Source organism: Pleomorphomonas sp. PLEO (assembly GCF_041320595.1).
Taxonomy (GTDB): Bacteria; Pseudomonadota; Alphaproteobacteria; order Rhizobiales; family Pleomorphomonadaceae; genus Pleomorphomonas.
The window spans coordinates 4996432-5054102 of sequence record NZ_CP166625.1 but is presented as its reverse complement, the minus strand read 5'-3'; the positions used below and the strand labels follow the sequence as shown (position 1 = coordinate 5054102).

Genomic DNA, 57671 nt, shown 5'->3' with positions numbered 1-57671 from the left:
CACGGTGGCTATCAGGGCCTCAGGAAAGCCTTGACCATGTCGGCCGAGGAAATCTGCAAGGAAATGCTGGCCTCTGGCCTGCGCGGTCGTGGCGGTGCCGGTTATCCGACTGGTCTAAAATGGGATTTCGCGCGCCGTGTGGAATCCGACGTCAAATACGTCATCTGCAACGGTGACGAGGGCGACCCAGGCGCCTTCATGGATCGCTCGGTGCTTGAGGGCGACCCGCACGCGGTGATCGAGGGCATGATGATCGCCGCGCGCGCCATGAACGCCACCAACGGCGTGTTCTACATTCGCGCCGAATATCCACTGGCCGTCGACCGTATCGAGAAGGCCATTCGCCAGGCCCGTCAGGCTGGCCTCGTTGGCCGCAACATCCTGAATTCCGGCTGGAGCTTCGATTTCGACGTCCGCCTGGGCGCCGGCGCCTTCGTCTGCGGCGAGGAGACCGCCCTGATCGCCTCGGTCGAGGGAAAGCGCGGCACGCCGCGCCCGCGCCCGCCGTTCCCCTCGGTCAAGGGGCTCTGGGACAAGCCGAGCTGCGTCAACAACGTCGAAACGCTTGCCAACGTGCCGCGCATCCTGCTCAAGGGCGCCGATTGGTTCGCTGCCAAGGGGACGGAAAAGTCGAAGGGCACCAAGGTGTTCGCACTGACCGGCAAGATCGCTCACAACGGCCTCGTCGAGGTTCCCATGGGCATCACCATCCGCGAGATCGTCGAAACGATCGGCGGCGGCACAGGTACCGATCGCAAGGTGAAGGGCGTGCAGACCGGCGGCCCGTCGGGCGGCATGATCCCGGAAAGCCAATTCGACACGCCGATTTCCTATGAGCATCTCCAGCAGCTCGGCTCGATGATGGGGTCTGGCGGTCTCATCGTTATCGACGACCAGGACAGCGTTGTCGAACTCGCTCGCTTTTATCTCGACTTCTGCGTCGATGAGTCCTGCGGCAAGTGCGCGCCCTGCCGTATCGGCGGAACGCAGATGCTGCATCTTCTCGACAAGATCGTTGCCGGAGACGGCACTGAGGAGGACATCGTAAACATCAGGATGATCGCTCAAGCCATGCAGAGGGGCTCGCTTTGCGCGCTCGGACAGACAGCGCCCAATCCGGTGCTGTCGGCGCTCAAGCACTTCACATCGGAGTTCACCGAACGCCTCAAGAAGCCCGTGGCTGCCGAAGCCTGATTTTCCGAGATCGAGAAGTGGTCGAAATGACAAACATGATCAACGCAACGATTAACGGCGTGCCTGTGGAGGTTGCCCCGGGAACCACCATCCTGGATGCGGCACGCCAGGTTCACGTGAAGATTCCGACGCTTTGCAAGCATCCGGATCTCGAGGCGACCGGGGCCTGCGGCATCTGCATCGTCAAGGTGAAGAACACCGGCAGGATGCTGCGCTCGTGCTGCACGCCCCTCGACGAGGGAATGGATATCCTGACGGAGACGCCGGAGATCGTCCAGGTCCGACGCGGTATCCTGGAACTGACGCTGTCACGTCACCCGAACGAGTGCCTGACCTGCCTCCGTAATCAGAACTGCGAGTTGCAAGCGCTGGCTGCCGACTTCGGCATGAACGCCTCCGATCTGCCGAACATAGTGCCCGACCTGCCGCTGGACACCTCCACCAAGAGCATCGTGCTGGATCCACGCAAATGCGTGTTGTGCGGTCGCTGCATCACGGTCTGCCAGCAGCACCAGAACGTCTGGGCGTTGAGCTTCCTCAATCGCGGGTTCAAGACGCGCATCGCGGCGGCTGGCGACATTCCATTGGCCGACTCGCCCTGCGTGCGGTGCGGCCAGTGCTCGGCCCATTGTCCGACCGGCGCCATCGTCGAATATGATGAGACGGTTGCCGTCTGGGACAAGCTGCAGGATCCGGATGTCTATTGTGTCGTGCAGATCGCGCCCGCCGTTCGCGTCGCGGTTGGCGAGGCTTTTGGCTTCCCAATCGGCGCCAACCTGACCGGCAAGATCTACGCCTCGCTGCGCCGGATGGGCTTCAAGGCGGTGTTCGACACCAACTTCGGTGCCGACCTGACGATTATCGAGGAGGCCTCCGAGTTCAAGAGCCGGCTGCTCGAAGGAACGGGCGCGCTGCCTTTGATCACCAGCTGCTGTCCGGGCTGGGTCGACTTCATGGAGAAGTTCCATGGCGACATGATCGATCATTTCTCAAGCTGCAAGTCGCCGCATGAGATGGTCGGAGCTCTGTCCAAGACCTATTACGCGCACAAAATGGGGATCGACCCCGCCAAGGTCTTCGTCGTGTCGGTCATGCCCTGCACGGCCAAGAAGTCCGAGATCATCCGCTCCAAGGAGATGAGCTCATCGGGCTATCAGGACGTGGACATATCGCTGACCACGCGTGAGTTCGCGCGCATGATCAAGCAGTCGGGCATTGATTTCGTCGCCATCCCCGAAGAGCAGCCGGACCATATGCTCGGCGCCTATACCGGCGCCGGCACCATCTTCGGCGCCACTGGCGGTGTCATGGAGGCCGCCCTTCGCACGGCGCATTACTATGTCACTGGCCATGATGCACCGCGCGTCGACTTCGAGATGACCCGTGGCCTCAAGGGCGTCAAGGAAGGCAAGATCAACGTCGCCGGCAAGGAGATCCGTGTCGCTGTCGCTCACGGCCTCGCCAATGTCGAACAGGTGATCGAAAAGGTGAGGGCCGCCCGTGAGGCGGGCGAAGAGCCGCCCTATCACTTCATAGAGGTGATGGCTTGCGCCGGTGGTTGTGTCGGCGGTGGCGGGCAGCCTTATGGCGCCACCAACGAACTCCGAAGCAAGCGGGCCGCCGGGCTTTACCAGGAAGACCAAGCCGGTCTCTGGCGCTGTTCGCACCACAATCCCCACATCAAGGAACTCTACGCCAACTTCCTCGGTGAGATCGGTGGCCACGAGGCGCACGAACTCCTGCACACCAGTTATCAGGTGCTGCCGGAGTACAAGCGCTGAAAATATCGCGCTTCGCAGTGGGCCGCCGCGTCAGACGATGCCTGACGCGGCGGCCCTTGTTATTGCTGCCAAGGCCGCGAAGGTGCGCCTATCTCTCGATGCCGGAAAAAATCACTGCGATCTGCTTGCCAGCCTCGGGCTTGGCGATCACGCCGGCAAGGCCCGCGGTTCCGGTCGCCGACGCGACGATATCGGTATGCAGGCGCCCGGCCTTATGGGCCGCCGAGACTTGGGTCTCGTCGACGACGACGGTCGAGCCCCCGCTTGCGCGCATACCCTCGGCAATGGACCACCAGTCATAGGTTTCGTCGTCGAGAATGCCATGCGCGAGGCTGACCGGCGTCGTTTCCCAGGGCCACATGAACTGTGATCGCGTTCTCACCGCTGTTGGGAGGTCTACCCCGCTGAGGCGCTCCCAGGCGCGGGCCAACGGCGCGCAGCCGGCCGTCTGGACGGCGAACAGCTTGGGAAGCGACGATAGCAGCCCGTTCGCGTGCGCCAGTGCCAGACCCTGCGCCAGTGCGCTAGCCAACGCTCCGCCGCCGACTTGAACGAATAGCGCATCAGGCACCGTGCCGACCCGGCTGAACTCTTCCGCCATCTCGAAGGCAAGCGTGCGACCGCCCTCGATCGCCAACCCGTTGTCGGTGCCTTGTACACCAAAGGGAATGGCGCCGGAGGCGACGGCCTCGCGGAAGCGCAGGTAGCAGGGATCGCCAGCCTCACCTGAGCGTCGATCGCAGATGGTGATCTGGGCACCGAGCTCCTTCAGCCGTGCCTTTACCGACATGTCGGCGTCGGGCGGGATGAACACATCCAGCGGCCACTCCGCTGCCCGCGCCACGACAGCGGCGGCAAGGGCCGCGTTGCCACAAGACGCGATTGCCAGCCGCCGCGCCCGAAGGTTTTCGCCGGCCGGCAATCGGGCTGCCTCCAGGATGCGCAGGTAGAGCATCACACCCATCAGATGACGCGCCTTGTGGGAGCCCGACACGTTGTGGGTTTCGTCCTTGACCCACAGCGCTCCTGGCAGACCAATAGCTTCTGCGAGCGGACGCTGGTCAGCCATCGGCGTAACCCGGAAGCCGCGCCCGTCAATGGCCGTCAGGGCCTGGTCGAGCTGGCCGACAAGATCTCCCCAGGCGGAGTCGGCAAGCCCTGATGACCGCGCCAACCGGTAGGGAGAAAGCCAGGCTCGGTAGCGCAGGAAAGGGTCGGTTTCGTTGCCGATTGACGGCGACGGCGCTTCGCTCTTGACCGCGAGCACATGGTCGACGTCATCGCCGCCCAAGCTGGAATTCGGACAGCGGAACGCCAACCGAACGCCGGCATCGACCTCGGCACCGCAGCCGTGGCAACGAAACATCACCATGGCCCTAGAGACCCAGCTTCTTGGCGGCGCCGCTCTTGGCGTTGACGTCGGCAATCATTTCGTCCCAGGCGGGCACGAGATCGAGCAGACCATCCCAGTAGGATTGCTTGGCGCGGGCCTTGAAGTCGTCGATGTCGACGCCCTGCTGCTCCACCCAGGTGAAGTAGCCGAGGTTGAACACGCGCTTGCGGTCGATATGGGTCATTTCGAGCAGGTCGCTGGTCGATGCCGCTGCCAGCGAGCGGCCCCAGGTCTCGCCCGCTGCCACCGTGTCGAACCTATTGCCGAAATCGCGCTTGATCACCTTGTCGATCTCGCTGCCGTACATGGCGGCGCCATCGGTTGCCAGCGAGACGATGACGTCATCCGGGCCCATGTCGTAGTATTTGGCCGTCTTGATAGCCGCCAGCATGTTGCAGATCGACGACAAGCCGAGATTGGAGAGCTCCGCCACCAGCTTCGGATCGATGCCACGCCGCTCCACGAGGTAGTTGCGGCCAACTTCGGTGTTGAACAGAACGATCAAGCGATCGGTGTCGGTGTCGCTGACGCCGGCCACCATGTCGGTGTTCATGACGTTGTGGATGTAGGGCACGTGCTTGTCGCCGATGCCCTGAATGTTGTGCTCGCCGAAGCCGTTTTCCAACAGCGTCGGGCACTCGGTCGCCTCGACGACGACGATCTTCGTGCCATGGCGTTCCTTGAGGTGGTCGCCGGCCGCCAGCGTGCCGCTCGATCCGGAGGCCGAAACGAAGGCAGCAAGTTTCGAGCCCGGACGGTCCTTGGTGATCGCCTTGAACAGCGTCTCCAGCGCCGCGCCGGTGCAGGTGCGGTGGACGAGATAGTTTCCGAACTCGCAGAACTGGTTGAAGATAATGTTGTCGGCATCGCTGTCGAGCCGGGCGCATTCGTCATAGATTTCCTTGACGTTGCTTTCTGAGCCCGGCGTCTTGATGACGTCGGAGCTATCCACCACCCACTTGTCGAGCCAGTCGAAGCGCTCGCGGCTCATGTTCTCCGGCAGCACGGCGACGCCATGGCAGCCGAGAATGCGCGAGATGGCGACGCCGCCGCGGCAGTAGTTGCCGGTGGACGGCCAAATCGCCTTGTGATGGCTGGGATCGAACTGGCCGGTGACGAGGCGCGGCACGAGGCAGCCGTAGGCCGCCAGCACCTTGTGGGCGCGGATCATCGGGAAGCGGTTGCCGAGCGCGAGAACGATGCGGGCCTTGACGCCGGTGAGTTCGCTTGGAACCTCGACGTAGACAGGCGTGTCGGTCAGACCGCTGCGGGCCGTGTCGTTGAACCAATGCACGCGAAACAGGTTGAGCGGGTTTGCGACGTCGGGATCGACGTTGGCGAGGCGCTGGCGCACGCCGTCGGGAATGGTCGTCGGGTTCGCCAGCTGCCCGAGAGTGGGCAGCAGCACGCCCTCTTGTCCTAGGCGAGCGACGGTTCGGTCTAGCACCTGTGTGTCGACGACGTTACGTTCCAAACCGAGCCGCGCCATATTCCGTATCCCCTTGCTAGCCAATTCTCTGATACGCGCCGACCTGCTTTCGCGTCTGCGCGATTTATTGTTCCGCCTGTGTGATGATCGATCACAGGCAACGCGTTTGTCGCTCAAGACCATCTGCGTCGACCGACGTCAACACGGACGATAGTGCGGTCGAGCGACCATGATCGGGACAAGTTACGCCCTTCAAGGTCGAAGAATATCCAGTTTTGAGCGTTGCGACTTGATATGCCGCAAGCCGCCGCTGTGCCGTGCTTTGGGGCGAGAGCAACTGCCAAGCTGCGGGAGCTCGTAACGCAGACCGGCATGGCACCTGCGTGGAACAGGATGGAGCCATTGCTCAGGCAACGGAATACGATGTGTTCCGTATGGGCTCGATCAGTGATGCGCGTCGCGGCGACCGAGCCGCTATTGCTCGTTTCGGCCGGGACAAGCAGTTGCCGGCTTCCTGTCTTAGTGGTAATTGCCAGTAAAGCATCAAGAGTCGGGAGACGCCCGACACCAACCTGCTCCCGAGCAAGGTGGTGCCCTTCGCGAGAGGGGGATGTGGCCGACCGGCAACCAACGGGATTACAGCCACGTGCGTCGCTCCGCTTTCTGAGAAAGAGAGGAAGTTCACGTGGCCAATTCCGCCCAGCAGTTCGCAAGCGACAATTACGCCGGCATATGTCCAGAGGCTTGGGCCGAGATGGAACGGGCCAACGGCGGATCGGCTATAGCCTACGGCGAAGATCACTGGACCCAGCGCGCAGCCGACGCTTTTCGACATCTTTTTGAAAAGGACTGCGAGGTCTTTTTCGTGTTCAACGGCACCGCTGCCAATTCGCTGGCCTTGGCGTCTCTTTGCCAGTCGTTCCATAGCGTCATCTGCGCCTCGTCGGCGCATGTGGAGACTGACGAGTGTGGCGCGCCTGAGTTCTTTTCCAACGGATCGAAGCTGCTCGTTGCTCCCCAGACATCGCTCAAGCTGACGCCGGCGATTATCAGGGAATTGGCCACCAGCCGATCCGACATCCACTTCCCCAAGCCCCGGGTGGTAACCATCACCCAGCCGACCGAAACCGGCCTCGTCTATAGCCTTGATGAGGTGCGAGCCATCGCTGCGGTCTGTCGGGAGTTGGGGCTCAAGTTGCACATGGACGGTGCCCGCTTCGCCCATGCCTGCGCGGCGCTTGGCTGTTCGCCCGCCGAGTTGTCCTGGCAGGCCGGAGTCGACGTGCTTTGTTTCGGCGGGACCAAGAACGGCATGGCCGTTGGTGAGGCCGTCATCTTCTTCGACAAGGCTTTGGCTGAGGATTTCGACTATCGGTGCAAGCAGGCCGGGCAGCTTGCCTCGAAAATGCGGTTCCTGTCGGCGCCATGGATCGGCATGCTGGAAAGTGGCGCCTGGCTCCGCAATGCTCGTCACGGCAATGCCTGCGCGGCGCGATTGGCGGCGGCGATTGCCGGTGAGGCCGGCATCGAATTCCTCTTCCCGGTAGAGGCGAACTCAGTGTTTCTGAGCGCTCCGGAGCCGGTGCTGGACGAACTGCGCCGTCGAGGCTGGCGCTTCTATACCTTCATCGGTGGCGGCGCCCGGTTCATGTTCGCCTGGGACGCCGATCCGGCGCGCGTCGACGAGCTCGCAGCTGACATTCGATCGGCGGCGGTATCAAGGCGCAAGGAAGACCGAGCCGAGCAAGCCCCGCGGCTCGAGCTGGCGGAGGGTACCGAGGCGCTCTGAGAGTCTGCTCAGCCGCTCGGTTGTCCCTCCGGCCTTTCGATTTTTCACCGTCTCAGGCGTCGAGAGCGGCCCTGAGATCGTCGATCAGGTCGTTACCATCCTCGATGCCGGCTGACAGACGGACGAGACCGTCGGAAATGCCGAGCGCGGCCCGCTGCTCGGCCGGGATGGAAGCGTGCGTCATGATGGCCGGATGCTCGATCAGGCTCTCCACACCGCCGAGGCTTTCGGCCAGCGTGAACAGCTTGGTGTTTTCAAGGAAACGCTTGGTGCCCTGAAGGTCGCGGTCGAGTTCGACACTGATGATGCCACCAAAGGCTGACATCTGCGTTTTCGCCAGAGCATGCTGCGGGTGGCTCTCGAGGCCGGGATAGATCACCCGCCGGATGTCCTTGCGGCCTTCGAGAAAGCGGGCGATTGCCAGTCCGTTGGACGAATGCCGCTCGATGCGCAGCGCAAGCGTCTTGAGGCCGCGTAGGGCCAGGAAGCTGTCGAACGGGCCGGACACCGCGCCGACGGCGTTCTGCAGAAAGGTCAGGCGCTCCCTCAGTTCGGCATTGTCGCCGACCACCACGGCGCCGCCGATCATGTCGGAATGGCCATTGAGATATTTGGTCGTCGAATGGACGACGAGGTCAATGCCATGTTCGAGCGGCCGCTGGATGGCGGGGCTGGCGAAGGTGTTGTCGGCGACGGTGACGATGCCGTGCTTGCGGCCGATGGCAGCTATCGTCTGCAGATCGACGATCTTCAGCATCGGGTTGGTGGGCGTTTCCACCCAGATCAGCTTCGTCTCTGGCCGGATCGCCGCCTCGATGGCCTGGGGATCGCGGAAGTCGGCGAACGAGACATCGAGGCCGGCCGAGCGCCGCCGCACCTTGTCGATCAGGCGGAAAGTGCCGCCGTAAAGGTCGTCAGAGGCGACGATGTGGGCGCCGTGGTCCAGCGTTTCCAGGATATTGGCGATGGCGGCAAGGCCCGAGGCAAAGGCGAAGCCGGCGGTGCCGCTCTCGAGATCGGCTATGGCCCGCTCGAAGGCCTGCCGGGTCGGGTTGTGGGTGCGGCCGTATTCCCAGCCCTTGTGCACGCCGGGGCTCGTCTGGGCGAAGGTGGACGTGGCGTAGATCGGTACCATGACCGCGCCAGTGGTGGGGTCGTGGCTCTGGCCGCCGTGGATGGTGCGGGTCGAGAAGGCGAGCCGGTGATTGATGCGCGGGGGCTGGTAGGTCACGAATGAAGCCTCAGGTGATTGATGAGATCGACGCGTGTGACCACGCCGAGGAAGTCGCTGCCGTCGAGCACCAGTGCGACTTCGCCGCGCTCGAACAGGGGGAGGGCGGCGCTGACGGGGTCGACGGACTGCAGCGTGTGCAAGTCGGTGATCATGTGGTCGCCCACTGCCTCGCCGAAGCGGGCGTGGCCGGCAGCGGCCCCTCGCCCCAGTGCCACGTAGAGATCGCCTTCATCAAGGATGCCGACGAGGCGGCCGCCAGCGACGACGGGAAGCTGCGAAACGTCGGCCTGCCGCATCCGCTTGTAGGCGGTGGCGAGCGTATCGTCGGGAGCGACGGTGACCGTTGAGCCATCCTGCTGGCGGCGGATGACAAGATCGGACAGGTTGCCATGGACCGGGCGATCGGCAAGGCCTTGTTCGGCCAGCCAGCCATCATCGTAAACCTTGGACAGGTATTTGGCGCCGGTGTCGCAGACGAGGGTCACCACGCGCTTGGGTACCGTCTGCGCGCGGCAGTATTTGAGCGCGGCGGCGAGCAGGGTGCCTGACGACGAGCCGGCGAGAATGCCTTCCTTGGACAACAGTTCGCGCGCGGCGGCGAAGCTCTCGGCGTCGGTAACGGTGTAGGCGGCCGACACCAGAGACAAGTCGCAATTGGGCGGCACGAAATCTTCGCCGATACCCTCGACGGCCCAGGAGCCTGCCTCGATCAGCTCGCCGGTATTGACGAGTGGTGCCAGTACCGAGCCGGTGGGATCGGCCAGCACCATCTCGGTCTTTGGCGATACCCGCTTGAAGTAGCGGCCAATGCCGGAGAGCGTGCCGCCCGAACCGACCCCGACCACGATGGCATCGACATCGCCGTCGAGTTGCTCGAAGATCTCCGGCGCCGTGGTCGTCTCGTGGGCGGCGGGATTGGCCGGGTTGGCGAACTGGTTGACGTAAAAAGCGCCGAGCTCGCTCGCGAGCCGTTCGGCCATGTCTTGATAGTAGGCGGGATGCCCTTTACCGACATCCGAGCGGGTGATCCGGACATCGGTGCCGAGCGCGCGCAAGTGGGCAATCTTCTCGCGTGACATCTTGTCGGGCACAACGAGAATAACCTTGTAGCCCTTGGGCAGGCCCACCTGGGCGAGGCCGAGGCCGGTGTTGCCGGCGGTCGCTTCGATGATCGTGCCACCGGGCTTTAACCGGCCGTCGGCCTCGGCGGCCGAAATCATCGAAAGGGCGACGCGGTCCTTGATGGAACCGCCGGGGTTGGCGCTTTCGAGCTTCACGAACAGGCGGCAAAGGCCGGTGTCGAAGCGCGTGAGTTCGACAACCGGCGTAGCGCCAATCAGGTCGAGCGCCGAGCGGGCGGGTTTCCTGAGAACGGGCATGGTTTTTCTCCTGGGAGAGTGGCCGCCGGTTCAAGCCGCCTTGGCGAACCGGCGTGGATGGAGGGGGCCGCGCTCGCTGCCGAGAGTCGGCAGGAGGTTGGCTATGTCGGAGAGGTCACGCACGGAAAGGTCGATCTCCGCCGCGCGAGCGATGGCGGTGAGCTGTTCGGGACATCGAGCGCCGATGGCGACGCCGGCCACCCCCGGCCAGGTGAGACTCCAGGCGGCGGCAACCGCCGACGGTGCCGCGTGCCGACGGCTTGCTATCGTTCGGAGGAGCTGCCGGAGCGGTTCGAGAGGCAATTCGTTTGACGCGCTTCCTAGATTGTCCGGTGACACCAGCTCGCCGCCGCCGAGTGCCCGATAGGCGATGACGGTCGGTGTTGGTGTTCGCCGCCATAAAAGCTCGCTTTCGCCGATACGGCGATCGATCAACGACAGTTCAACATAGACTGCGTCACAGGTTCCGATGCGTTCGGCGCGCTCGAGGCGGGCGCTATCGGGAGCGATCAGGCCGACTGCCCGGACAAGGCCGCTCTGCTTGAGGTCGAGCATGGCTGACCAAGCATCCTCGAACAGGGCGTCGGAGCCAGCGGAAAGGTTGAGCTTGACGAGATCCACCGTCTCGATGCCGAGACGGGCGAGTGACCGTTCGAGCTGCTGGCGGAGGCGGCGCGGCTCCATCGCCGGTTGTGGCGTCGCTCGGCGAGAGCGACCGTCCCAATCGAAACCGACCGCTGTGGCAATGAACGGGCGATCGCCGACCGGCACGTCTGCCATGGCGCGACCAACAAGCCGTTCCGCGGTGCCAAAACCGAATATGGCGTCAGTGTCGATCCAGTTGATGCCGAGGTCGATGGCGCGCCGAAGCGTGGCGTCCACGACATCGGCGCTGCTGTCTGTCCCGAAAGCCGCCGTACCGAGCCCAATCCGCGTCAGCGGTGTGCCGCTGGCGGTGGTAAGAGAAGTACTCGGCATTCGGCCCTCTGGCATTTTCCTCGCTCCGGATGGATGTTCGCGCCGGCCTTCGATGGAGTTCCTCAAAAGGCTAGCCAATATTCCGCTGAACCATCAGGGCTGCGTTTTCCTTTTGCTGGTGGATGCCGGAACGATATGCCGCGATAAGGCGGTTTTGCCGCAAGCTATTGCCCCGACGCCTTATGGTGTCCTGAGATACCACTGCAGCCAGTAGCTTTAGTGATGGCAAGGCTGAAGGCGAATTGGGCGCCGCTGCGCCCCCCCACAGGCCTCGGCGGAGAAGCCACCACACATCGAGGCGAAGCGCTTAACTGCGCTCGGTTCGCCTGAATCCAATTCTGGTTCGCTTAGCTCCAAGCCAATAGGGTTTGGCCAAAATAATATGAGGAAAATACTCAATTTTAATCCCGTCTTTTTGCCGGGTGGCGCGGCATAGAGAGGTTCAGGAAATAATGGGTTCATCGAAAGTGACGACGCATGAGATACCCGGAGCCGGTACAGCGTCGCTGAGAAACAGGATTTATGCCGTTCTGGCGGGCCTTTATCTGGCGCAGGGCATCCCGACCTATCTGCTCTTGGTCGCCCTGCCACCCATGATGCGCGAAGGCGGCGCGTCGCGAACCTCGATCGGCCTGTTTTCGCTTCTGATGCTGCCGCTGGTCTTGAAGTTTGCGGTCGCGCCATTCGTTGATCGCTTTGCGCTTGTGCCGTTTCTTGGTCATCGGCGGGGCTGGATCATTCCTACGCAGTTGATGGTCAGTGCCGGGATCGCGGCCATGGCTTTCGTCGAGCCGCATCAGACCGGGACGCTTTTCGCGGTCGCATTCTTTATTACGCTCCTCTCGTCAGTTCAGGACATCGCGACCGATGGATATGCAGTGCGTCGCCTGACGGTGGAGACGCGGCCATTGGGAAACGCGGTTCAGGCTGGCGCGGTCGCGCTCGGTGTGATTATCGGGGGAACCTCCGCACTCGTGCTCTATGGCAAGATCGGTTGGACTTCGACCATCCTTGTGATCGCCACCCTGTCGCTGCTCCCCCTTGTTGCAGCCTTCTGGATGGAAGATGCGCCGCCGGCCATGCGGCAGGCAGGCCAGTCAAAGCAACGAATCGGACTGCTGGAATTCTTTCGTCGGCCGAACGCCTGGATGATCCTTGCCTTTGCCTTGAGCTATCGCGCGAGCGAAGGTCTGGTGCGCGGCATGGAAGGCACGTATCTTGTCGACATCAAGGTGCCGACCGAGTGGATCGGCTACATGACGGGCGCGGCGGCGGCCACGGCGGGCTTGCTGGGGGCTGCCATCGCCGCCCTGATCATCCGCAAGGCGGGGCTTTCGGCGACGCTTATTCTGCTCGGCGGCCTGCGCAGCCTGTGCTTTCTGGCATTTGCGCTCAACGCCTTCGGCGTCTGGCCGGGGATTGCCGTGGCGCTTTCGGCGTCGGCTTTCCAGACTTTCATCCGCTACATGGAGCTTGTCGCGATCTACTCCTTCTTCATGGCGTCGTCCTCCGACAGCCAGCCAGGCACGGACTTTACGCTGCTCAGTTGCGCTGAACTGGTCATCTACCTCATCGGTGCGTCGGCCGCCGGCTTCGTGGCCGACAGACTGGGCTTCGAAGCCCTGTTCACGATCTCCACGTTCATCTCAATCCTCGGCATCGGGATCTCGGTCTGGATTCTCGGGAAGATAAAATCCGACACGGCGACTGCAACAGGCGTGGCGCCAGCTGTGCCATGTGCCCCTGTGCGGCGTTGAAGTAAGGGACGAAATCATTCTCCCCGACAAAACCGGCATGGCCATGCCGGTGACGATGAGCGTCTGGCTCCCAATTATCAGGGCAGGGTCGACATTCTTCTTGTCGCCCTCTGGCGGCAGAGCAAGGCTACTCGCTCGGCTTGCAGAGCAAAGGCGAACGGATTGCGTATCCGTTCGCCGCAAGGGGCGTGGAAATACTCAGCCATACTGACCGCCGCCGGCCTCGTCATCTCGTCCTGCCGCAAGCTTGCGCCATTCGGATGGCTTTAGACCATACCGGCTGCGGAAGGTTCGATTGAAGTAGGACAGGTCGTTGAAGCCGACGAGATAGGCGACCTGGCTGATCGGTCGGGCCGCACCGTCCGCAATCATCATCGCCTTGGCGATTGCAAGGCGTCGTTCGAGAACGTAACGCGAGAACGTCGTTGCTTCGCGGCTGAAGAATTTCTGTACGGCGCGCGGCGTGATGCCTTCGGCCTCGGCGACATCGCTGACTGAATAGCTGCCGTTGGCCATGCTTTCCTCGATCCTTGCCTTGATGGAGTCCAGGCGTGTCTGGCGGGCTATCGGCCGCGGCGCGTCGCCGAGATGCTGGGCCAGAACTGGCAGGAGATCGTGGAAATGCTGGACCATCATGTCAGCATCCTCTCGGCTCTGAGCGGTCTGGCGCAGCATATAGCCGGCATAATTGGTCAGGAGCTGCAAGGGCAGGCAATCAGCCTTGATGGGTTTCAGCATCAGAGCCTGCAGGATATGGCCCTTGGATGCCACCGAATAGGCGGGCAGATGCGCAAGGTCCAGCCGTCCGCCCTCGGGAAGTTCAAGATCCATCGCGTCGTCAGCCGGCGTGAAGATGACGTCATTTTGCCTGACGCATATCTTGCGTTTCCGGTACTTGATTTCCAGCGGTCCCCCCATGGCGCGCAGGATGACGACGCTCTGATCCATTGCGCCCCTAGCCTGGACGGTCAACTGCGCCTTTGGCAAAAAGATCGTCGCCAGAGAGAGCGAAACATAGCGCCAGTAGAGGCCGGTGAGACCCGAAAGGTCGCCGCCTTCCACACAGATTGTCGCCTCTCCCAGCATGTCGAGCAGAATGTTGCGACACATGATCCGGCTGTCGCTGTCCGGCAGCGATTGAGCGCCCAGTTTCAGGGGGCGGATTGTTTCCATCAAGGCTCAGGCTTTCCCTTCAAAGTTCGCGTCAGTCCAAATGAGGTTCGTCGTGATCCAAGCAGGCCGATCCTTTACCTCATAAAACATGAGTTAAATATTCTTGTATTTGAAATTCTGGAGGCTTGATCCGCCTCCAGGTTCTTTTCCGCATTTGGAGGCGTAAATGATCGAGGGGCGTGGGGTTCGCGTGTTGCTTTGGACGTCGGTCGGGTTGGCCGCGTTGTCATCGGGGGCCGGTGCACAGGACAATCAGACGGAGCAAGGGGCGCAATCTTCCGCCACGAACCTTGAGGCCATCGTTGTGACCGGTTCACGCGCGCCGCAGCAGATCTCGGATACGGCCAAGACAATCTATGTTGTTGATTCCAAGAAGATCGAGTTCGAAGCCAGATCCGGCAAGAGCCTGCAGCAGATCCTTGCCGACACGGTCCCAAGCTTCGACCCGGCCAGCGCGGGAGCGAGAACGTCCTACGGTCAAAACCTGCGCGGCCGCACCGCGCTGATCCTGATCGACGGCGTTTCGATGAATTCCGCCCGTTCGCTCAGCCGTCAATTCGATTCGATCGATCCGTTCAACATCGAACGCGTCGAGGTCCTGTCCGGGGCGACTTCGATCTATGGCGGCAACGCCACGGGCGGCATCATCAACGTCATCACCAAGAAGGGCAAGGATGCCGAACCGGGTTTCCATGTCGTGGCGACGGGCGGCATGGGCTCCGGCTTTGGCGGCGGCAAAGACCTCGATCGAAATGTCGGAGCGGCCGTCACCTACAACGGAGAAGCATGGGACGCCCGTTTCTCGGTCTCAGGCAACAAGACCGGCGCTTTCTACGGCGGCGGCGGAACGCTTCTGATTCCGGACATCACGCAGACATCGACCGCCTTCAATCAGAGCCTGGACCTGATGGGGTCGCTGGGCTTCCAGATTGACGACAACAGACGCCTGGAGCTTTCGGGCCAGTATTTCGACAGTAAGCAGGAGTCTGAATACGGCCTCTATTACGGTCAGTTCTTCGCCGCGCTCGCGAACCCATCTCTTTTCGAGACGCGGTCGGGCTACAAGTCTGACTTCAACCCCGAGACGAAACGTTCGATGTTCAACGGCACCTACACGGATGACGACTTTCTGGGGCAGCAGCTTCTTTTGCAGGGCGCTTTTCGCAATGAACGGCTGAAATTCAACCCGTTCCCCTCTTCCAGTTCCTTCACGGGATCTTATTTCGCCGGCAGTTCGCAGGATACTGATTATTATAGCGTCAAGGCGGCACTGGTCGCCGAGCCCATGGACAGCCTGAAGATCACCTATGGCATCGATGCGGACCGGGATTCCTTCACATCGCGCCAGAACGTCTTCGACCTGCTGACGGCGGCGCAGACCGGCGGCATGGATTTCCGCACGATCGGTGTGACGGGGCTTTACCCGGCGATCGACGTATCCACGGTCGCAGGCTTCGCGGAAGCCTCCTACGAGGCAACGGACCGGCTGACGCTCAGCGGGGGCCTGCGTTATCAGTTTGTCAACACCGAGGTTTCTGATTTCGTCGGCGCAGCGCAGCAGGTGGCAATCCTGCAGGGCCGCGCGAGCAGCGCGGCAGCGATTCCCGGCGGTGAGGTGAATTACGACGCAATGCTGGTCAATGCCGGTGCGACATATGAACTCGGACCCGATCAGCAAGTCTACGGCAATTTCAGCCAGGGCTTCGAGCTGCCCGATCCTGCGAAATATTACGGCGTCGGTTCCTATGTGCTTTCCGGCGGCGGTTTCAACCTCGTCGACAGCGTGAATGTCGGCTCGTCTGCTCTACAGGCGATCAAGACCAATTCCATGGAGGTTGGCTATCGTTTCGATGACAGCAAGTACAACCTCCAAGCGGCAGCCTTCTATTCCTTCTCCGACAAGTCGATCCAGCTGGACAGGTCGACGCTGGCCGTCGATGTCGTCAACCGCGAGAGGCGGGTCTACGGGATTGAGGGCAGTGCCGGGAGGAAGTTCGACAACGGCTTCAACGCCGGGGTTTTGGGCCAGTGGGTTCAGACCGAGGTCGAGGGCATCAACGGCTGGGAGAACGATACGATCGGAACGGCTAGCGTTTCGAAGCTCGGCGGTTATGTCGGCTGGAGCAATGACGCGCTGACCTTGCGCTTTTCGGGGCAGCATGTCTTCAGCCTGACCGACGCCGACAATTTCAATATCGACGGTTACACGCTGTTCGACCTTCTGGGGAGCTATACGTTCGAAAACACCAAGACGACGCTCAATTTCGGCGTTCAGAACGTATTTGATACCCAATATACGACGGTCTGGGGGTCTCGCGCGAAGGCGCTTTATGGGGCGCTCGCCGACGAGTCGGTCTTCGATTACAAGGGCCGCGGCCGCACCTTCGCCATTTCGTTGACCAAGACCTTCTGATCGGAGACGAAACGGCCTTGCACGTCGCGCCCATCAAGCACGCCGTTCACGACGGGTCTGTCACGCATCGCTGCTTCACCGCCGATCAGGCGGAAGGACCCAGCCTGAGCCCGAACGGCGCGGTCCTGACGGAGTGCGATTCCAGGGGCAATCGGCTCGAAGCCATCCCGGAGAGCCGAAAGCTACCCGGGCTGGTTACCAATGACGGATTTGCGGCTTGCGGGTACTGGCGTTTCCTCTCGGCTCTGACTGGTTTTGTCTTTTCGGCGGGCGTGCAGACCGAGAGGCTTGATCCTGCCTGCAATGGCTGGCAGCCGGCCGCCATCGTCGAGAACTCATGTTGCAAGTTCTTCAGCGACCGCCGCCGGCATCCTTTGGGCGATGATCTGAAAGCATTGTGATGACATCGGACTTTCCCGTTGCCTTCCGTCTCAAGGCTCGAGCGAAACTGCCTGGGCCCGAACAGTGTCTGTTCCATCTCGCGGAACATCTGAGAGAGCATGACGGCGAGCTTCAGGAGCAGGCCACTGCCTTTCTTGTGTCGTTCCCGGATGTTCGTGGGCGGATGTGGTGCGAGGATGGTCTGCTTCATGTGGATGCCGATTCCGCCGACGCGGAGACGGCGTATTTTGTCAGGAGCTGGCTCGATGGCGTCTTTCGGCATCTGGCAGGCACTCGATCGGTCGAGATTGACTGGGAGGAAAACTGGAGCGCCGGCCGGCTGCCTCCAAGCTTCTCGATCCTGAAGGCCGAGGCGCTGAATATGCTGACACCGCAGATGATGCGCATCACGCTGAAGTGTCCCGACGCCGCGCGCTTTGATCGCGTAGACGCCTTGCACGTTCAGGTCCTTGTCAACTTCACAGATGTGGCAGCCGCAACGGGCGAAGAGCGGCCATCGCCAATATGGCGTCGTTATACTGTTCGCGCAGTAAATCTCACCAGACATACGATCGATATCGACGTCTTCCTGCATGGCGAACGCGGGCCGGGCGCAAGATGGATTCGCCATCTTCGTGTCGGCGACCTCGTGGGTGTCGCTGGGCCCAGCGGCGGAAGTATCGGCTCGGCCGACCACTTCCTGATTGCCGGCGACGAGACTGCGCTTCCTGCGATCGCCCGGATCATGGGCATGCTGCCGCGACATTGCCGTGGCGACGTATTGATCGAAATTGAGGACGGTGCAGAGAGGATTCCGCTCGAGATGCCCGGCGGGTTCCGCCTGATATGGCTGGCTCGACGCGGACACGCTGCCTCGGTACTGGAAGGTGCTGTCATGAGCGCTATTGCCGGCAAGCCGTCGGAAAAGACATTCGTTTGGGTAGCCTGCGAGGCGAGCGTCGCTTCGCGCATCAGAAAATATGTCAGGGCGGCTGCGTCGCGCAACAACCTCGATCACCTGATCGCTGGCTATTGGAAGGCGTGATACCAGAGATCGATGGATAGGATGCATGTAAGGGCTTGGAAACGGAGATTCGGGCAGGCGTGGAGCTCGGGGACCACACTGTTAGATTGCCGGCGGGAGACGGCGTTCCGCTAGTCTTTCGCCCCTACGGTGAGATTATCAGCCGCTCTGAAGATCAAGCTGGCCGGAGCGGATCAGCGCCACATTGCCCCGTTTCTGTTTCTGTGGTCACGCGCGCCGCATTGGTCGCTTCAAGCGCTTCCCATATGCTTGATACGAAGATTCTACAGAAATCAATTCGCGTAATAAGGTATTGAAAAGATTGGCGCACCCGACGCGATTCGAACGCGTGACCTCTGCCTTCGGAGGGCAGCACTCTATCCAGCTGAGCTACGGGTGCGTAGCCGTTCGCAGACACGCGAAGCACGGTTCGTATAACCGACTTCGCAAGCAAGGCAAAGCAAAAAACAGTGCCTGCCGCATAGAGAGTGGGGGTGTGTGAAAAACGCGATCGAGTGCAACTTGCTTGGACGACGGACCGCGGTTCTTTCCCGTCGCACCGTTGCTTTATCCACGCTCTGCGCTTTGGCCAGAGAGTTGTCGGCCACTCACGCAAAAACGGCGCCGAAAGAATCGACGCCGTTTTCTAAATCAGTTCGTGCGCGGCGATATCAGTTGCCGACGGGCACTTCCACAAAGGCGCTGTCGGCCGGCTCCCACATGCGCACGGTCGTGCGGCTGGTCTTCACCGCGTCATGGGTACCAACGACCGGCGTAGCGCCGACCTTGGTCGTCACGAAGGCGCTGTCGGCCGGATCCCAGGAGGTGACGGTCTCGGTGTAGCGCGCCGTATCATTATTGGCGGTCGCCGGAGCCTTCATCGAACCGACGGCAAAGGCGCTGTCGGCCGGATCCCAATAGGTCTGCTCGGCGGCGGAAGCCAGGCTCGGGATGGCAATGGCAGTTACAGCAACGACGGCAAGAGCGAAGGTCTTCATTTTCATACTCCACGTAGTTCGATAGCGTCGTCAGGCCGTTGGAAGTTCATATCCAGCCCCGGACATTCGTCTCGCTTCGATGGGTACGATGTAGACCGAAGTTATTCACGAAAAAAGGGGGCTCCGGGTCAATATGACAGGACGGATTTCGTGAAGTGTTTTCACAAAGCCGTGTGAATTTCGCGATGATTGGAACAAATTCTCGCGATCGGTTCCACACAACCTCGTGATAAGGGCGCTGAACGAAAGCGATTCTGCTCCCCTATAGGTCCGATCAGGGTGTTCGTTGGCTCCGCCTCCAATCCCAGATTCTTGCCTCTGCCATAGTTTGATACACTTTTCCGGCAAATTGGCTGGTGGAGGGCAGCCATTCCAGCGCCGTCGCTGGGTGACGGCCTGCGCAACGCTCTCGATATCTTGGATATGCCGGCGGTAGTGGCCGATGTCCGCAAGGTCGAGGCCAATATGCGGCCAGCGCCAGCCTACTCCGATCGGCATGGCCTGAAGCTCGGCCTCGACGTTTATGGTGATCTATCCGCCTATCCCGCCGCCCGGACATAGGCGAGCATATCCACGTTATTCAGAACCACGGTTGCCCTGTGGCCGACCTTTTCGACAGGAGGCACTTCGTTAAGGCCACCGGTCGATCAAGGAGGCTTGAGCGGCTGCGCGCTGCTGTGTTGGCTGACGCGTTCTCGGCGGTCATAAAACAGGCTCGCCGAGCCGGCATGAACAACTGAAATTTGGTAGAGAATGGTACAGCTGGCTGGGCTTGAACCAGCGACCTTCGGAGCCACAATCCGACGCTCTAGCCAACTGAGCTACAGCTGCACATGACGGCGCGGAACCTAGTTGGATCGCCCCGCCAATGCAAGCCCCCACCAGCCACTTTTTTGCGGTTGATCGCCGCCAAGTGGGGAAGTCCTGCTGCCTGGCTTTTAGGCGGCGATCACCGCGCCGAGGAAGGCGTCGATGGTCGAGCGAAGCTGCCTTGCCTCTTCGGCGACGTCGCGTGAATCCTGATCAAGCCTTTGGGCCGCCGTCTCGGTTTCGCGAGCCGTCTCAAGCACGGCGTTGACATTGGTTGCCACCTGCTGCGAGCCGGTCGCGGCCGCGTTGATAGAACGGCTGATGTTGCCTGTGGCCGTGCCTTGCTCCTCGACGGCTATGGATATGGCCCCGGTATAGCGATCGACCTCCTGCATGGTGGTGCTGATGGTTTGGATCGCCTCCACGGCGTCGGCCGTCGCATTCTGAATGTTATCGACCTGGGCAGCGATTTCTTCGGTTGCCTTGGCGGTCTGGCCGGCTAGATTCTTCACCTCGGCGGCGACGACGGCAAATCCCTTGCCCGCTTCGCCGGCCCGTGCCGCTTCGATGGTCGCATTGAGCGCCAAGAGGTTGGTTTGCTCGGCTATCGCACGGATCAAGGTGACGACCTCGCCGATCTTGGTCGCGCCGGTGGCGAGGCGGTTGATCTTGGTATCGGCATCGCGCGTGCCGCGCGCCGCGTCGGCCACGACGGTGCCGGTTCGCTGTATTTGGGCCGATATCTCGCCGATCGACGTGGCGAGTTCTTCGGTCGCCGAAGCGACGGTCTGCACGTTGCCGGTCGCGTCATGCGAAGCGCTCGAGGCGGCTCCCGCGTCTTGAACCGTGCGCAAGGCGCCGGCCCCCAGAGTGTCGGCGGTGGTCAGCAGGTCCTCGACCGTCTTGTTCACCGCTCCGAGCGCGGTACGAGTGGTCGTCCTGAAATTGTCGATCAGCACTTCGACGCGCTTTTGCCGCGACGCGCGTTCGGCGGTTTCGACGCCCTTGTCTCGCTCGAGCACAATGCGGGTTACGGCGCTGTCCTTGAGAATGACGACGGCGCGAGCAATGCTGCCAACCTCGTTGCCATAGGTGGCGTAGGGAACATCCTGGGCAAGATCGTCACGCGAGATGCGTTCCATCAGCGCCGAGAGTTGCGTCACGGGCCGGATGAGGCGTGCCACCAGCCAAGATGCACCGGCGCATATGCCGGCGGCCAACAATAGACCGAGCAGTGAGATCTTCAGGACCAGGCCGTTCTTGGTGGTCGCGACGGTAGCCTCGGGAATACCAGCGAACAGAATGCCGATGACCTGACCGGCGGAATTTTTGATTGGCGTATAGACGGTGAGATACGGCGCGCCGAGGATAGCGGCCTTGCCGGTGAAACTATGCCCCTCCTTGATCGCCGCGTAGGCGGGCGATGACTTGCCAAGGTCGGTCCCAACGGCGCGGCTGCCATCCGCCTTCTTGATCGATGTCGTCACGCGCGTGAAGTCGTCCTTCGTGGCATCATAGGCAAAGATCGTCGCGGCGGCGCCCGCCGTGCGGGTAAGGTTGTCGATAAGTTCATGGGTTGGAAAGGGCGGAAGGATCGGTACTTCGATGTGGTCGACAGCATCCCCAGACCATGCGACCGTCGCACCGGCGATATCCTTCGTCATCAAAAGGGCGCCTGTCCGAATTGCGATCATCTGCCTTTCCAGCGACTGACGCGCGGCGTCCGCCGATAGCGTGGTGTAGACAATGGACAACAACAGACACACGGTCAGTGCGATAAATATCGCCACGGCTGCGCCGATGACCTTCCACAACTTGAATCTATTGAGTACCATTTTCTGCTTTTTCTTGTAGTTAAAACTGCCTATTCCCAGAATAGCGCCGAGAATAGTGAACCAAGACTTAAGGCCATGGCCTTCCGCGATACTCCGTATAAATGCCACGCAATTATCAGGCCTGGCCGTCAAGACATTAAGGCCATTTTTTCTAGGGCCACGGGGCGTGCCGTCGGAAACAGCCAGCGGATTCAGAAAGTGCCTAGGGCCCCGTTAAGCATTCATTCAGTATCCCCCCTTTTTCTTGTCCGAAAATTTGCCCCGCAAGGGAAAGAAAAGCTTTCTGCGCATATTTAATGGAAAGCCACGGAGAGCGGCTGGTTGGACCGGCTCTGAATGCCCTGTGTTCTGACGGCAGGGGTGGTTTGACATTTGGAGGAAGAGCGCGTCGAGGGAGTGGGTCATGCAGTCACGAGTAGTCGCCTCGCAACACACTTCGATCGGCACTCCCACCAAGAAAAAGGGCGGGAAGCCCCCTGTCGCGTCCGCCCGGCGCCGTAAAGGCAGCGGTCATCAAGATGTACGCTCCATCGTCATCGCCGGCTTCGTTGCGCTGGTGCTCGCATCGATCGTCGCCGCCATCTGGTTCAACGTGAAGCCGTTTCCGGCTGCTTCTTCCGAGTCCGTGCCCCGTCCGCCGCCGAGCGTCGCCGACCTCGAGGCCAAGAAGACCCATTCCTACTGGAAAGTCGGCAACAGCACCTATCGACACTACATTACCGACACGGGTACTGGCGAGATCGTCGACGCCGGCACCGTGACAGTTAAGGAGATGCTCGAACAGGGCATTGAGGTGCCTGGCTATTCACTGCCGAACAAGGCCGGTGGCGCTTCGAGCAACACCGATGAATTGGCCATTCGCTTCCAGGCGATTCAGGATCACCTCAAATAGCGACCGTTCCTGCGCGCCGCAGCATTCCGTAGAGATCACGCGGCTCGTCCGGATCGGCGAGCAGATCGAGTTCTTGGTAGAAGGATGTGCCGGCGAGCTTGTCGCGCACGTAGCGCAGTGCCGAGAAGTCTTCGATGGCGAAACCGACGGAATCGAACAGTGTCACCTCACTGGCGGATGTGCGTCCCGGCACGACGCCGTTGAGAACTTCCCAAAACTCGGTGACGGGATGATCGGCCGGCATCTGCTGGATCTCGCCTTCGATGCGTGTCTGCGGTGCATATTCCACGAAGATCGATGAGCGCTCCAGGATGGCGCGGTGAAGCTCTGTCTTGCCCGGGCAATCGCCGCCAACCGCGTTGATGTGCACACCGGCGCCGACCATGTTGTCGGTGAGGATGGTGGCATACTGCTTGTCGGCAGTGACGGTGGTGATGATGTCGGCGCCCTCGACGGCTTCCTGGCCGGAGCGGCAGACGGCAATCGAGAAGCCGAGAGAAGTAAGGTTGCGTCGGCACTTTTCCGTCGCGGTGGGGTCTATGTCGTAAAGACGCAGGTTTGCGATGCCCAGGATGGCCCGGAAGGCCAACGCCTGGAACTCCGATTGGGCGCCATTGCCGATGATCGCCATGGTTGCCGCGCCTTTCGGCGCAAGGCGTCTGGCTGCCATCGCCGAGGTGGCTCCAGTCCTCAGCGCCGTCAGCAGCGTCATCTCGGTGAGAAGCATGGGATAGCCCGAACCGACATCGGCCAGGACGCCGAAGGCGGTCACCGTCTGCTTGCCTTCGCGCATGTTCTTGGGGTGACCATTGACATACTTGAAGCCGTAGAGCGCTCCATCGGAGGTCGGCATCAGTTCGATGACACCATCGGCCGAATGGGAAGCAACGCGCGGCGTTTTGTCGAAGGTCGGCCAGCGGCAGAAATCTTCCTCGATGTAGTTCGCGAGCTCGACGAGGAAGCGCTCGACGCCGATGCTGAGCACCAACCGCATCATGTTGTCGACCGAGACGAACGGTACGATGGCGAGCGGGGAAATGGCGTTCATGCTGCAAAGCTCCGGGTCGGGCGGTCCATGACAGTGCGGCCCATCAGGCTGGCGAGAAGGTCGACCATCAGAGTGGCGGTGCGGCCTCGTTCATCGAGGAACGGATTGAGTTCGACGAGGTCGATCGAGGAGACGAGACCACTGTCGTGCAGCATCTCCATGATGAGATGCGCTTCACGGAAGGTGGCCCCGCCCGGCGCGGTGGTGCCGACACCTGGGGCAATCGATGGGTCCAGGAAGTCGACGTCGAGGCTGACGTGCAGGCGGCCATTCGCCGCCGCGACGCGCTCAAGGAAACGCCAGACCAAGGCGCCGACGCCGTGTTCGTCAAGGGCGCGCATATCGTGGACGGTAACCCCGGAACCGGCGATTGCCCGGCGTTCGGCGGGGTCGACCGAACGGATGCCGACCATGGTGACGTTGCCGGGCGGCACCACGTGGGAAAGAGATGGGTAGCAGCCGTGAAAGCCGTTCATTCCCGTGAAATAAGCGACCGGCGTGCCATGAAGATTGCCGCTCTGCGTGGTCTCGAGCGTATGGAAATCGGTGTGCGCGTCGAGCCATAGCACAAACAGGGGGCGCCCCTCCTCAGCCGCGCGTCGGGCGATGCCGGGCACCGTGCCGGCCGCGAGCGCGTGGTCGCCGCCGAGGAATACCGGGAAGGCACCGTCAGCGGCATGGTGGGCGGCTTCAGTCACCGTATCGATCCAGGCGGCGATCTCGGGCAGGCGTCGAAGATGCGGAAAGGGAGGCGTGACGGTGGGCAGCGGGCCACGCTTGACGTTACCGAGATCCTCGACCTCGTGGCCGAGTTCGGTGATCGCTTCGACGATGCCGGCGGTGCGATAGGCGCTCGGCCCCATCTCGCAGCCCATGCGGCCCGCACCGTCCTCGATCGGAATACCCAGAAGCCGCACCTTCATGCACGTTTTCCCTCGCTGTTCGTTCGCTGGCATCAGGCCATTATCGACCGGCAAAGTGAACAGGGGGGATTGGCAATTTATAAGGATTAGCTTATCAAAATGGCAGTTCCATTGTCCAAAACGGCGATTTCATGGATCAGCTCGATCAGCAATTGGTGACGCTCCTGCGTCACGACGGCCGCCGGTCGGTGTCCGATCTCGCCCTTGAACTTGGCGTCTCTCGCGCCACGGTCCGTGCCCGCATGGAGCGGCTCGAGCGCAACGGCGACATCCTCGGTTTCACGGTGATCCTGCGCAACGACGCCATCGAGATTCCAGTCCGGGCGGTGATGATGATCGAAATCGAGGGACACGTCCTCGACAAGGTGATCCGCCAACTCGAGGGGTTTCCGGAAGTGGCGGCGATCCACACCACCAATGGCCGCTGGGATCTCGTTGTCGAGCTGGGAGCTGCCACCCTCACCGATTTTGACACCGTGCTGCGCCGAATCCGCCTGCTGCCGGGCATCACCGGGTCCGACACCAGTTTGCTCCTGACGACGCCGCGCACAACGCGCGCCCGCCTGAGCCGGGGCTGACGCTACGGCTGCGAAGGTGGGCGGTTGGCATCAAGCCAGGCGGTCACCGTCGTCACTCCTTACGACGGTGGTGTTTGCCGAAAACGAGGCCGGTTTCGAGCGCCTGTTTGCCGAACTTCTGTCGTACCTCATCCATCGCTCGCTCGGCGGCTGCCTTGCGTGTCGCCTGCTGGTCGACGAGGTCGACTGGGTCGGCGAAGCGACTTTCGCAGAGATCGGCAACCGAGACGCCGAGCAGGCGATATTTCTGGCCGTGTGCCTCCTCGGCAAGCAGCGCGTCGGCGGTGGCGAAGATGCGGTCGGCGAGTTGGGTCGGGTCATTGAGGCGCCGCGCCCGTGTTCTCAGCTTGAAGTCGGCGGTCTTCAGCTTCAAGGTCACTGTCGAGCCGGCGATATCCTCGTGTTTGAGTCCGAAGGAGACGCGTTCCGCCTGTTCGCGCAGGATCGGCCTGAGATCGCCGAGATCGGCAATATCCTCGAAGAAGGTTACCTCCGAGCCAACGCTCTTGCGCTTGGAGTTGGGGACGACCTGCCGGCTGTCCTCGCCGTGCGAGAGCTTGGTAATCCTGAGGCCGAGCGCTCCATAGCGAGCAGCGAGCTGGGCCGGATCGGCTGCCTGCAGGTCGCCCACCGTCCGGTAGCCATCGGCGGCGAGGCGCTCGGAGAAGGCACGACCGACCCCCCAGATCGTTGTGACCGGCCGCGGAGCCAGGAAGGCGGCGGCTTCCGACTGTCCGATTACCGAAAAGCCTTTGGGCTTGTCGAGGTCGGAAGCGATCTTGGCGAGAAACTTGTTGGCGGCCAGCCCCACCGAGACGGTGATGCCGACATCGCGTTCCACCTCTTTTGCGAAGCGGGCGAGCACCCGCGCCGGGCTGGCACGGTGCAGCTTTTCGGTGCCGGACAGGTCGAGGAAGGCCTCGTCGATGGAGAGCGGCTCGACGAGCGGCGTCAACTCCAGCATCCGCCGCCGGATCTCCCGGCCGACGCGCGCATACTTTTCCATGTTGGGCCGGATCACCACCGCGTCGGGGCAGAGTTGCAGCGCCTTGAACATCGGCATGGCCGAGCGCACGCCGCTGATTCTGGCGATGTAGCACGCCGTCGATACGACGCCGCGCTTGCCGCCGCCGATGATCACCGGCTTGGTGGCGAGCGAAGGATCGTCGCGCTTTTCCACCGAAGCATAGAAGGCATCGCAGTCGACGTGAGCGATGACAAGACGTTCAAGATCGGGATGGCGGAGAAGGCGCGGTCCACCACAGGCCGGGCAACGGCGCCCCTCTGCCGGAACCGGCGAAAGGCAATCCCTGCAGAAACCACATGCCGCTTCGGGCATCCCCGCCTCCCGCCGGCCACCTAGAAAACCCTCGCCGCCAGACGACTATAGCTCACTTTCACCGGCCAAAGCATGATGCGCCGCGGCTATCATGGTCGGCCTCACCCGCGCGTCTTCAACGAAGGACAGAAGCAGCGATTCGTCGGCAAGAAAAAATTCCAGCACGCCGGCGAGAAAGCCGGACTCGCGGGCCGCCGCCCTAAGATCGGCCGGTCCGATACCGGAAAGTGACAGGAAGCGTCCAAGCGCATCCGGGTTTCCAGCGAGATAGGCGAGGGCGGATATGGCCAGCTCCTCCGCCGCTTCGACGCTAAGCCTTTTACCAATTGGCATGTTCGGACCATCGTTTGGGATTGCTAAAGGAATCCGTACTATATTTGTTATACTGGAATCAGTGCGGCAACCTATCCCTACCGGAAGGCGTTCCTACGTACGAGCCGTGTGCGCTGGAATGGAAACCCGCCGAGCACCTGCACTACCAGCGCGCGAGGCGGAAAGAGAGTCGAATGGCCAAGACAGTTCTCATCGTCGAGGACAATGAGCTCAACATGAAGCTCTTCCATGATCTCCTGGAAGCGCATGGTTATCGCACGATTCAAACACGTAATGGCATTGAAGCCTTGGACTTGGTGCGTACCCACCGGCCGGATCTCATTTTGATGGATATCCAGTTGCCGGAAGTGTCTGGGCTCGAGGTCACCAAATGGCTCAAGGAAGATGACGAGCTGCGTTCCATCCCAGTGGTCGCGGTCACCGCATTTGCCATGAAGGGTGATGAGGAGCGTATCCGTCAGGGCGGCTGCGAGGCCTACATTTCCAAGCCGATTTCAGTTTCCAAATTCATCGAGACGGTGCGGACTTATATCGGCGACCAGTAAGAGTCGTCCGGAACGGAAGAGTGTGATGACAGCGCGTATTCTTGTTGTCGACGACATCCTGGTCAACGTGCGCCTCATGGAGGCTCGCCTCACCGCCGAATACTTCGATGTCCACACCGCCACCTCCGGCGCCGAGGCGCTGGCTATGCTCGACAACGCCACCTACGACATCGTTCTCCTGGATGTCATGATGCCAGGCATGGACGGTTTTGAGGTCTGTCGCCGTATTCGAGCCAATCCAAAAACCATACAGCTGCCGGTGATCATGGTCACGGCCCTTGACCAGCCTGCCGACCGTGTCCACGGGCTGGAAGCAGGAGCCGATGACTTCCTGACCAAGCCGGTGTCCGATACCCAGCTGATCACCCGAGTTAAAAGCCTCGTTCGCCTGAAGCAGCTCACCGACGAACTCGACCTCCGCGCCAACCAGGGCTCGGTTGCCTTCGATCGGGCGATGACCTACGCCGATCTCACAGCCCGTGCTCCTGGGCGCGTGTTGCTGGTCGAGGATCGCCGTTCGGCCTATGTGCGCGTCGCCCAAGCACTTGCCGGCGAAATGACAGTGGAGATCGAGACCAATCCCCAGGAGGCCTTGTTCCGCGCCGCCGAGGGCGATTACGATTTGGCGCTGATCTCAATGAGTCTCGATGATTATGATGCGTTGCGCCTTTGCTCACAGCTGCGATCGCTCGATCGGACTCGCCTGTTGCCCATTCTGCTGATTGCCGATCCAGAGGAGGGCGGCCGTTTGGCGCGCGGTCTGGAGCTCGGCATCAACGACTACCTTATCCGTCCTGTCGATACGCATGAGCTCATCGCTCGCTGTCGAACCCAGATCCGGCGCAAGCGCTATACCGACCGGCTGCGGGCCAGTGTGCTGCAGACGATGGAGCTTGCCATCACCGATGCGCTGACCGGCCTCTACAATCGCCGGTACCTCGATTCGCATCTCGCCGCGCTCGTTGAGCGGGCAAATGAGAAAAAGGGCGACTTGTCGCTGCTGATCGTCGATATCGACTATTTCAAGCGGGTCAATGACACGCACGGCCATGATGCCGGCGACGAGATCCTTCGCGAGTTCTCGACCCGTATCCGACGCAATCTGCGTGCTCTCGATCTGCCCTGCCGCTTCGGCGGCGAGGAGTTCGTGATCGTGATGCCGGAAACGGATTACGGGATTGCCTCCATCGTCGCCGAACGGTTGCGCACCAAGATCGCGCGCGATCCCTTCGCCATTCATGGGGGGGCGGAGTTCGTCGATGTGACGATTTCCGTCGGAGCCGCTTATATCCTGCACGATGGCGATACGCCGGAGACGCTCCTGAAGCGTGCCGATAACGCCCTCTATCGTGCCAAGGCGGAAGGTCGCAACCGCGTCGTTCTCGCCGCCGCCTGACGAGACGACAAGTCCGTCGCGGACCTTGAAGAGATCCACACACCGCCGCGCCTGCCCGGGAATCCGACGATCCTCTGGGCTGTTGAGTGCGAGAAAACAAAAGGATGCAGCGGTGCTGGATCCCCAATGTGGCCCTTTGTCTGCCAGATGCGGTCATCCATCAAACGCGGAAATTAAGGTTACTTGTTTATGATTAACTCACCGAAATCATGGGGTGAGTAAGGATGTTGTTGTAAACAACTCGTTAAAAAGCTAAAACAACAATGTTGATACTATATGAGATTTTGGAAAGAGATACAGTTGCTTTCCAAACTACAACCCGGTGAAGCCAGGTCCGCCGCATCTCCTGGTCTTGTCGGGTCGGTCGATCGATGCCGGCGAGAGTGGCCTCCTCGTTGACCCGGCATCGATCGACCACTCTTGCTTTTCGCCGATGCTGACGATCAAACGCCCTGTTTTGAGGAGCTCCCCCGTGTTGGCGGTGTAGGGCTCCATCCCGAGCGCCTTCGTCCCCAATTTCGAGGTTTTTCCCCTACCGGGACGGCAATCGCGTGCTTCGGCGTCGCCGGTTGGTCGCGCTATCCATTGGGTCAGCCGAAAACCAAAACCAAGCCTTTGCGGCTATCCACAGCCACCTGCCCACCTTGTTGGCAGATATGTGCGAATAAATGTTCAAAAAATGAACATGATGCATATTGCTTAGACATTGGGCAATTTGACTTGCAATTCCAGCGACTTCCCCGGCAAAATGGCCTTATTCCAAGCCAACAAGGGGAACGTCATGCTGAAATCCGCCCGCCGCCTTGCCGCGAGGGCCGCTTTCGTCGGTCTTGCGGGGATCGCCTCGCTTACTGCCGGCGTAGCGGCCGCATCGGCCGATACGCCCGTCAAGTTCACGCTTGACTGGAAGTTCGAGGGGCCGGCCGCCGGCTTCCTGCTGGCGCTCGACAAGGGGTACTTCAAGGCCGAGGGGCTGGATGTCACCATCGATAGCGGCAACGGTTCGGTTGAAGCTATTTCCCGCGTCGCCAACGGCACCTACGACATGGGCTTCGGCGACATCAACTCGCTGATCAAGTTGCTTGACGAGGACCCCTCGCAGAAGATTAAGGGCGTCTACATGGTCTACGACCGCCCGACGTTTGCCGTGGTTGGGCGCAAGTCGCTTGGCATTACCAGCGATCCCAAGTCGCTTGAAGGCAAGAAGCTCGGCGCGCCGCCGCCGGATGGCGCCTTTGCCCAGTGGAAGGCTTTCAAGGCCGTCGCCGGGATCGACGATAGCAAGATCACGCTCGAGTCGGTTGGCTTCCCGGTCCGTGAGCCGATGTTGGCCAAGGGCGACGTCGACGCGGTGTTTGGTTTCTCGTTCTCTGTGATCCTGAACCTCAAGGCGCAGGGCGTACCGGCCGACGACATCGTTCCTATCCTGATGGCCGAACACGGCCTCAACCTTTATGGCAACACCGTCACCGTCAACACCGACTTTGCCGCGAAGAACCCCGATGCGGTGAAGGGGGTGCTGAAGGCGCTCGCCAAGGGGTTTGCCGACGCCGTCGCCCATCCGCAGGAGGGTGTCGACGCTGTGCTGAAGCGCAACGAGACACTGAACCCGGATATTGAACTCGAACGCCTCACCATGGCCAACAGCCAGAACATCAAGACGCCCTATGTCGCCGAGCACGGCATGGGCGGCATCGATCCGGCGCGGCTCGCCGCTTCCATTGAGACGCTGAAAACCTCGATCGGCCTCAAGGGCACGGTGACCGCCGATAAGGTGTTCGACGCAAGCTTCTTGCCACCGGAGGCCGAGCGCAAGCTGCCCTGACCCAAATTTTGGACCGGTCGACTCTCTCGGCCGGTCCTATCTTCTTGGAAACGCGAGACACATGACCCACCTCGTCTCCATCGAAAACGTCGACATGCGCTATGGCGGGGCGAGCGGCACGCTGGCAGTCGCCGATCTTACCTTCAAAGTCGATAAGGGCGAGTTTGCCGCCGTGGTCGGTCCGTCCGGTTGCGGCAAATCGACCCTGATGCGTCTGGTCACCGGGCTGCATATTCCGCAAGCTGGCAACGTTATCGTCGCCGGTCAGCACGTCACCGAGCCGGTCAGCATCGTCGGCATGGCGTTCCAGAATCCCAGCATGTTGCCTTGGCGTACAACGCTCGAAAACATTCTGCTGCCGCTCGAAATCGTCGAAAAGCATCGCAAGCGCCTGCGTGCCCACAAGGCGGAATACGTCGAGAAGGCCGAGCATCTGCTCGAGGTGGTCGGCCTCAAGGGATTCGGGTCGAAATATCCCTGGCAGCTCTCCGGCGGCATGCAGCAGCGCGCCAACCTTTGCCGGGCGCTGATCCACGAGCCGCAGCTTCTGATGCTGGACGAGCCCTTCGGTGCCCTCGACGCTTTCACGCGCGAGGAACTGTGGTGCGTCATCCGCGACCTGCACGCCGCGCAGGATGTCACCATTGTTCTGGTCACCCACGATCTGCGCGAGGCGGTGTTCCTGGCCGACAAGATCCTGGTGATGACCGCGCGGCCTGGCCGCGTGCTGCGCGAGCACCATGTGCCCTTCGCTCGGCCGCGCGATCTCGAGATTACCTACGACAAGGCCTTCAACGACGTGGTCCATGAACTGCACGGCGAGATCGCCAGCGCGAGGAGAACGGCATGAGCGCGATCGTCGAGGACATCCAGAAGCCCGAGCCGGCAAAGCCTCTGATCGCCCGCATCGATTGGGTTAAGGCCTCTCCCTGGCTTTACACCATTGCACTGTTCGCGATCTGGGAAGCGGCGGTACGTGTGTTCGACCTGCCCTATACCGTCCTTCCAGCGCCCTCGCGCATTTTCGCGGCCCTCTATCAGTACTGGTCGCCGATCTGGAAGAACTCGCTTCAGACACTTTACACGACGACGCTCGGCTTCCTGATGGCGGTGGTCGGCGGTCTTGCCCTGGGGCTGTTCATCGGCTGGTCGAAGATGATCTATGCCGGCCTCTATCCGCTGATGATCGGTTTCAATGCCGTGCCCAAGGTGGCGGTCGTCCCTATCTTGGTCATCTGGTTTGGCATCGGCGCGGTGCCGGCCATGCTGACGGCCTTCCTGATTTCCTTCTTTCCGATCGTCGTCAATGTCGCCACTGGCCTTGCCACAATCGAGCCGGAAACCGAGGATGTGCTCCGGGCGCTTGGGGCCAAGAAGCTCGACATCATGCTGAAGGTCGGCATTCCCCGCTCGATGCCCTATTTCTTCGGCTCATTGAAAGTGGCGATTACGCTCGCCTTCGTCGGTTCTGTGGTATCGGAGACCGTCGCCTCCAACTACGGCCTCGGCAACCTGATGAGTTCGGCCCAGAGCCAGTTCAACGTGCCCTTGGTGTTTGCCGGCCTGTTGGCGCTCGCCGTCGAGGGCATCGTCATGTACTCGATCATGGCCTGGGTGGAGAAGCGCATGACCGGTTGGGCGCATCGGTCCACCATGTCTCATTGAGGGAACGCTTCTCGGTAGGATAAGCCTTGCGCGACCGGAGGTCACAGCTTTAGCTGCGCAGGGTTTATCCGAAGGAAGAGTGAAACATGTCATCGATCGATCGAGCCGCCCTCGCCGCTGCCGTGGCCTCGTTGCCGGAGCGTTTCAAGGGACCGGGTGGCGTGGTTGGCGTGATGAAGGACGGCGAAGTGGTCCTCCGCGAGGCTTGGGGCTATGCCGATCCCGATGCCGGCTTGCCGATGACTGCGTCCCGTCTGATGCCGATCTGTTCGATCACCAAGCAGATGACCTGCGGCGTGCTGCTTGACCTCGTCGGCGCCCCATCGGCGCTTGACGACAGGCTGGCCGATTTCCTGCCGAATCTTGAGGGGCGGCGGCCGACGGTCCGTGAACTTTGCGACAATCGCTCGGGTCTGCGCGATTATTGGGCCCTCACCGCGTTGCACGGCGCTCATCATGAAGGCGTCTTCCGCCGGGAGGACGCGCGGCCGCTGTTTGCCCGCATGAAGACCACGCATTTCGAGCCGGGCAGCCAGTACTCCTATTCCAACGGCAATTTCCGCATCCTGTCCGATCTTCTCGAAGAGCGGTCCGGTCGTTCGCTGGCCGAACTCTACGCCCACCATATCTTTGGTCCGGCCGGCATGCGGGACGCTCGCCTCGCGGCTGACACGGCAGCTCCTCTCAATGGCGTTGTCGGTCATGAGGGCAATTCCGCTGTTGGCTGGTTCCCGGCGACGAATCGCATTCTCTGGACGGGCGACGCCGGCGTCGCCGCGACCCTCGACGACATGCTTGCCTGGGAAGGCTTTATCGATCGCGCCCGCGACGATGCGGATGGGCTGTATACGCGGTTGTCAACCCAGCCCACCTTCTCCGATGGTCGTTTGGCGCGCTACGGTATGGGCCTTGCACACGATCGAATCGACGATGTTGCGATCACCGGCCACGGTGGCGCGTTGCGTGGTTTCCGCATCCGTCGATTGCACACGGCATCCGAGCGGCTTTCGGTGGTGGTGATGTTCAACCACGAGGCCGATGCGCATGCCGCGGCCCTTTTCCTGATGCGCGCCGCTCTCGGCCGCCCCTCGGTGCCTCAGGCAGGCGATACGCCCGCCGACCGGGCGTGGGCCGGAGCATATGTCGAGCCGTCGTCCGGCCTTTTGCTCGACATTACCGCCCACGGCAATGCCATCCTCGCCCGCTTCGCCGGTGGCGCCGAGGTGCTGTCCTATGGTCCGGACGGCATCGCTCGGTCCAATGGCATGACGCTATCCAGGGAGAATGAGGGACTTGGGCTCGATCGCCCCGGCGACAACCTCCGCGGTGTCGCGGTGCGTCTTGTCGGAGAAGCGGCACCGGATATCGCCGGCCGCTACTGGTCGCCGGAAACCGAGTCCGCGCTGGAAATCGAGGCGATTGGTTCCACCTTCGCTGCTCGCTTTGACGGCTTCCTTGGTCGCGGTCCGATGCACGCCATGAGCCACGTCGCCGCCGACGTCTGGAAGCTTTCGACCCCGCGCGGCATGGATGCGCCCGCTCCCGGTGATTGGACCGTCCGCGTTCACCGCGCCGCCGGTGGCACCGTCGAGGGGCTTGCCATCGGCTGTTGGCTTGCCCGAAACGTGCCGTTTTCGCGGATTGCCTGACCGCTTACGCTCAACCCAGGCTGCCGGCGCGATCCAGGATCATGGCGGCAGCGCCACAAGCGACGGCATCGGTTGCCACGACCTCGGGCAGCAGGATCGCCGGTTGCACGACGCGCGCGTTGTCGAACGGATTCGACCGCGCGAAGTCGAGCCAGTCCGCCAATCGCGCTCGCACGATCTGAGGTAACGTCCCTCCGACATAGATAGCCGATGGCGCGAGTACGGCGGCGACGGTAAACGCCAGTCGGGCAAGTTCGGGACCGGCCCGTTGAAGCCAAGCTTCCAACTGGTCGGGATAGTCGGCCAGATAGGACGCCCACTTATCGGCATCGCGGCCCGGGGGCACATCCCCACCTCGCGCCGCGCACCAGGCTGCGAGGTCCTCGAATGATGGGCGACTCAACGTTCGCCCTCGCAGCGCGCCAATTTCTCCGGCATTCCCAAGATTGCCGCGATAGAGCGTCCGATTGATGATGATGCCGCCACCGATACCTTCCGAAAGATAGAGATAGGCGAAATTCGCGTGGCCCGCCGAATTGCCGAGGGTTAGTTCCCCTATAGCGGCGGCATTGGCATCGTTCTCGATCAGAACAGGGCAGCCCAGTACTTGGCTCAGTTGGATCGACAGGTTGTCGCTGGCCCAGGACTTTACCTCGTCAGCCAGATCGAGCGGCATCGTCTCCTGGCGGAAACGCGTCGGCATCGCGATACCCGCACCGAGCAGGGTGTCCCTCCCCAGTCCATACGCCGCCATAAGCGCCTGCGTCCCGCTGTCGATCGCCGACAGCACATCGGCAAAGGCGTCGAAAGGTCCTAGCAGGAGCCGGTCTCCGAGCGCATTGCCGCCAAAGTCCAGAAGGGTGAGTAGGACGGAATAGCGAGTGGCGTTGATGCCGAGAGCGTAGCCGGCGGACTTTTGCAGTTCTAGGTCGATCTGAGGAGCTCCACGCCCGCCCTTGCGACGAAGGCCCTCGATGACGAGGCCACGCGTCAGCAGGTCGCGCGTCAGCAAGCTGACCGCCGCTGGTGTCACGCCGCAGGCTTCGGCGATTTCCACCCGGGACGCCGAGCCTCTCTGCCGCAGGTAGCGCAGCAAGGCCGTTTGAGTTCCGCCGATGCCGTGTGGTCGAGACATGTCCTTCGTCGTCACCGTTCGCTCCCAATCCAAGACAATGTCATACAAATGTTATTTAAGTAATCTACTTAATTAAATAGCCGAAACGCGGATGTACACACCAATGACCAGACCTATTGCTCTCCTCGCCACCGTTGCGATTTCCGTTCTCTCCCTCAGCCCAGCACTGGCTGAGACCATCACCATCACGCTGTCGACGCTCGCCGAGCGGAGCGCGCCGGCCCGCATCACCAATATCCAGGCCGCCGCCGAAATCATCAACCAGCAGTTCAAAGCCGCCGGCGTCGATAAGCAGATCGTCATAGACGCCAGGAGCAGCGCCGCCAAGGGCTGGGACGATCTGGCCCTCGAACAGCTCAAGGCCTTTGCCGTTGGCCAGGGGCCGGACATTTCCGTGCTGCCGCACGAGTGGGTCGGCCAGTTCGCTCAGGACGGCTATGCCATGGCCATGGACGACAGGATTGCCGCCACACCTTGGGTCTATGGCGATATCTTGCCCGTCCTCTGGAGTGCCGCCAAGGCAACCGACGGCAAGATCTATGGCATCCCGCAGGACGCCGAGGTCCGCATGTTCTTTTACAACAAGGACATGCTGCGCAAGATCGGCAAGGATGAAGCTTTCATCGACGGCCTGCCGGAAAAGGTCGAGCGCGGCGAATTCACCCTCGACGACCTCACCGCCTTGTCGAAGGAAGTCGTCGACAAGGGAGCCGCGCAATACGGCATGCTGCACCGTCCGAACGTCGGCATCGACTACCTGATGGTATTCCAGTCCTTTGGTGTCAAGTTCACCGACGAACAGACCGGCAAGCTCATCTTCCCGAAAGCCGAGATGACCAAGGCGCTTGCCTGGTACGGCCGCAACGCCAAGGAAGGCGTCACGCCCGTCGACAACACGGCGATGAGCTGGGAAGCCATCCAAAGCGCCTTCAAGCAGGAAAAGGCTTTCATCTTCCATCAGGGCGTCTGGGCGCTTGCCTGGCAGGTCGGAACGTCGATGGGCGCCACTTGGCCGAGCGACGGCGAGGGTTATTTTAAGAAGATCGGCTGGATCCCGGCTCCCGCTGCCGAAAAGGGTGGCCAGCCCGTCAACCTGTCACATCCGCTGCTCTACATGGTCAACCCGAAGGGCCAGCACGCCGATCTCGCCGCCGACCTGGTTGCGCTCGCCACGCTGCCCTACTTCAACAACCAGCATGCCGTGAGCTCCTATCACACGGCGATCAGCAACGCACAGATGGCGATGCCGATCTACAAGGAGAACTGGGCCCTCTCCGCTGCCTCGCCGATGATGGCGCACGCGCGGTTCGTCCCGAACAACAATAAGTTCAGCAGCTACAACAAGGTGCTGTTCAGCGGTCTTCAGGCTGTCGAAACGGGCAAGATGACACCCGAGCAGGCGGTGGACTTCATCGCCGACGAACTGCAGCTCCAGTTCGGTGCGGATATCGACATCCGCGACGCCGTCGCCAAGTGACCTTGGCCCATCCCGCCGCCCGGTTCCAACCGGGCGGCTTTCCCTCGGACCGACTATTTCCATGATTCCGACAGTCCAGTTGCGCTCGCATCGGCCGGCTCGGCCGATGTTTTATCTGGCCCCAGCCCTCATCCTCCTGATGGTGTTCTTCATCGCGCCGATCTTGGTCAATACCGTGATCGCTTTCACCGACATGGGGCCAAACCTGCGCGTCGGCGCCCTCACGGTCGAGAACTTCCTACGCATCGTCCAGCGCGACGCGCGATTGCCGCTGGTGTTGATGACGACATTGATCTACGTCGCGGCCACGCTTTTTCTATTCAACGTCGGGCTTGGCGCTCTGTTGGCGATCGCCTCGACGGCAATCCCGGACCGGCTCGGCAACCTCTTCCGCGGTCTCTGGCTGCTGCCGCGCATGAGCCCGGCCGTTCTTTATGGCATTCTGTGGATCTGGATCGCCGATCCGTCGCCTTCCGGCCTTTTGACCATGGTGACGACGCCGCTCGGTTTGCCATCCGTCAATCTGCGCAACGATTTCCCGCTGCTGCTGATCGTGTTCGCCAACGGTGTCGTCGGCGCCTCCTTCGCCATGGTCATCCTTACCGCTTCGATCCGCGCCATTCCGCGGCATCTTTCTCATGCGGCGCGCGCCGATGGCGCCAGCGAGTGGGGCGTACTGCGCCATGTGATCGCCCCCGCTCTGTCGGCGCCGATCCGCGTCGTCACGCTCTATCAGGCGCTGTCGCTGTTGACGACCTACGAGTACATCCTGCTGATCACCGGCGGCGGTCCGGTCTACGACTCGACTCCCTATGCGCTCTACATCTATCGGCGCGCCTTCGAAAGTGGCGCTTATGGCTACGGCGCCGCGCTCGCGCTTGGCCTGATGGCCATCGGAGTCGCGCTGACCCTGCTGCAATGGCGCGTCAGCCGCATGCACACCACCTTTGCCGCTCCCAAGATCGAGGTTCTGTGATGGCGAACGACTCTCTCGCTGCCGCGCCGCCAATGGATTGGGTTCGCCTGGAACGTCGCGGCCTTGCCAATCGTATCGGCCTTCTCACAGTGGTGATCGTATTCCTCACCATCGTGTCCGTGCCCCTGCTGCTCCCCTATCTGTGGCTGGCGGTGAAGTCGTTCACCACCTCGGACGACAGGATCGGCCATCTTGTTCTGTGGCGCGTTGGCCTGATCGCCACGCTGGCTTACGCTGGAGCGCTGATCCTCGCGTTGTTGACCGAGCGTTTGCCTCGTCCGGCGCTTTTATGGTGCGCCCTCGCGGCCGTCGTGGTCCTGCTGATGGCAGTGTTCGTGTTGCCCCATCTGACGCTGGCCAATTACCGCTTTCTCTGGCAGCGGGACATAGCCGAGACCGGCACGTCACGTCAGGATCTCATGCCGTCGGTCTGGGCAGCGCTGACCAGTTCCCTGCTGTTGGCCGTCGCGCAAACCATTCTCGTCATGCTTACCGCCACCCCCGCCGCTTACGCCTTGTCGCGCTTCGCTTTCGCCGGGCGCGAGAACCTTTTGCGCGGGCTGCTATTGCTGCACGCTTTTCCGGCCTTGGCGCTCACCGTCGCCATCTTCGTACAGCTGCACTACATGGGCCTGCTCAATGCCTTACCCGGCGTTGTGCTGGTCATGAGCGCCCTCGAACTGCCGTTTGCGATCTTCATTCTCAAGGGCTTCTTCGACACCGTACCCTGGGACATCGAGATGAGCGCCCTGACCGACGGTGCCACCCGTGCCCAAGCGTTCCGCCTGATCGTTCTGCCGCAAGTCCGCGTTGGCCTGATCGCCGTCGCCACCTTCACCTTTTTGCGCGGTTGGGAGGAATACGTCTTCGTTCAGACGCTACTCATCGACAAGAGCCAAATGACGATGAGCCTCTACCTCTTCTATGTCGCCCAGGACAGCATGGGCGCCGACTATGGCATGGTCGCCGCCGTCGGCATGGTCTACCTCCTGCCTGTCCTGATCCTCTACGTCTTCACGCAGAAATATATCACGCAGATGAACTTCGGCGGGATCAAAGGATAACGATCATGGCCAGGATCACGCTCGAAAACGTCACCAAGAGCTGGGGCGAGACACAAGTGCTCCAGCCTATGAATCTGGAGATAGCCGAAGGTGAGTTCGTAGCCCTTCTCGGTCCGTCCGGCTGCGGCAAGTCGACGACGCTGTTTCTGCTGGCAGGGCTCTACGCACCGACTGGCGGCACGATCGCCTTCGATGGCTATAGCGTTAATCGCATCGACACGCGTGATCGCAATGTCGGCATCGTCTTCCAATCTTATGCGCTTTATCCCAACCTGACGGTTCGCCAGAACATCGCCTTTCCTCTGCGCTTCAAGTCGATGCCCCGTGATGAGGCGGCTCGGCGCGTGATCGAGGCGGCCAATCTGGTACAGATCGGCGCACTTCTCGATCGCCGCCCGGCACAGCTCTCCGGCGGTCAACAACAGCGCGTTGCATTGGCGCGAGCGCTGGTCAAGGAACCGAATATCCTGTTGCTCGATGAGCCGCTGTCCAACCTCGACGCCACGCTGCGAACCGCCATGCGCGCCGAGTTGAAGAGCCTCCAGAAGCGCCTTGGCATCACCACTCTGATCGTCACGCACGACCAGATCGAAGCGACCACCATGGCCGATCGCATCATCTGCATGAACGCCGGCGCCATTGCCCAGATCGGCACACCCGCCGATCTTTATCGCCGCCCGAACGACCTCTTCGTCGCTGGGTTCATCGGCTCGCCACCGATGAACCGTCTCGCCGCCACCGCTCGCGATCGCAGGGCGCGGGTTGGGACCACGACGCTGGCGCTGAGCGCCGCGCATGAAGGCGACATCACGCTTGGCATTCGTCCGGAGGATGTCGCGCTGGTCGCGCTCGAGGCGGCACATCTCGTCGGTGAGATCACCATAGTCGAGCCGATGGGGCGCGAAGTCTTCTACACGTTGTCGACGCCCGCTGGCGTCCTCAACGTGCTCGAACATGGCGAGATTGCCCGTCATGTGCTCGGCGACCGCGTCGGTCTCACTTGCAAGCGCGACCTGCCGCTCGTCTTTGACGCGCAGGGCCGGCGCATCGCCGACCTAAGCGTCGATCTCTCGCCGTTCGCGCCCGTGAGCGCCGGCCAACTGGAACTTCAGGCATAACGGATCCTCAATGACCAACATTGTTTCGCATCGTGGAGCCAACCGCTTCGCGCCGGAGAATACCTTTGCGGCGGCCGACCTGGCTCTAGAACAGGGCGCCGACTATATCGAGCTGGACGTGCGCGAGAGCGCCGACGGCGTGCTCTACGTCCTCCATGACGAGGGGCTGGAGCGTACCACCAATGGCAGCGGGCCACTCGGTCACGCCCTGTCGAACGAGATCGATGCCCTCGACGCCGGCGCCTGGTATGGTGCTGCCTTCAAGGGCGCCGTGGTCCCCCGTCTCGACGCCTATCTCGAGCATTTGCGCGGTCGATGCGGCGTCTATCTCGAGCTGAAATATTGCGATCCGGCTAAGGTTGCGACACTCGTTCGCCGTCTCGGCATGACACGGGAAACCTTCTACTTCTCCTTTTCCGAGGAGATGCGCTGTGGCCTGCAGGCAGTGGCGCCGGAATTTCGCAAGATGATGACGCTGGACATCGGAAAGTCGCCGTCATTGGTCGCGGCGCTACATCACGCGTCGATCATCGAAGTTTCGGTGGAGCAGATGCGCCGTCCGGGCCTGCTTGCTGCCTGCCGCGCGGCTGGGTTGGAGGTGATGGCGTTCTATCCCGGCGACGATATGGCAATCCACCGCGAGATCGTCACTGCCGGTGTCGACTATATCAATCTCGACCGCCCTGACCTCTTCGCCGCCGCGCGGGGGGAAACGGCGCTCGCCATGTGTTGACGCTCGCACGAAAAGCCTTTTGCCGCGAACTTGTGCAACCGAAGCGAGAGCGATTTGCTCCCCTCGCTTCGGTTGATTCATTCAACGACCTTTTATTCATTCTTTTGGCTGAATTGACCGTCCGGCTCATCGGACCTAAGTTCTTCATCGTGAATTAATTAATCGAGGGAAGCACGGGAGAGCTTGCCTCGGCTGGGCGGCGACGGTTGGGAGACTGTCGTCGCCACCTTCAACAGCCGACAAGTTGGTTGCTTCGATTTGCTCCGGGGGGAGTGGGAATGTCGGCTCGCAAGACGCGAACCGGGCAGGGTTCAAACTCTGCTCAGGTTCGTCTCTATAATGAGCGGATCGTGCTTCAGGCGCTGCGCCGTTTCGGCGAGGCGTCGAAAGCCGACCTCGCTCGAGCGGCCGGTCTCACCAACAATGCCATTGGCACCATTACGGCCTATCTCGCCGCCGCTGGTCTCGTAATCGAACTCGGCAAGAAGCGTGAGGGGCAGCGCGGCCAGCCAGCCATGATGCTGGCCTTGGCCCCGGAGGGTGCCTATTCCATCGGTGTCCGCATTGACCGCGTCGGATGGGAGACGGTGTGTGTCGATTTTGGTGGCCACATCCTCGCCAGTCGATCGCACGACTCCCTGCTGCCGCCGCCACAGGACATGTTGGCCGCCGTCGCCGACGATATCAGATCGATCGAACATGAGATTGGGCCGGATCGCTGGGAGAGGCTTGCTGGTATCGGTCTAGCGCAGCCCTATCATCTCGGCAGCTGGCTGAGAGAGCTTGAGTTGCCTGCCCAATCCTTCCGTTTGTGGGACGACTTCGATTTCGGTACCGCCCTTGAAGCGGAAACCGGCATTCCGGTGTTCGTTGAGAACGACGGCAACGCGGCCGCTATCGCCGAACTGTTCTACGGCCACGGCCGCGTGTTGTCGGACTTCATCTATCTCTTCATCGGTGGCGCCGTCGGCGGTGGTATTGTGCTGGATGGCGACTGCCTGCGTGGCAGTCGGGGTAACGCTGGCGATTTTGCCATGATGCCGGTACCTGCCTCGATGCTGCCCTCAGTTCCCCGGCCGGAGCGCGCCTTCGATGTATTGCTCACCCGCACGTCGCTGGCGGGTCTCCGGCGGCATCTGCGCTGGCATGGACATGCCGTCGAAACGCTGGCCGAAATCGGGGACCTTTTCCGCCGCGAACCCCGCCCGGTCGCTTTCGCCGAATGGATCGATGACGCGGTCGCCGCCTTCGTGCCGGCCGTCCTTGCCACGACGGCAACCCTTGATGTCGCCCACGTCGTTCTCGAGGGCGACCTCGACTGCGGCCTCATAGAGACCATCGTCGAGCGCCTCGCCGCCGCGCTTGTAACCGCTACACCCGAAAGCGTCCCTGTCCCAAAGGTGCTCGACGGCTCTTTTCGCGCTCGAGCGGGTGCGCTTGGCGCTGCCACGCTGCCGCTCTTCTTCAACTTCTCGCCACGCTCGTCGATCCTGACCGGCACGGCGCCCATGTTCAGGGAGTTCAGAGATCATGCCGTCCGCGCCTGAGACGACGCCTATCCTCGAGATGCGCGGCATCTCCAAAACCTTTCCCGGCGTGAAGGCGCTCGCCAACGTCGAGCTCACCGTCTATCCCGGCGAAGTGCACGCCCTGATGGGCGAAAACGGCGCCGGCAAATCGACGCTGATGAAGATCCTGTCGGGTGCCTACAAGGCGGACGTCGGCGGCGAACTTCGCATCAATGGCGATGTGATCCACATCGATGGCCCGCTCAGTGCCAAGACGAAGGGCATCGCCGTCATCTATCAGGAGCTCAGCCTGTCGCCCAACCTGACGGTGGCCGAGAACATCTATCTCGGCCGTGAACTATCCTCCGGCGGTCAGGTCGACCGGACGCGCATGCGTGCCGAATGCCAAGGCGTGCTCGATCGGCTCGGCGCCACCTTCGGCGCGGCGACCGTGGTTTCGACGCTGTCGATCGCCGAACGGCAAATGGTAGAAATCGCCCGCGCCATCCATGCCAATGCTCGCATCCTGGTCATGGACGAGCCGACCACCGCACTGTCGTCGCGCGAGACCGACAAGCTGTTTACCCTGATCCGGACGCTGCGCGCCGACGGCCTTGCCATCATCTACATTTCGCACCGCATGGCCGAGGTCTATGAGTTGGCCGACCGTTGCTCGGTGCTCCGAGACGGCAGCTATGTCGGTACGCTGATGCGTGACGAACTGTCGGCCGAAAAGCTGGTCAAGATGATGGTCGGGCGCGACCTCTCCAAGTTCTACAAGAAGGATCACGACGCACAGGGCAGTCGGGGTGAGGTGATCCTCTCCGTTCGCGACATGAGCGACGGACACCGCGTCCGCGGCTGCTCGCTCGATCTTCACCGCGGCGAAGTGCTTTGTCTGGCTGGTCTTGTCGGTTCGGGGCGCACCGAGCTTGCCCGCCTTATTTATGGTGCCGACAGCCGCAAGAGCGGCACGGTGGCGCTTGACGGCCAGCCGCTCGACATCAACAGGCCGATCCAGGCGGTGGATGCCGGCATCGTCTATCTCACCGAGGACCGCAAGGGGCAGGGCCTCTTCCTCGATATGACGGTGCAGGAGAACATAAACCTTCAGGTGATCGGCCGCGATGCCGGCAAGGGCGGCCTGCTCGACCTTAATAAGGCAAGGACGCGCGCCGTCGATGCCATCAAGGCGCTGTCTATCCGCGTCACCGGACCGGCCATCGACGTGGGGTCGCTGTCGGGCGGCAACCAGCAAAAGGTACTGCTGTCGCGCCTGCTGGAGACGCGGCCACGCGTGTTGATCCTCGACGAGCCGACGCGCGGTGTCGACATCGGCGCCAAGTCCGAAATCTACCGCATCATCGACGATCTGGTGAAGGCCGGCGTCGGCGTGCTCGTCATCTCCTCGGAGATGCCGGAAGTGGTCGGCATCGCCGATCGCGTGCTGGTGATGCGGGAAGGCCATATCGTTGGCGAGGTCGGCAGCACCACCGGAGTCGCCATCACTCAGGAAAACATCATTGCCCTGGCCGCGGGTCTCGCTCATCCGAGCGCGCCGGCTGCCTGAAGCCATAAAAGATACAAGCAAGGGAACCGCTATGTCCCAGGAAACGTCTTCGGCCGCTGAGCTCAGCCAGGAAAAGGCCGCCGCCAATCGTCAGGTCCTTATCCAGCAGATCATTCGCACCGTCGGCATGCTGCCGATCCTGATCCTGCTCGGCATCGGCTTTCAGCTGATGTCCGGCCGCTTCTTCTCACCGCAGAACCTCTCCATCGTCACCCAACAGGCGTCGATCAACACGGTGCTTGCTTGTGGCATGACGGCGGTGATCCTCACCGGCGGCATTGACCTCTCCGTCGGCTCCATTCTCGCCGCCTCGGCCATGGTAGCGGTGATCGGCTCGTTGATTCCCGACATGGGCTTGATCGGCATTCCGCTGGCACTGTTCGCTGGCCTGGTGTTTGGCCTGATCAACGGTTCGCTGGTCGCCTTCATCGGTTTGCCGCCATTCATCTCGACGCTTGGCTCGCTGACCGCCGTGCGCGGTGTCGCCCGCCTGTTCGGCGCCGACACCACCGTGTTCAACTCCCACATGCCCTTCGCGTTCATTGGCAATGGCTATTTCTTCGGTATCCCCTGGTTGGTGATCATCGCCTTCCTGTCGGTGATCGTCACCTGGGTCATCCTGCGACGCACCGTCCTTGGCGTGCACATTTACGCGACCGGCGGTAACGAGAGCGCGGCTCGCCTCTCCGGTATCAAGGTCTGGGCGGTGTTCCTGTTCGTCTACGGCTTCTCGGGGCTGATGGCCGGCCTTGGCGGCGTGATGAGCGCGGCGCGCCTGTTCGCGGCCAATGGCACTCAGCTCGGCCAGTCCTACGAGCTCGACGCCATCGCCGCCGTCATTCTGGGTGGCACCTCGTTCACCGGTGGCGTCGGCTCCATCTGGGGCACGCTGATCGGCGCGCTGATCATCGCCGTACTGTCCAACGGGCTGGTGCTCGTCGGTGTCAGCGACATCTGGCAGTACATCATCAAGGGCCTTGTCATCATCATCGCCGTGGCGCTCGACCGCGTCCGTTCGCAGGGCGGTGCCCGGACCTAAGCATCTGTCCGAAAAGTTGGAGACTTTTCGGACAAAGCGGATGCGTCAAAGAACTGGAGCAAAAGATTTTTGCTCCACGCAAAGAATTCGGCGGCGGGCTCTCCCCGCCTCCGCATCTGGGGTGGCGTATCGGCCGGTCGGATCGGCACTACGATACCTCTGCAATCCACCGGCAGGACCGCGTTACGGCCGGCCGGACATAGCGGGCGCGTCGGGCGGGAGGAGATCCGCCAGGCCCAGCCGGCATCCCAAGGAGGAGTAAAATTATGAAGTCTCGCAGCATTCTGCTCGCCGCCGCCGCCGCCGTCGCCCTCACCGGCGCCGCCGGGGCCAAGGACCTCAACAAGATCGGTATCTCTCTCGGCTCGATGGGTAATCCGTTCTTCGTGGCCCTTGCCACCGGCGCGACGAACAAGGCCAAGGAAGTCAATCCCAACGTCGAAGTCACCGCCCTCGGCTACGACTACGACATGAACAAGCAGTTCACCCAGATCGACAACTTTATCGCCGCCGGTGTCGACCTGATCCTCTTGAACCCGGCCGACCCGAAGGCCGTGGCCCCTGCCATCGCCCGCGCCCAGGCTGCCGGCATTCCGGTCGTGGCCGTCGACACCGCCGCTGAGGGCGCCGACGCCACCGTCACCACCGACAACGTTCAGGCTGGCGAGATCGCTTGCCAGTACATCGTCGACAAGCTCGGCGGCAAGGGCGACGTCGTCATCGTCAACGGCCCGCAGGTGTCGTCGGTTATCGACCGCGTCGTCGGCTGCAAGAAGGTGTTCGGCGCCAATTCCGGCATCAAGGTGCTGTCCGACGACCAGGACGCCAAGGGCTCGCGCGACGGCGGTCTGAACGTCATGCAGTCGATGCTGACCCGCTTCGAGAAGATCGACGCCGTGTTCGCCATCAACGACCCGACGGGTATCGGCGCCAGCCTCGCCTCCAAGCAGGCCAATCGCACGAGCCTGTTCATCACCGCCGTTGACGGCGCGCCGGACATTGAAGCCGAACTCAAGGACACGTCGTCGCTCGTCTTGGCCTCGTCGAGCCAGGACCCCTATGCCATGGCTCAGCTTGCCACGCAGATCGGTATCGACCTGCTCAACGGCAAGAAGCCCGCGCAGCAGGTGACGCTGATGCCCTCCAAGCTCGTGACGCGTGACAACATCGCCGACTACAAGGGCTGGACGGCGACGCGCTGAGTCGCGTCCCATTTACTTGGGTCTAGAATGCATCCCCGGGAAGCGCCGCTTCCCGGGGATGTGCTTTTCGGGCGAATGTCCTTTGGCTGCCAGCAGGGTGAGCAGGGACTGCACGCTTTTTGATGTTGCAATCCCAACATTAATGTTGTTGCATCTCCAAACATCGCCAAGTACGGATATGGCCCAGCATGCTCTATGACGACGCCTTTCTCGCCCGCCTCGAAGGTGGTCTGCGTTCCGCGCTACCGACCTGGAATATCGACGAAACGGCGAATTTGTCGCTGCTGACCATCTCGGAAAATGCGACCTTTCTGGTGGATGACACAAAGGGCGGTCGCCGGCTCATTCTGCGCGTCCACCGTCCGGCCTACCACAGCGACGATGAGATATCTTCCGAGCTGGAATGGATCGAGGCCCTGCGGGGGGCTGGTGTCATCGCCACGCCGGCTCCGATTCATGCCTGCGATGGCAAGCTGCTCGCCACGTTTTCCGATGGTGAAACCCGCCGCAACGCCGTGGCCTTCGAGTTCATGACCGGCCGGGCGCCCGACGAAGCCGGCGATCTCACTCGCTGGTACGGCCATCTCGGCGAGATTTCAGCCCGGCTTCATGCGCATAGTCGCGCTTGGTCGCCGCCCAAGGGCTTTTCTCGCAAGACTTGGACATTCGATACCATTATCGGGCCGAATGCCTATTGGGGCGACTGGCGCGAGGCGCTCGGTCTCGATGCCGCGGGGCAGGCTGTGCTTGAGAAGGTGGCGGCGCGGCTTCATCGCGAGACGACAACCTTCGGCGCGGCATCCGACCGCTTTGGCCTGATCCACGCCGACATGCGGGCCGCCAACCTGCTGGTCGACGGTGATCGGCTCGGCGTCATCGATTTCGACGACTGCGGCTTCTCCTGGTTTGCCTATGACTTCGCCGCCTCGATTTCCTTCATGGAGACCGAGCCCTTCATTCCAGATCTGATGGCCGCTTGGCTCGACGGCTATGCCCGCGTTGCTCCGCTCGACCCGGAGCAGGCGGCGGCATTGCCCATGCTGGTGATGTTGAGGCGGATGCAACTCACCGCCTGGATCGCCTCGCACGCTGAAACACCAACCGCGCAGTCGATGGGGCCGGCCTATACCGCTGGAACCGTCGATCTCGCTGAACGCTATCTTGCCGCCGATTTCCTGAAGGGTGTCGCATGAGCCCGACCAAGCAGATCCTCGCCCTTAATCGCTTCGAGGCATCGGATGGCGCTGCGCTATCCCCCGAACTGGCGGTGCGCGTTGCCAAACGGCAGGCCACCTTCGGCGCCTCATCGGTTCTCTTCTACAAGGAGCCGATCGAGATGGTGCGGGCAGAGGGCGTCTTCATGTATGACGCTCACGGCAGGCGCTATCTCGACGTCTACAACAATGTGCCGTCGATCGGTCATGCGCACCCGGCCGTTGCCGAGGCGGTTGCCAAACAGATCGCCGTTCTCAACATCCACACTCGCTATCTGACCAAGCCAGTCGAGGTCTATGCCGAGAAGCTGCTGTCGAAGTTCCCGGCGCCGCTTTCCAACCTCACCATGACCTGCACCGGCTCGGAGAGTAACGACCTCGCCATGCGCATCGCCGAAGCGGCGACCGGTAAGCGCGGCTTCGTCGTCACCCGCACCGCCTATCACGGCAATACCCATCACGTGACGGCCATTTCGCCGTCATCGATGAAGTCGAAACCGGTGCCCGATTTCGTGCGCGTCATCCCCGAGCCAGATCCGGCGCTGGCGCCCGATGGCGATGTCGCCGCCTTTTTCGCGGCCAACCTTCAGGCGGCCATCGACGATCTCGAGCAAAAGGGCATCGGCTTCGCCGCCATGATCGTCGATACCATCTTCTCCTCAGACGGCATCTTCGCCGACCCGCCGGGTTTCCTTAAGCCGGCGGTCGAGGTGGCGCATAAGGCGGGAGGCCTGTTCATCGCCGACGAAGTGCAGCCAGGCTTTGGCCGCACAGGCGGCGGGCTATGGGGCTTCTCGCGGCATGGCATCGTTCCCGACATCGTCACCATGGGTAAGCCGATGGGCAATGGCTTCCCGATGGCCGGTGTCGTCACCCGACCCGAACTGCTGACGCAGTTCTGTGAGGAAACGGGCTATTTCAACACCTTTGGCGGTAACCCGGTGGCGGCTGCCGCCGGCGGGGCCGTGCTTGACGTCATCGAGCGGGAAGGGCTGATCGACAACGCCCGTGACGTCGGCGCCTATTTCAAGTCCGGCCTTGTCTCGGTGATGGGGAATCGTCGCGACATCGGCGCGGTACGCGGCGCCGGCCTGTTCATCGGCCTCGACTTCGTTGACGCAGACGGGCGGCCCGATCAGGGCCTTGCCACCTTCGTCATCAACGCCATGAAGGAACATGGGATCCTGATTGGCGCCGCCGGTCTCTGGGGCAGTACGCTGAAGATCCGGCCGCCACTCTGCTTCTCGAAGGAGAATGCCGATTTCTTCCTCGATACGCTGAAGACGATTTTGGCGGCGCGGTGACAGCCTTCAGTCGCGCTTCGCGGTGTTCCCTAAATGCCTGAAAGAAAAAAAGGGGGCGGCACAACGTGCCGCCCCTTCGAACATTGGGACAAGTTCAGAAGCCGGCTCTAGCCGTCCATCGCCTCGAGCGCGCCCAGGCTCTCCGGCAGGATCTGTCCGCCATCGACGGTGATGGTCTGGCCGGTGATGTAGGCAGCTTCTTCGGAGGCAAAAAACAACGCTGCATTGGCGATGTCGGCCACCGTGCCGAGCCGCTTCATCGGGATCGACGCTTCCATCTTGGCGATATAGTCCGGTCCCATGCCTTCGAGACCCTCGGTGAAGATGTTGCCCGGCAGCACGGCGTTGACTGTGATGCCCTTCGGCGCCAGTTCGATTGCCGCCGTGCGCATGAAGCCAAGCTGGCCTGCCTTGCTGGCGCCGTAGTGCGACCAGCCGGGATAGCCGGTGACCGGGCCGGTGATCGATGAGGTGAGCACGATGCGGCCACTTCCCGCTGCCGTCATTGCCTTCAGCACTGCCGATACACTGAGGAAGGTGGAGCGGAGGTTTGTGGAAATCACATGATCGAAGTCGGCCGGCGTCATGTCCGACAGTTTGGCCGCCGGAAAGATGCCGGCATTGGCGCACAGAACGTTGATCGCGCCATAGCGATCGACCGCGGCCTTGGCCATCGCCGCGCAGCCTTCGGGCGTTGATACGTCGGCGCCAAAGCCGCTGGCATTCGGCCCGATTGTTTTGGCAACGGCCGAGGCATCGGATTCGCTTCGCGACACCACCAGCACGTTGAGGCCGGCCTCGCCAAAGCGAACGGCAATTCCCTTGCCGATGCCCCGGCTACCGCCGGTAACAATCACGGTCCTTCCGTGTAGCGACTTCAACATTCTGTTCCACCTTCTGTTGTTGCTTGATCAAAATTCCGGCACATCGATCATGCTTGCGGCAGCGGGCGAACAAAAAAGATGCGGTTGCCGGCGAAATTATTGGAAATCCCAGAAAACAAGGAATTTTGACGCGTAAAGAACTGGCCGTTGCAACCCCGAGCCCGTCGCTCTCCGCACGGCTGCCCTTCGATGCCGGTCAACATGCCCAATGAAATTGATGTTGTAAACAACACATTTTTGCGACAGACTTCCAACATAACAAAAGGGAACAGACCAACCGTCAGCAGGAAAGGGTTTTCCGATGGGTCCCATGGGTCCGATGTCCAGGCGCAACATGTTGCAGATGATGGGGGCGGCGGCCTTCGCCGGCCCGCTTCTTTCCGCCAGCCGTGCGTTCGCTGCCCGCGAGAGCGAACTCAATATCCTCTGCTGGGAGGGTTACAATTCGGCGCAGGTGCTCGACCCGTTCCGGGCGGCCAAGAGCGCCACGGTGAAGGCGGAAAGCCTCACCAACGACCCGACGATGATCAACCGCCTCAGGGCCGGCGAGACCAACGTCTGGGACCTGATCAACGTCAACAATCCCTGGGCGCGCAAAGTGATGGCGCCGGCCGGTCTGATCAAGCCGCTGCCGCGCGAAACCTTCGAGCCCTATTTCGACAGGATGCTGCCGGCCTTCAAGGCGCCCTACCGTTGGGCGATGAGTGATGACGGCAAGGATCTGCTCGGCATGGCCCAGCGCTTCGGGCCGTATTCCTTCGTCGTCAACACCGACAAGGTCAGCCGGGCCACTGCTGAGGAGCAGGGCTGGAACCTGTTCAACGATGCGTCGCTGGCCGGCAAGTACGGCATCCTCGAATCCGACGACTGGAACGTCTTCGACATCTTCCTCACCGCCGGCATCAACCCGTTCGTGGCGCACACGGAAGCCGACTTCAAGCTGTTCCAAGAGACCGCCGTTCGCATCTTCAAGGGCGCCAAGATGATCGGCGACATCGCCACCATGAACCAGGCGCTGATCTCCGGCGAGATCGACCTGCACTTCACCGGCGGTACCTACTCCGTGTCGCCGGCCCGCGCCGATGGCTATCCCAACCTTCGGGCGGTTACGCCACTGAAGGGGCCGATCAACGGCAAGGGCGGTGTGTCCTGGATCGAGATCACCTCCACGGTCAACAACCCGCAGCTTTCGCCGCTCGCCATCCAATTCCTCGAATACGTCCAGGATCCCAAGGTGGCGCACACGGTGGCCTTCGCCGAGGGCACCTTCAACCCGGTGGCGCAGATGGGCAACAAGGCCTGCTTCGATCTGTTCACCAAGGACGAGCTGGATGCCATCCAGTGGGACAGCCTTGAGGAAGAAATGGGCCGTTCGGCCGAATACGACATCGTGCCCGATTACGACAAGGCGTTGGAGATCATGCTCGGCGCCAAGCGTCAGCGCGGCTGATCGTCAATGCAAACAGGTCGTCCGCCATACGTGGCGGACGGCTCCTTTCAAGTCACGCTTTCAGGATCGCTTGCCCATGTCGTCTGTCGCCGCCTCTCCCGTGTCCGATTCGCCCGCCGCTTCGAAAACGCCACGGCCGGTGCTGCAGCTCGTCGACGTCCGCAAGGTGTTTGACGGCTTCGCCGCGGTCGACGGCATCAGCCTCGATATCGAAGAAGGCGAGTTCGTCACCATTGTCGGCCCGTCCGGCTCAGGCAAGACAACGCTGCTCAGGATGCTGGCCGGTCTGGAGAGCCCCAGCGATGGCTACATCACACTACGCGGCGAGCTGATCAACGATGTGCCGTCCAACCGCCGGCCCACCTGTCTTGTCTTTCAGTCCTTGGCGCTTTTCCCGCATATGACGGTGGGCGACAATATCGAATTTCCCTTGCGTGTCCGTAAGATGGCGGCTGACGAGCGGCGCAAGCGGGCGCTTGAACTGATGGCCAAGGTGCGCCTGCCGGAAGACTATTATTCCAAGAATGTCATGCTTTGCTCGGGTGGCGAGAAGCAGCGTGTGGCACTGGCGCGCGCCTTCGCTTACGACCCCGACGTTCTGTTCTTCGACGAACCGCTGTCCGCACTGGACTATAAACTCAAGAAGCTCCTGGAAAAGGAGCTCAAGGATCTGCACCGCGAAAGCGGCAAGACATTCGTCTACATCACCCACTCGCTTGAAGAGGCGATGGTGATGTCCGATCGCATCGGCGTCATGCGAGCCGGCAAGGTGGTGCAGATCGGTACGCCCGAGCAAATCTACTCGACGCCGGCCGATCGGTTCGTTGCCGAATTCTTCGGCGAGGTGAACATCGTGCCAATCCGCCGTGCCGAAAGCGGCTGGGTGCGCAAAGACGGCAAGCCGGTAGCGGTGGCGCCAGGGGTTTCCATCGATGGCGACGAAGCCAGCGTCGTCATCCGTCCCGAATACATGCGCTTCGTTACCGGCGGCGTCGGTGCCGACAACACGTTATCCGGCAGCATTTTCAATGAGTATTCGCTCGGCTCGCGCCTGCAATATCAGGTGAGGAGCCGGACCGGCCGCACCTTCCTCGTCGAGGTGCCGCGCGCCGCCGCCTGGAAGGGTGATGGCGACGTGATCATCGGTTGGGACGCCGAGAACGCTATCGTGGTGGGAGGCTGAGATGGCAGACGCCTCCCTTTCCGCGCCCGGGCCGAAGCTGTCACCCGGCTTACGGGCGTCGCTGCCGGTGCTTTTGCTCCTGATTGCCGGCTTCCTTGCCCCGCTTCTGACCGTCGCCGCCTATGCCTTCGCAACGCCCAAGAGCTTCGAGGTTTTCCGCTCTTTCACGCTTGAAAACCTTTCGGCGATCTTCGACCCCAACAACACCGTCTGGACGTCTTTCGTCTGGTCGCTGGCGCTCGCCTTCGCCTGCGTCGCTATCCTGCTCGTCATCTGCTACCCGATCGCCTTCGGCCTCAACAAGGTGTTCGGCAAGTGGTCCGGTCTGGTGTCGGTCCTGTTCGTCTTTCCACTGTTCGTCTCCGAGAACGTGCGCCTGTATGGCTGGGTGCTGTTCTTCATCAAGAACGGTGTGCTCGACGGAGCCTTGAAATGGTTCGGCTTTTCCGGCGGGCCTGAGCTGCTTTACACGCCGGGCATCACGCTGTTCGGCATGGTCTACGTCTACCTGCCGTTCATGCTGTTCCCGATGACGCTTGGTATTGCCATGATCCCGAAGGATCTTGTCGACGCCGCCAGCGACCTCGGAGCAGGGCGCTTGATGATCTGGCGGGAGATCGAGTTGCCGCTCGCCATGCCCGGCATCCTGATCGGCGCGCTGCTCACCTTTGTGTTGGCGGCTGGCGCTGTAGCCGAAGCCAAGATCCTCGGCGGACAGTCGGTGATCACCATCACCCAGGACATCGAGGTGGCCTTCACCTACGCCCAGAACTGGCCGATGGGATCGGCGCTTGCCCTCATTCTCGTTCTCATCGTCTCCGGTCTGGCGCTCTCCGCCATGGCCCGGCTCGACCTTGATAAGATCCTCGGAAAGCGCTGAGCCATGCAGACTGTCGGACGCACCCGAACTCATTTCCTCATCCGCGCCTGGACCACCTTCGTCGTGCTGGCGATCTACCTGCCGATCGCCTGCGGCGCGCTGGCCGGCCTTTCCAAGGGACGATACTTCGCCTTCCCCGTCAAAGTCTTCTCCACCGAGTGGTGGGGAAAGACTTGGGATTCCTTTGAAATTCAGGTCCTGGTGCAGAACTCGGTGCTGATCGCCCTGATCGTCACCGTTCTCAGCGTTCTCTTCGCCTTTTTCGGCGCGCTCGCCTTTGCCCGCTATCCCTGGAAGGGGCGCCGTGCCTTCCAGCGCCTGCTGCTGCTGCCGATCTTCTTCCCTCAGCCTGTGCTTGGCCTGGCACTGCTACTTTGGTTCAACGCGCTCGGCATCAGCCCCAGTTGGAAGACGGCCGTCGTCGCCCATCTCGTCTGGATCGTGCCGGTGGTAACGCTGGTGATCGCCATCCAGGTGTTCAGTTTCGATCCGGTTCTGGAGGAGGCGGCGAGCGATCTCGGCGCATCGCGTCTTTTCACGCTTCGTACGGTGACGCTGCCAATTCTGTGGCCGGGCATCTGGTCGGGCGCGCTGTTCGCCTTCTTGCTGTCCTGGGGCAATTTCCCGCTGTCGCTCTATACCGCCGGTGCCGACTCGACGATTCCGAAATGGCTCTATTCCAAGATGGTGGCTGGCTATACGCCGATGGTGCCGGCGCTCGGCACCATGAGCACGCTGACGGCGGCGGCGCTTCTCCTGGGTGGCGGACTCATCCGCGTTCTCCTGCGGCGACGCGCCGACCTCCGTGCGAGAGAGGGATGAAGCCGCGACTGCGGCTTCCGGCGCCAAGCGGCGCCCGCGCGGAGCGCGAAAGCCAAGGCCGGAGGCCGCCGGCGACTGAGGTCCAAAGAAAGCTGAAGCCGCGACTGCGGCTTCCGGCGCCAAGCGGCGCCCGCGCGGAGCGCGAAAGCCAAGGCCGGAGGCCGCTGGCGATTGAGGCGGACAATAAGACGCCTTGACCGCTGTCACCTCCACCTGAAAACCTGGCTAAACAAGGGGATGGTCGAATCGGTGCTGAGCCGGATCGCCAAACGGGACAATGGCGCGCAGCATGAAACGGACCAAATCATCGCGGCAGACGCAGATCCTGGCCGAGCTGGATTCGAGTCCGTCGCTTCGCGTCGCTGAACTTGCTCGCCGTCTCGCCGTCTCCACCGAGACCATCCGTCGCGATCTCGACGAACTGACGACGCAGGGGCTGCTCAATCGCACCTATGGCGGCGCCGTCCGGCCGCTGTCCAGCGAGCCGTCGGTTACCGAGCGCCATCGGCTGTTCGTCGAAGAGCGCCAGCGCATGGCGCGTGCCGCGCTGAAGGTGATCGGCGACGGCCATGTGCTGATGATCGGGTCGGGTGCCACCACTGTCCATGTCGCTCGCCGCATCGCAGTCGAAATGAAAAACATCACCGTCATCACCCATTCCTTCGGCGTGGCGACCGTTCTGGCGTTCAATCCGACCATCAAGGTCCTGATGCTGCCCGGCGATTATCACGCCAGCGAAGGCGCCACCGTCGGTGTGCACACGGTCTCCTTCCTCGGCAATTTCTACGCTGATTACGCCATCACCGGCGCTTCGGGCCTCGCGGCCGATGGGCCGTCCGAAGCGCTGCTCGAATGCGGCGCCGTATACACGGCTATGGTGGCGAGGGCGGCCAAGTGCGTTGTGGTCGCCGACCATTCCAAGTTCGACGCCATCTTCCCATCGCGTTACGCGCCATGGCGGGACGTGGATGTGCTCGTCACCGACTCAGCACCGCCAGAAAAGCTTGCGGCGGCCCTCCGCCAGTCCGGCGTGGAGCTGGTGACGGCGAGCTGAGGCTCAGCGCGAGGCGATGGAAACGGTCGTCCGGGCGACGGTGGCAAAGGCGCGGGCAAAAGCCAAGCCGATAAGCGCGCCGAGCGTTGAGGCGAGCCAGTTGTCGAGGCCGGGGCTTCGGCCCGGAATGAACATTTGCAGGCCTTCGAACGTCAGCGACGCCACCGAAAGCACCAGAACGATTCGCCATCCGCGCAAACCTGGCAGAGACGAGGCAAAGAACGCCGCACCTGCGTAGGCGATCAGATGTTCGACGTTGCCCGAGCCAAAGACATGCGGTCGATCGGCACCCGGCAGAACGGACAGCACCGCTATTGTCGCAAGACAGATGACGCCCGCCGCTTGGAAAAGCCGCCGCCCGACATGTCCTGCATCCATGAGGTCCGCTCCTGCGACGGTTCCGCGCCTATGCTTTTATGGCTTATTTCATCTTGCTTGTAAAAGCGGCGGCGGCAAGGCGATCGTGCGGAGTTGCGGACCCAGGAGGGGGTAGGCGATGTCGATGAATTTTGTCGGCGCCTTGTTATGCAAGCCACGAACCGCAAGCGTGGCTTTTCCGATTACGAGTTCGGGGGCGATTGCTTTGAAATATCAACACAGCAGCGCCATTATTTAACAATGGGGTTTCGGCTTCGAAAATAACAGCTTCGGCGCCGAAGGGGTTCTACACTCGACGCCGAAATATTATGAGATTCAATTACATGAAGCTGTGGCTACTGAACTTTTTCTTTGGTTACGCTCAGCTGTATTTTATGAACGTCGGTCCCGATCTTGAAGTTTATCGTGTACTGCTTCGGGTCAGAGAGCTTATTCACCTTGGCGGCATCAAAAACGAATGCGCCGCCATATGACTCGCCCGGCAGGATTGTGTTATCCATCAGCATGTTGTTTTCGAGGGCCGCGACGTTTAGCTCGCCCTCAAGTGTAGCCGATCTGATGTTCTCGCTCGCGAGAGCCGAGCCGGCGGCTGAGTTATATCCACTGTAGCTGTAGTGATAACCATTCACCGTGCCCGAGCCGGACGAATATCCACCAGCAGCACCGGCTAGCCCACCGATAAGCGCCAGAGCGAATGCTTGCCCTCTGGCTTCCGATTGCAGTTGATCAACGGTCCAGACCTTGAGCGGCTTTCCGGTATCGGTCTGAATTACGGAGATATCCGAATACCGTAACGTGACGGGCTTGGAACCAACATTCCGGATCAGCGCCACATAAGTTGGCCTCGGCATCTGTTGCGTACGAGATACGGGCGCGACAATGAGCTGTGTTGATCCCGTTTGGGAGAGAATAGCGTCACGCCCCGAGCGGACAAGCACTTCCTGTCCGGCTTGTTTTGCAAAAGAAGACTTCTCGACTGTAACGCAGCCGGACAAAAGCAAAGCCGCGACACAAGCCGCAGCCGATACTGAATAGCACTTCAAGATATCACCCATCCCCGTGGAGCCCAGCATGACACAACCACTGGGGATGTTTCGAGTCAATACGCAATCAAAACGCATGGCTCCGATCTCACAAAGGGATCGGCTTTCTTGGTTGCGATGTCGTAAAGACCTCGTGCTAATTTGGAAAATACAAAATCATTGCAATGAGTTACGTTTAGCGCGCGAAAGTTTTCATCAATGCAAGAGGTCGCGAAACTGGCAACCGTTTGATTTTAATAGCGTGTACTCCGGTCACGCAAAAATTCTGCAATTGGGCGCAATAAATGCGGAACTGGAGACACCCAAACGCAAAAAGTGTGAAACGGCACTTGCTGGCTAACCGCCCTTGAGGAATGATTCCAAATTGTGGGCAAGGAATTTTCTCGTTTTGATCGATCAGAAGGGCCTTTGGATATGGGCGACCCTGATTTGCACTTGGATTTGCGGATTGGGCGTTCACACCGCGAATTGCGCGTTGTTGTCCGTCAAATGGTTGATAGAGATGCCGACGAGATTCATGAAATCCATTGCGCGTGCCTGACACGAACTCTTGCGTCGCATTATACACAGGAGCAGATCGCCGCATGGATGAAGGGCAGGACGCCAGCCGGCTACATTAATGCTGCGAACGGGGGCGAGAATTTCTTCGTCGCGGAGGCCGACGGGCGCGTTATCGGCTTCGCGTCTTGGCAAGATAGCGAACTACTTTCGCTCTTTGTCCATCCTGACTCACAGGGTCTTGGCGTGGGATCGCTTCTTCTCGACGCCTGTCGCAAGGATGCGGCAGCGGAAAGTGCCGGTATCACCTGCCTGAAGGCGGCAGCCGGAGCTGATCAATTCTACGCGCGTCGAGGCTTCGTTCCTGTTGGGCAGGGCTGCACCATCAAGAACGGTGAGGTCATTCAGGACACCCGCATGGTCCTTCCCGAGCTGGCCCCGAACTTGAAGACTGGGCGGTAGACATCGTTTATGTCTTGGAAGCATCGCAGCTTCTGATGTGGTAACCAGCCAATATTGAGGATTATGGATGCATACTTCTCAGAGATGGGACACCGCCCACTTTCACGAGATGCTAGTCGAGCTTTGCGAGATCAAGAGCGGCAACTATGTCCTAGATCTCGGCTGTGGCACCGGGAGATCATTAGCGGCGATGCTCGATGCTGTCGGTGATGGCGGCAAGGTCGTAGGGCTGGATCAGATGGCCCAGCCGCTTGCGGAAGTGGCAAGCAGGTTCGCCCGTGACATCAACGATAAACGATTGGAACTCGTGCAGGCGGATGTTTTGGCTGCGCCATTCCACGATGGGCAATTTGATGCCGTGTTATGTCAGAATGTCATTGAGTGCGTGAACGAGCGCGAAGCGTTGGTCACCGAGGCCAAGCGTCTCCTGAAACCGGGGGGAAGATTGCTTCTCGGCCATCATGACTTCGACGGCATCATCTTAGCGAGCGAAGATCGTGACATGACCAGGCGCTTAGTTCACGGCTTTGCGGACCACAAGCAGGCTTGGCAGGATGCGGTTGAGGGACGGATGGGGCGTCTGCTACCTGGTTTGGTTACCAACGCAGGCTTTGCCTCAGTGAATATTGAAGCCAGGTTGTTCGTGGACTTCGATCTCTCTCCAGGCACTTACGCTGGAGACTATATCCGTTGGTTGGTCGATCTTGCTCCCGATCTCGGCATCAGCGATGAGGATGTTAGTCATTGGGCTAGCCGTTTGACTGCCGACGTTGCTCAAGGCCGCTTCTTTTTCGCGTTGCCGTGGATCGGAGCCGTCTGTAGGAAGCCGAGATCCTGAGTGCGGCTACGCGCTTCCGACTGGAGTTTTTCGCAGGCCTGTTCCGCATTTATTGCGTTTAGTTTCGCGACTTATTGC

The 57671-nt window shown here is 61.5% G+C and carries 50 protein-coding genes, 2 tRNA genes and 1 riboswitch (1 of these 53 running past the window's edge); of the genes, 34 read left to right on the top strand and 18 right to left on the bottom strand.

The window, feature by feature from the left end; translation table 11 throughout:
* Positions 1–1194: the 3' portion of an NADH-ubiquinone oxidoreductase-F iron-sulfur binding region domain-containing protein gene (locus AB6N07_RS23370; RefSeq protein WP_370675433.1), read on the top strand. The gene continues 462 nt to the left of window position 1, outside the view; only the last 1194 of its 1656 coding nucleotides appear in the window; its start codon lies off the left edge, out of view; its stop codon occupies positions 1192–1194.
* Positions 1195–1220: 26 nt separating this feature from the next.
* Entirely contained in the window at positions 1221–2975 is a 1755-nt protein-coding gene (locus AB6N07_RS23365) for an NADH-dependent [FeFe] hydrogenase, group A6 (protein WP_370675432.1), read from the top strand.
* A gap of 88 nt (positions 2976–3063) precedes the next feature.
* On the opposite strand, the gene AB6N07_RS23360 is transcribed toward AB6N07_RS23365, so the two are convergent.
* Together AB6N07_RS23360 and AB6N07_RS23355 are read right to left on the bottom strand one after the other, a co-directional pair.
* Entirely contained in the window at positions 3064–4347 is a 1284-nt protein-coding gene (locus AB6N07_RS23360) for a pyridoxal-phosphate dependent enzyme (RefSeq protein ID WP_370675431.1), read from the bottom strand.
* A 4-nt stretch (positions 4348–4351) separates the two neighbouring features.
* Positions 4352–5857 (bottom strand): pyridoxal-phosphate dependent enzyme, encoded by a 1506-nt coding sequence (locus AB6N07_RS23355; RefSeq protein WP_370675430.1) that lies wholly within the window; start codon positions 5855–5857, stop codon positions 4352–4354.
* Positions 5858–6332: 475 nt separating this feature from the next.
* A riboswitch (SAM-I-IV-variant riboswitch) is annotated at positions 6333–6438 on the top strand.
* Between the two features lie 44 nt (positions 6439–6482).
* Between AB6N07_RS23355 and AB6N07_RS23350 the strand changes: the two genes are divergently transcribed.
* A complete protein-coding gene (locus AB6N07_RS23350) occupies positions 6483–7586 on the top strand; it encodes a low specificity L-threonine aldolase (protein WP_370675429.1) in 1104 nt (367 codons plus the stop codon).
* A gap of 52 nt (positions 7587–7638) precedes the next feature.
* Here AB6N07_RS23350 and AB6N07_RS23345 read toward each other — a convergent pair whose 3' ends face one another.
* From AB6N07_RS23345 to AB6N07_RS23335, 3 genes are read right to left on the bottom strand one after another with little or no spacing between them, the layout of a single operon-like run.
* Complete coding sequence (locus tag AB6N07_RS23345) at positions 7639–8817, bottom strand: PLP-dependent aspartate aminotransferase family protein (RefSeq protein WP_370675428.1); 1179 nt, start codon at positions 8815–8817, stop codon at positions 7639–7641.
* Positions 8814–10199, bottom strand: a complete 1386-nt coding sequence (locus AB6N07_RS23340; RefSeq protein ID WP_370675427.1) for a pyridoxal-phosphate dependent enzyme — start codon at positions 10197–10199, stop codon at positions 8814–8816. Before AB6N07_RS23340 ends, AB6N07_RS23345 begins: the two co-directional genes overlap by 4 nt.
* 30 nt (positions 10200–10229) lie before the next feature.
* On the bottom strand, positions 10230–11177 hold the full coding sequence (locus AB6N07_RS23335) for an aldo/keto reductase (protein ID WP_370675426.1): 948 nt from the start codon (positions 11175–11177) through the stop codon (positions 10230–10232).
* A 452-nt stretch (positions 11178–11629) separates the two neighbouring features.
* On the opposite strand from AB6N07_RS23335, the gene AB6N07_RS23330 reads away from it, so the two are divergent.
* Entirely contained in the window at positions 11630–12934 is a 1305-nt protein-coding gene (locus AB6N07_RS23330; protein WP_370675425.1) for a RhtX/FptX family siderophore transporter, read from the top strand.
* A gap of 198 nt (positions 12935–13132) precedes the next feature.
* On the opposite strand, the gene AB6N07_RS23325 is transcribed toward AB6N07_RS23330, so the two are convergent.
* Entirely contained in the window at positions 13133–14107 is a 975-nt protein-coding gene (locus tag AB6N07_RS23325; protein WP_370675424.1) for a helix-turn-helix transcriptional regulator, read from the bottom strand.
* A gap of 166 nt (positions 14108–14273) precedes the next feature.
* Here AB6N07_RS23325 and AB6N07_RS23320 point away from each other — a divergent pair, with 166 nt between their 5' ends.
* From AB6N07_RS23320 to AB6N07_RS23310, 3 genes are read left to right on the top strand one after another with little or no spacing between them, the layout of a single operon-like run.
* The gene (locus tag AB6N07_RS23320; protein ID WP_370675423.1) at positions 14274–16520 is read left to right on the top strand and encodes a TonB-dependent receptor; all 2247 of its coding nucleotides are present in this window, start codon (positions 14274–14276) and stop codon (positions 16518–16520) included.
* A 17-nt stretch (positions 16521–16537) separates the two neighbouring features.
* The gene (locus tag AB6N07_RS23315; RefSeq protein WP_370675422.1) at positions 16538–16921 is read left to right on the top strand and encodes a hypothetical protein; all 384 of its coding nucleotides are present in this window, start codon (positions 16538–16540) and stop codon (positions 16919–16921) included.
* On the top strand, positions 16921–17946 hold the full coding sequence (locus tag AB6N07_RS23310) for a siderophore-interacting protein (RefSeq protein ID WP_370675421.1): 1026 nt from the start codon (positions 16921–16923) through the stop codon (positions 17944–17946). Before AB6N07_RS23315 ends, AB6N07_RS23310 begins: the two co-directional genes overlap by 1 nt.
* A 302-nt stretch (positions 17947–18248) precedes the next feature.
* Here AB6N07_RS23310 and AB6N07_RS23305 read toward each other — a convergent pair.
* Positions 18249–18325 (bottom strand) — tRNA-Arg (locus AB6N07_RS23305).
* 271 nt (positions 18326–18596) lie between these two features.
* Positions 18597–18923 (bottom strand): hypothetical protein, encoded by a 327-nt coding sequence (locus AB6N07_RS23300; RefSeq protein WP_370675420.1) that lies wholly within the window; start codon positions 18921–18923, stop codon positions 18597–18599.
* Positions 18924–19346: 423 nt separating this feature from the next.
* Here AB6N07_RS23300 and AB6N07_RS23295 point away from each other — a divergent pair, with 423 nt between their 5' ends.
* Positions 19347–19484: a hypothetical protein gene (locus AB6N07_RS23295; RefSeq protein ID WP_370675419.1), complete on the top strand. Its 138-nt coding sequence runs from the start codon at positions 19347–19349 to the stop codon at positions 19482–19484.
* 193 nt (positions 19485–19677) lie between these two features.
* Here AB6N07_RS23295 and AB6N07_RS23290 read toward each other — a convergent pair.
* Positions 19678–19754, bottom strand: a tRNA-His gene (locus AB6N07_RS23290).
* Positions 19755–19861: 107 nt separating this feature from the next.
* Complete coding sequence (locus AB6N07_RS23285) at positions 19862–21568, bottom strand: methyl-accepting chemotaxis protein (RefSeq protein ID WP_370675418.1); 1707 nt, start codon at positions 21566–21568, stop codon at positions 19862–19864.
* Between the two features lie 403 nt (positions 21569–21971).
* Here AB6N07_RS23285 and AB6N07_RS23280 point away from each other — a divergent pair, with 403 nt between their 5' ends.
* Entirely contained in the window at positions 21972–22460 is a 489-nt protein-coding gene (locus tag AB6N07_RS23280) for a hypothetical protein (RefSeq protein ID WP_370675417.1), read from the top strand.
* Here the strand turns inward: AB6N07_RS23280 and AB6N07_RS23275 are convergent.
* Both AB6N07_RS23275 and rocF read right to left on the bottom strand, forming a co-directional pair.
* The gene (locus AB6N07_RS23275; protein ID WP_370675416.1) at positions 22453–23508 is read right to left on the bottom strand and encodes an ornithine cyclodeaminase; all 1056 of its coding nucleotides are present in this window, start codon (positions 23506–23508) and stop codon (positions 22453–22455) included. The genes AB6N07_RS23280 and AB6N07_RS23275 overlap by 8 nt on opposite strands.
* The gene (gene rocF / locus AB6N07_RS23270) at positions 23505–24431 is read right to left on the bottom strand and encodes an arginase (RefSeq protein ID WP_370675415.1); all 927 of its coding nucleotides are present in this window, start codon (positions 24429–24431) and stop codon (positions 23505–23507) included. The genes AB6N07_RS23275 and rocF overlap by 4 nt, the downstream gene beginning before the upstream one ends.
* 131 nt (positions 24432–24562) lie before the next feature.
* Between rocF and AB6N07_RS23265 the strand changes: the two genes are divergently transcribed.
* A complete protein-coding gene (locus tag AB6N07_RS23265; RefSeq protein WP_370675414.1) occupies positions 24563–25009 on the top strand; it encodes an Lrp/AsnC family transcriptional regulator in 447 nt (148 codons plus the stop codon).
* Positions 25010–25061: 52 nt separating this feature from the next.
* Here the strand turns inward: AB6N07_RS23265 and AB6N07_RS23260 are convergent, their stop codons facing one another.
* Positions 25062–26348: a DNA polymerase IV gene (locus AB6N07_RS23260; protein ID WP_370675413.1), complete on the bottom strand. Its 1287-nt coding sequence runs from the start codon at positions 26346–26348 to the stop codon at positions 25062–25064.
* 45 nt (positions 26349–26393) lie between these two features.
* Positions 26394–26681, bottom strand: a complete 288-nt coding sequence (locus tag AB6N07_RS23255) for a DUF3572 domain-containing protein (protein ID WP_370675412.1) — start codon at positions 26679–26681, stop codon at positions 26394–26396.
* A gap of 173 nt (positions 26682–26854) precedes the next feature.
* Between AB6N07_RS23255 and AB6N07_RS23250 the strand changes: the two genes are divergently transcribed.
* The 6 genes from AB6N07_RS23250 to AB6N07_RS23225 all read left to right on the top strand — a co-directional run bounded on the left by AB6N07_RS23250 (position 26855) and on the right by AB6N07_RS23225 (position 33761).
* A complete protein-coding gene (locus tag AB6N07_RS23250; protein ID WP_101290899.1) occupies positions 26855–27226 on the top strand; it encodes a response regulator in 372 nt (123 codons plus the stop codon).
* Between the two features lie 25 nt (positions 27227–27251).
* Entirely contained in the window at positions 27252–28622 is a 1371-nt protein-coding gene (locus AB6N07_RS23245) for a PleD family two-component system response regulator (RefSeq protein ID WP_370675411.1), read from the top strand.
* A 781-nt stretch (positions 28623–29403) separates the two neighbouring features.
* Positions 29404–30447, top strand: a complete 1044-nt coding sequence (locus AB6N07_RS23240) for an ABC transporter substrate-binding protein (protein WP_370675410.1) — start codon at positions 29404–29406, stop codon at positions 30445–30447.
* 61 nt (positions 30448–30508) lie between these two features.
* Entirely contained in the window at positions 30509–31297 is a 789-nt protein-coding gene (locus AB6N07_RS23235; RefSeq protein WP_370675409.1) for an ABC transporter ATP-binding protein, read from the top strand.
* Complete coding sequence (locus AB6N07_RS23230; RefSeq protein ID WP_370675408.1) at positions 31294–32112, top strand: ABC transporter permease; 819 nt, start codon at positions 31294–31296, stop codon at positions 32110–32112. The genes AB6N07_RS23235 and AB6N07_RS23230 overlap by 4 nt, the downstream gene beginning before the upstream one ends.
* Positions 32113–32198: 86 nt before the next feature.
* On the top strand, positions 32199–33761 hold the full coding sequence (locus tag AB6N07_RS23225) for a D-aminopeptidase (RefSeq protein ID WP_370675407.1): 1563 nt from the start codon (positions 32199–32201) through the stop codon (positions 33759–33761).
* A 10-nt stretch (positions 33762–33771) separates the two neighbouring features.
* Here AB6N07_RS23225 and AB6N07_RS23220 read toward each other — a convergent pair whose 3' ends face one another.
* Positions 33772–34896, bottom strand: a complete 1125-nt coding sequence (locus AB6N07_RS23220; protein WP_370678308.1) for an ROK family protein — start codon at positions 34894–34896, stop codon at positions 33772–33774.
* A 103-nt stretch (positions 34897–34999) separates the two neighbouring features.
* On the opposite strand from AB6N07_RS23220, the gene AB6N07_RS23215 reads away from it, so the two are divergent.
* From AB6N07_RS23215 to AB6N07_RS23165, 11 genes are all read left to right on the top strand, one after another.
* Positions 35000–36373, top strand: a complete 1374-nt coding sequence (locus AB6N07_RS23215; RefSeq protein ID WP_370675406.1) for an ABC transporter substrate-binding protein — start codon at positions 35000–35002, stop codon at positions 36371–36373.
* Between the two features lie 64 nt (positions 36374–36437).
* Positions 36438–37349 (top strand): carbohydrate ABC transporter permease, encoded by a 912-nt coding sequence (locus AB6N07_RS23210; protein WP_370678307.1) that lies wholly within the window; start codon positions 36438–36440, stop codon positions 37347–37349.
* Entirely contained in the window at positions 37349–38413 is a 1065-nt protein-coding gene (locus AB6N07_RS23205) for a carbohydrate ABC transporter permease (protein WP_370675405.1), read from the top strand. Before AB6N07_RS23210 ends, AB6N07_RS23205 begins: the two co-directional genes overlap by 1 nt.
* Positions 38414–38418: 5 nt before the next feature.
* Positions 38419–39531: an ABC transporter ATP-binding protein gene (locus tag AB6N07_RS23200; RefSeq protein WP_370675404.1), complete on the top strand. Its 1113-nt coding sequence runs from the start codon at positions 38419–38421 to the stop codon at positions 39529–39531.
* Between the two features lie 10 nt (positions 39532–39541).
* Entirely contained in the window at positions 39542–40264 is a 723-nt protein-coding gene (locus AB6N07_RS23195; protein WP_370675403.1) for a glycerophosphodiester phosphodiesterase family protein, read from the top strand.
* A gap of 278 nt (positions 40265–40542) precedes the next feature.
* Positions 40543–41811 (top strand): ROK family protein, encoded by a 1269-nt coding sequence (locus AB6N07_RS23190; protein WP_370675402.1) that lies wholly within the window; start codon positions 40543–40545, stop codon positions 41809–41811.
* Positions 41795–43342, top strand: coding sequence for a sugar ABC transporter ATP-binding protein (locus tag AB6N07_RS23185; protein WP_370675401.1), 1548 nt, complete (start codon positions 41795–41797; stop codon positions 43340–43342). The genes AB6N07_RS23190 and AB6N07_RS23185 overlap by 17 nt, the downstream gene beginning before the upstream one ends.
* A gap of 31 nt (positions 43343–43373) precedes the next feature.
* A complete protein-coding gene (locus tag AB6N07_RS23180; RefSeq protein WP_370675400.1) occupies positions 43374–44381 on the top strand; it encodes a ribose ABC transporter permease in 1008 nt (335 codons plus the stop codon).
* A gap of 263 nt (positions 44382–44644) precedes the next feature.
* Positions 44645–45583 carry an ABC transporter substrate-binding protein gene (locus tag AB6N07_RS23175; protein ID WP_370678306.1) on the top strand — a complete coding sequence of 313 codons (939 nt, stop codon included), beginning with the start codon at positions 44645–44647 and terminating at the stop codon, positions 45581–45583.
* A gap of 188 nt (positions 45584–45771) precedes the next feature.
* Positions 45772–46776, top strand: a complete 1005-nt coding sequence (locus tag AB6N07_RS23170; RefSeq protein ID WP_370675399.1) for a phosphotransferase enzyme family protein — start codon at positions 45772–45774, stop codon at positions 46774–46776.
* Positions 46773–48101, top strand: a complete 1329-nt coding sequence (locus tag AB6N07_RS23165; RefSeq protein WP_370675398.1) for an aspartate aminotransferase family protein — start codon at positions 46773–46775, stop codon at positions 48099–48101. Before AB6N07_RS23170 ends, AB6N07_RS23165 begins: the two co-directional genes overlap by 4 nt.
* Positions 48102–48208: 107 nt before the next feature.
* On the opposite strand, the gene fabG is transcribed toward AB6N07_RS23165, so the two are convergent.
* The gene (gene fabG / locus AB6N07_RS23160; RefSeq protein WP_370675397.1) at positions 48209–48985 is read right to left on the bottom strand and encodes a 3-oxoacyl-ACP reductase FabG; all 777 of its coding nucleotides are present in this window, start codon (positions 48983–48985) and stop codon (positions 48209–48211) included.
* 310 nt (positions 48986–49295) lie between these two features.
* Between fabG and AB6N07_RS23155 the strand changes: the two genes are divergently transcribed.
* The 5 genes from AB6N07_RS23155 (at position 49296) to AB6N07_RS23135 (ending at position 54374) form a co-directional block, all read left to right on the top strand.
* Complete coding sequence (locus AB6N07_RS23155) at positions 49296–50435, top strand: PotD/PotF family extracellular solute-binding protein (protein ID WP_370675396.1); 1140 nt, start codon at positions 49296–49298, stop codon at positions 50433–50435.
* A gap of 76 nt (positions 50436–50511) precedes the next feature.
* Positions 50512–51618, top strand: a complete 1107-nt coding sequence (locus AB6N07_RS23150) for an ABC transporter ATP-binding protein (RefSeq protein WP_370675395.1) — start codon at positions 50512–50514, stop codon at positions 51616–51618.
* A 1-nt stretch (position 51619) separates the two neighbouring features.
* Positions 51620–52498 carry an ABC transporter permease gene (locus AB6N07_RS23145; RefSeq protein WP_370675394.1) on the top strand — a complete coding sequence of 293 codons (879 nt, stop codon included), beginning with the start codon at positions 51620–51622 and terminating at the stop codon, positions 52496–52498.
* Positions 52499–52501: 3 nt separating this feature from the next.
* Complete coding sequence (locus AB6N07_RS23140) at positions 52502–53320, top strand: ABC transporter permease (protein ID WP_370675393.1); 819 nt, start codon at positions 52502–52504, stop codon at positions 53318–53320.
* Positions 53321–53609: 289 nt separating this feature from the next.
* Positions 53610–54374: a DeoR/GlpR family DNA-binding transcription regulator gene (locus tag AB6N07_RS23135; RefSeq protein ID WP_370675392.1), complete on the top strand. Its 765-nt coding sequence runs from the start codon at positions 53610–53612 to the stop codon at positions 54372–54374.
* 3 nt (positions 54375–54377) lie between these two features.
* Here AB6N07_RS23135 and AB6N07_RS23130 read toward each other — a convergent pair whose 3' ends face one another.
* Together AB6N07_RS23130 and AB6N07_RS23125 are read right to left on the bottom strand one after the other, a co-directional pair.
* Positions 54378–54752 carry a VanZ family protein gene (locus AB6N07_RS23130; protein WP_370675391.1) on the bottom strand — a complete coding sequence of 125 codons (375 nt, stop codon included), beginning with the start codon at positions 54750–54752 and terminating at the stop codon, positions 54378–54380.
* A gap of 335 nt (positions 54753–55087) precedes the next feature.
* Positions 55088–55873, bottom strand: a complete 786-nt coding sequence (locus AB6N07_RS23125) for a hypothetical protein (RefSeq protein ID WP_370675390.1) — start codon at positions 55871–55873, stop codon at positions 55088–55090.
* 288 nt (positions 55874–56161) lie between these two features.
* Here AB6N07_RS23125 and AB6N07_RS23120 point away from each other — a divergent pair, with 288 nt between their 5' ends.
* Positions 56162–56755, top strand: a complete 594-nt coding sequence (locus AB6N07_RS23120) for an N-acetyltransferase family protein (protein WP_370675389.1) — start codon at positions 56162–56164, stop codon at positions 56753–56755.
* A 67-nt stretch (positions 56756–56822) separates the two neighbouring features.
* Positions 56823–57593 (top strand): methyltransferase domain-containing protein, encoded by a 771-nt coding sequence (locus AB6N07_RS23115; protein WP_370675388.1) that lies wholly within the window; start codon positions 56823–56825, stop codon positions 57591–57593.
* Positions 57594–57671 lie beyond the last annotated feature (78 nt).

Coding starts and splice junctions, on each gene's coding strand:
- AB6N07_RS23365 (WP_370675432.1), top strand. CDS start 1,221: ATGACAAACATGATCAACGCAACGATTAACGGCGTGCCTGTGGAGGTT.
- AB6N07_RS23360 (WP_370675431.1), bottom strand. CDS start 4,347: ATGGTGATGTTTCGTTGCCACGGCTGCGGTGCCGAGGTCGATGCCGGC.
- AB6N07_RS23355 (WP_370675430.1), bottom strand. CDS start 5,857: ATGGCGCGGCTCGGTTTGGAACGTAACGTCGTCGACACACAGGTGCTA.
- AB6N07_RS23340 (WP_370675427.1), bottom strand. CDS start 10,199: ATGCCCGTTCTCAGGAAACCCGCCCGCTCGGCGCTCGACCTGATTGGC.
- AB6N07_RS23335 (WP_370675426.1), bottom strand. CDS start 11,177: ATGCCGAGTACTTCTCTTACCACCGCCAGCGGCACACCGCTGACGCGG.
- AB6N07_RS23330 (WP_370675425.1), top strand. CDS start 11,630: ATGGGTTCATCGAAAGTGACGACGCATGAGATACCCGGAGCCGGTACA.
- AB6N07_RS23325 (WP_370675424.1), bottom strand. CDS start 14,107: ATGGAAACAATCCGCCCCCTGAAACTGGGCGCTCAATCGCTGCCGGAC.
- AB6N07_RS23320 (WP_370675423.1), top strand. CDS start 14,274: ATGATCGAGGGGCGTGGGGTTCGCGTGTTGCTTTGGACGTCGGTCGGG.
- AB6N07_RS23310 (WP_370675421.1), top strand. CDS start 16,921: ATGACATCGGACTTTCCCGTTGCCTTCCGTCTCAAGGCTCGAGCGAAA.
- AB6N07_RS23300 (WP_370675420.1), bottom strand. CDS start 18,923: ATGAAGACCTTCGCTCTTGCCGTCGTTGCTGTAACTGCCATTGCCATC.
- AB6N07_RS23295 (WP_370675419.1), top strand. CDS start 19,347: ATGCCGGCGGTAGTGGCCGATGTCCGCAAGGTCGAGGCCAATATGCGG.
- AB6N07_RS23285 (WP_370675418.1), bottom strand. CDS start 21,568: ATGGTACTCAATAGATTCAAGTTGTGGAAGGTCATCGGCGCAGCCGTG.
- AB6N07_RS23280 (WP_370675417.1), top strand. CDS start 21,972: ATGCAGTCACGAGTAGTCGCCTCGCAACACACTTCGATCGGCACTCCC.
- AB6N07_RS23275 (WP_370675416.1), bottom strand. CDS start 23,508: ATGAACGCCATTTCCCCGCTCGCCATCGTACCGTTCGTCTCGGTCGAC.
- rocF (WP_370675415.1), bottom strand. CDS start 24,431: ATGAAGGTGCGGCTTCTGGGTATTCCGATCGAGGACGGTGCGGGCCGC.
- AB6N07_RS23265 (WP_370675414.1), top strand. CDS start 24,563: ATGGATCAGCTCGATCAGCAATTGGTGACGCTCCTGCGTCACGACGGC.
- AB6N07_RS23260 (WP_370675413.1), bottom strand. CDS start 26,348: ATGCCCGAAGCGGCATGTGGTTTCTGCAGGGATTGCCTTTCGCCGGTT.
- AB6N07_RS23255 (WP_370675412.1), bottom strand. CDS start 26,681: ATGCCAATTGGTAAAAGGCTTAGCGTCGAAGCGGCGGAGGAGCTGGCC.
- AB6N07_RS23250 (WP_101290899.1), top strand. CDS start 26,855: ATGGCCAAGACAGTTCTCATCGTCGAGGACAATGAGCTCAACATGAAG.
- AB6N07_RS23245 (WP_370675411.1), top strand. CDS start 27,252: ATGACAGCGCGTATTCTTGTTGTCGACGACATCCTGGTCAACGTGCGC.
- AB6N07_RS23240 (WP_370675410.1), top strand. CDS start 29,404: ATGCTGAAATCCGCCCGCCGCCTTGCCGCGAGGGCCGCTTTCGTCGGT.
- AB6N07_RS23235 (WP_370675409.1), top strand. CDS start 30,509: ATGACCCACCTCGTCTCCATCGAAAACGTCGACATGCGCTATGGCGGG.
- AB6N07_RS23230 (WP_370675408.1), top strand. CDS start 31,294: ATGAGCGCGATCGTCGAGGACATCCAGAAGCCCGAGCCGGCAAAGCCT.
- AB6N07_RS23225 (WP_370675407.1), top strand. CDS start 32,199: ATGTCATCGATCGATCGAGCCGCCCTCGCCGCTGCCGTGGCCTCGTTG.
- AB6N07_RS23220 (WP_370678308.1), bottom strand. CDS start 34,896: ATGTCTCGACCACACGGCATCGGCGGAACTCAAACGGCCTTGCTGCGC.
- AB6N07_RS23215 (WP_370675406.1), top strand. CDS start 35,000: ATGACCAGACCTATTGCTCTCCTCGCCACCGTTGCGATTTCCGTTCTC.
- AB6N07_RS23205 (WP_370675405.1), top strand. CDS start 37,349: ATGGCGAACGACTCTCTCGCTGCCGCGCCGCCAATGGATTGGGTTCGC.
- AB6N07_RS23200 (WP_370675404.1), top strand. CDS start 38,419: ATGGCCAGGATCACGCTCGAAAACGTCACCAAGAGCTGGGGCGAGACA.
- AB6N07_RS23195 (WP_370675403.1), top strand. CDS start 39,542: ATGACCAACATTGTTTCGCATCGTGGAGCCAACCGCTTCGCGCCGGAG.
- AB6N07_RS23190 (WP_370675402.1), top strand. CDS start 40,543: ATGTCGGCTCGCAAGACGCGAACCGGGCAGGGTTCAAACTCTGCTCAG.
- AB6N07_RS23185 (WP_370675401.1), top strand. CDS start 41,795: ATGCCGTCCGCGCCTGAGACGACGCCTATCCTCGAGATGCGCGGCATC.
- AB6N07_RS23180 (WP_370675400.1), top strand. CDS start 43,374: ATGTCCCAGGAAACGTCTTCGGCCGCTGAGCTCAGCCAGGAAAAGGCC.
- AB6N07_RS23170 (WP_370675399.1), top strand. CDS start 45,772: ATGCTCTATGACGACGCCTTTCTCGCCCGCCTCGAAGGTGGTCTGCGT.
- AB6N07_RS23165 (WP_370675398.1), top strand. CDS start 46,773: ATGAGCCCGACCAAGCAGATCCTCGCCCTTAATCGCTTCGAGGCATCG.
- fabG (WP_370675397.1), bottom strand. CDS start 48,985: ATGTTGAAGTCGCTACACGGAAGGACCGTGATTGTTACCGGCGGTAGC.
- AB6N07_RS23155 (WP_370675396.1), top strand. CDS start 49,296: ATGGGTCCGATGTCCAGGCGCAACATGTTGCAGATGATGGGGGCGGCG.
- AB6N07_RS23150 (WP_370675395.1), top strand. CDS start 50,512: ATGTCGTCTGTCGCCGCCTCTCCCGTGTCCGATTCGCCCGCCGCTTCG.
- AB6N07_RS23145 (WP_370675394.1), top strand. CDS start 51,620: ATGGCAGACGCCTCCCTTTCCGCGCCCGGGCCGAAGCTGTCACCCGGC.
- AB6N07_RS23140 (WP_370675393.1), top strand. CDS start 52,502: ATGCAGACTGTCGGACGCACCCGAACTCATTTCCTCATCCGCGCCTGG.
- AB6N07_RS23135 (WP_370675392.1), top strand. CDS start 53,610: ATGAAACGGACCAAATCATCGCGGCAGACGCAGATCCTGGCCGAGCTG.
- AB6N07_RS23130 (WP_370675391.1), bottom strand. CDS start 54,752: ATGGATGCAGGACATGTCGGGCGGCGGCTTTTCCAAGCGGCGGGCGTC.
- AB6N07_RS23125 (WP_370675390.1), bottom strand. CDS start 55,873: ATGCGTTTTGATTGCGTATTGACTCGAAACATCCCCAGTGGTTGTGTC.
- AB6N07_RS23115 (WP_370675388.1), top strand. CDS start 56,823: ATGCATACTTCTCAGAGATGGGACACCGCCCACTTTCACGAGATGCTA.